The sequence below is a fragment of the Bacillus sp. GbtcB14 genome (assembly GCF_019091205.1).
In the GTDB taxonomy this organism is placed as follows: Bacteria; Bacillota; Bacilli; order Bacillales; family Bacillaceae_G; genus Bacillus_A; species Bacillus_A cereus_AG.
The window spans coordinates 317,909-375,579 of sequence record NZ_JAGXJT010000004.1; the positions used below are offsets into that span (position 1 = coordinate 317,909).

Genomic DNA, 57,671 nt, shown 5'->3' on the forward strand with positions numbered 1-57,671 from the left:
GTAGAGAATTACTTACATAAAAATTATTATAGTGACTTCTTTACTTACGCACTTACGAAAGGATGGGACGAAAATTGGCATATGAAAGATTTGTACTTTGGAATGATGCAGTTATTGATACAACAAAACAAAAGACGTACATAGAACTTGAAGAAAGGGGCTTGCAGTTTGGAGATGGTGTCTACGAGGTTATTCGCTTATATAAAGGGAACTTTCACTTATTAGATCCGCATATCACAAGATTATATCGCTCCATGGAAGAAATAGAATTATCACTCCCTTTCTCCAAAGCAGAACTTATTATCCTACTCTACAAACTAATTGAAAATAATAATTTCCACGAAGATGGAACGATTTATTTGCAAGTCTCTCGTGGTGTACAAGCTCGTACCCACACATTCTCATATGACGTCCCTCCGACAATCTATGCCTATATTACGAAGAAAGAAAGACCTGCGTTATGGATTGAATATGGTGTACGTGCTATATCAGAACCAGATACGCGCTGGCTACGCTGTGATATCAAATCATTAAATTTATTACCCAATGTATTAGCTGCTACGAAAGCTGAACGCAAAGGTTGTAAAGAGGCCCTTTTCGTACGAAATGGTACCGTAACTGAGGGAAGCTGTTCTAATTTCTTTCTCATAAAAAATGGTACGCTCTACACACATCCAGCCAATCACCTTATTTTAAATGGCATCATGCGTCAATATGTCCTTTCTTTAGCGAAAACCCTTCGTATTCCTGTACAAGAAGAACTGTTTAGCATTCGCGATGTGTATCAAGCAGATGAATGTTTCTTTACAGGAACGACGATTGAAATTTTGCCGATGACTCACCTTGATGGAACTACAATTCAAGATGGTCAAGTTGGCCCTATCACAAAAATGCTGCAAAGATCATTTTCTCAAAGCTTGTTACAATCCAATATGTCATCTTCTTAAACACGTATAATTTCTATCCTTTCTGCATTCAATATATGTATTTAAATGGAAATCAAGGTATAGATTTATGCCTTGATTTTTTTTTGTAATCTTTTTGTCATATTCAGATTACCGCATAAGTCTTGACAGTAATCGACATGCTCTTTAGAATTTTTAACAGTTGGTAAATATTTCTTCACTACATTACAGACAGAAAGGAATCGACAAATTATGAAAAAATACCTTGCCGGTCTTGCGGCAGTGTCTGTAGCAGGAGGAGCAGCACCTACACTTGATAGTGTTCAAGCTGCCCCTGAACAAAATACACAAAAAGCTGCTACAACTGTCCAAGCTTCAGCATCAAACAGCTCATCTTATACGGTAAACACTAGCGTATTACATGTTCGTGCAGGATCAAGTACTTCTCACGACATCATCTCGCGTGTTTATAACGGTCAATCACTAAACGTGATTGGCGAAGAAAATGGTTGGTTCAAAATTAACATTAATGGACAAACAGGATTTGTTAGTGGCGAATTTGTATCAAAAAATGGAGCAAGCAATTCTAATGTAAGTACAACAGGTGGAAACAATAAAGTTACTGCTGATGTATTACGTGTACGTACTGCTCCTAACACTTCTAGTTCTGTTTCAGGACGTGTATATGCAGGACAAACATTAAACGTAATTGGCCAAGAAAATGGTTGGGTGAAAATCAACCATAATGGACAAGTAGGTTATGTAAGTAGCGAATTTGTATCAGGCGCTTCTTCAAATACGGGTTCTACAAACAGTAACAACAATAGTAACAATGGAGCAACTGTTCAACCAGCAAGCGGAAACTATACAGTAAATGTATCTTCCCTTCGCGTTCGTACAGGTCCTAGCACTTCTCATCCAACTGTAGGTTCTGTTAAACAAGGACAAGTCGTACAAGTTGTTGGCGAAGTTCAAGATTGGTTCAAAATCAATTATGCAGGACAAACGGCTTACTTAAGCAAAGACTACGTAACAAAAGGCGGTTCTAACGAAAACGTCACTCAAGGTAACAACCAAGAGCAAAACAACAAGCCAGAACAAAACAATAATGTAACTGTTCAAACTGGCGGTACTTACGTTGTTAACGCAACATCTCTACGTGTTCGTACAGGCCCTGCTGCTTACCATAGTGTAATTGGTGGCGTATTAAATGGTACTACATTAAACGTAGTTGGATCTGAAAACGGTTGGTTCAAAGTAAACTACCAAGGAAAAACAGGCTTCGTTAGCAGCGAGTTTGTTAAGTTCGTTAAAGGTGGCACTACTACTCCTGAACAACCGAAGCAACCTGAGCAGCCAAAACAACCTGATCAAGGTGCGATTGGTGACTACTACATTAATGCTTCTGCCTTAAACGTACGTAGCGGCGAAGGTACAAATTATAGAATCATAGGCGCACTTCCACAAGGACAGAAAGTTCAAGTAATCTCTGAAAACTCTGGATGGAGCAAAATCAACTACAACGGTCAAACTGGTTATATTGGAACACGTTACCTTTCTAAAACACCAGTTGGGGGCGCAGTAGATAATAAGCCTAACAACAACCAAAACAACAACCAAAATAACAACCAAAACAATAACAATAATAATAATAATAATACAGGCAACAATAGCGGTGACAGTTCTTCCATACTTGCATATGCAAAAGGAATGCAAGGTGTACCGTACGTTTGGGGCGGTACTTCTGCTACTGGTGTTGACTGCAGTGGTTACATTTACCACGTATTTAAGAAATTTGGTCATAACATTAGCCGTCAAAGTGTTGCGGGATATTGGGGTAGCCTACCACAAACTTCAAATCCACAACCTGGTGACTTAATTTACTTCAAAGACACTTATAAAGCTGGTCCTTCTCATATGGGTATTTACCTTGGGGGCGGATCATTTATCCAAGCTGGAGATAAAGGTGTAGCAATCGCTTCATTAAGTAACTCTTATTGGAAGAGCCATTTCTTAGGATACACGAAAGCACCTTAATTAATAGTTTAAAAGCCTTCTAGATTACTAGAAGGCTTTTTTGTTATAGGTTCAACACATTACTCTCTTTTACCCATCTTCTCTCTAAAATAATAATGTATCCATTCTTCCATTTCATACACCATATTCTACAAAAACAACCCATAACGTTATCATAATGTATATATTTACATAAAAAACATAACCTATTTCATGTGTATTTATTTTATATGTGTTTTTTCAAAGAATTTTCTTTTTATTTAAACTTTTCGTTAGACGTTTGACCTCCGATGTCCATTATGATAAGTTACTTAAGATGTTATATTCGCACAAGTATAGACAACTGGTTTATACACTTTTTTTACTATGAGGAAGGAGCATACACTGCATGAATCTTTTATGGGGAATTGGCGGCGTGATTGGAGTATTAGCAATTGCTTTCTTACTATCTTCCAACCGCAAAGCTATTAATTGGCGCACAATTTTAATCGCGCTAGCATTACAAATGTCATTTTCATTTATCGTATTACGATGGGATGCCGGAAAAGCAGGTTTAAAATACGCTGCTGATGGTGTTCAAGGATTAATTAATTTTTCTTACGAGGGAATTAAGTTCGTTGCTGGGGATTTAGTCAACGCAAAAGGCCCTTGGGGATTTGTCTTCTTTATTCAAGCACTACTTCCAATCGTATTTATTAGTTCATTAGTAGCAATCTTATATCATTTCGGTATTATGCAGAGATTTGTGAGTGTCGTTGGTGGCGCATTAAGTAAACTTCTTGGAACTTCTAAAGCAGAAAGTTTAAACTCAGTAACAACTGTATTTTTAGGACAAACTGAAGCTCCAATCTTAATCAAACCTTACTTAGCACGTTTAACAAATAGTGAATTCTTCACTATTATGGTAAGCGGTATGACAGCTGTTGCCGGATCAGTTCTTGTCGGCTATGCAGCAATGGGTATTCCGTTAGAACACTTATTAGCAGCAGCAATTATGGCAGCTCCATCAAGTTTATTAATCGCGAAACTAATTATGCCAGAAACAGAAAAAGTAGATAATAACGTTGAGCTTTCTACAGAACGTGAAGATGCAAACGTTATCGATGCAGCTGCACGTGGTGCATCTGAAGGTATGCAACTTGTTATTAACGTAGCAGCAATGTTAATGGCCTTCATCGCGTTAATCGCTTTATTAAATGGTCTATTAGGATGGGTTGGTTCTTGGTTCGATATTAAACTTAGCCTTGATTTAATCTTCGGCTACTTACTATCACCATTTGCAATCTTAATCGGTGTTTCTCCAAATGAAGCTATACAAGCGGCAAGCTTTATCGGTCAAAAACTTGCGATCAACGAATTCGTTGCATATGCAAACTTAGGACCACACATGGCAGAATTCTCTGCAAAAACAAACTTAATTTTAACATTCGCAATCTGTGGATTCGCAAACTTCTCTTCTATCGCAATTCAATTAGGTGTAACTGGAACGTTAGCTCCTACTCGCCGTAAACAAATTGCACAGTTAGGGATTAAAGCAGTTATCGCTGGTACATTAGCGAACTTCTTAAATGCAGCAGTTGCAGGTATGATGTTCCTATAAAATGATGTAAAGTCTCCTCTTTCTAAAGAGGGGGCTTTTTACTATGTTCTTTATTTTTTTAGTATATATTCAATTCTTCATGCTGAAATATAAAAACATTATGATACAATAATTAGTAAGTCTGTTTATTTTTTCTTGCAAAAGAGGAATACTACTTGTGGTTGTTCTCCAAAATAACCTAGTCATCCGGTCTATTTCTTAATAATTGCGCATACTACAAGTATCCTTGCATGAATTATCTTTAAGGAGGAAAGTTTTGTGAAAGATAACTTCTATAAAGTCCTCTCTATGTGGATTTTACAAATTTTATTTTATTTTACAACTGTACATGTAACGCAATATGAGCATGCTCTCATTTTCACAATTATATATGTAATTGTTAATGTACTATTTCTATTATTGAATGATAAAACCGCATTTGTTCTCTTTATATTAGGAACCATTACTTCGGTATTCTATCTGTTCTACCAAGCATGGCTTTACCTATGGAGTACATCAGAACAATGGGAATACATTATTACTCACTTCCTAATGGCAGCAAACTTCTTCATCGTATATATCTCAACTCATTTATTAAAGAAGGTTATTCATGAAAATAAAGAATTAACCGAACGTGTGAGAATATTAGAACAATACATTGGAGAATCAAAATTATTAACAAGACAAGAATTCGAAAGACGACAAGCATTATTAATCACTGCAATGAATCGTCGTAATGAAACAGGCGTTATTATTTACTTTGATTTCAATTCCTTTAGTAAATATACGAAGGAAAGTGTTATGGACCGTGTAGCTTCATTATTAGTTGAAACGATAAGAGATGACTTTGACCTTGCCGCTGAATACGATAATAATAAGCTCGTTATTTTATTACAAAACACAAATGAAGCCGGTGCCGACATTGTAATGAACCGTCTAAAGCCAAAAATGGAGAAATGGCTTGCTGCTGAAGCGATTCAAGATATAAAAATTTCACGCGAGCAAATTGGGAACAAAGGAAAGACGTTATTATGATGACACTCGTTATACTGCTTTTATTCCTTCTGTTTTGCGTACTCGTTTTTTGGATTAGTATCACATTTTCAATCAAGTATATACTTATCTTTACAGCCTTTCTATTCTCTGCCTTACTTGTTTACTATTCTTTCTTAACACTCGCAGGCTTAATTCACCGAAATAGTAAACGAAAAGATCGTACGCTAGAACATTATCCAAGCGTCGATATTTTAATACCTGCCCACAATGAAGGTGTCGTTATTAAAGATACTTTAGAGGCGATGGCGAAGATTGAATATCCAGGCAGACTAACTGTTTATTTATTAAACGATAACTCTCAAGATGAGACACCTGAAATTGGTGACGATTTTGACAAAGCTTATGCACATATTCGTCACATTCGTGTTCCAGCGGGGGAACCGAAAGGGAAATCGCGTGTATTAAACTATGGTCTTAGTATTTCAGATGGTGAATACTTCTGTGTGTATGATGCAGATAACCAGCCTGAACCACATGCACTGCGAATGCTTGTAGAACACGCTGAAACAACCGAGGATGCTGTTGGAGCTGTTGGTCACGTTCGTACTGTAAATGAAAAAAGAAACTGGCTAACACGAATGATTTCGTTAGAATTTCAAATCTTCCAGCTCCTTATGCAATCCGGACGCTGGTTACTATTCCAAACAGGTTCACTAACAGGAACAAACATGCTTCTTCGCCGCTCTGCATTAGAAGAGCTTGGCGGTTATGATCCGTATGCAATTGCAGAAGACGCTGAATTAACATTACGAATTACACAAAAAGGCTATCTCTTACCGATCGTTCCAGAATCGATTACATGGGAACAAGAACCTGAGCATTTAAAAATTCTTATTAAGCAGCGTACACGTTGGCTCCAAGGGAACTTGTACATTTTAGAAAAAATGTTTTCTTCTCTAAGTTTCTTTAAAGGAAAACTTCTCGTCCATTCCTTACAACAGGTTTTAGTGTATGTTGTATTTTGGCTGTTCTTAATCATTTCGAACGTTTGGTTTGTAATTGGGTTACTCGGGATATTCCAAATTCAATATAGCATTCCGCTACTATTTATGTGGTATGTCGCATATATTACATATGTTTCCCAATTATTTAGTGCCCAGAGTGTGGAACGAACCTTTACACCAACTAACATTTTTATTAGTGTTATCATGTACTTTACGTACGCACAACTCTTTACGTACTTATTCATTCGTAGCTTAATTTTATACTTACGTGCAAAGAGCAAGAAACAAGTCATTGGGTGGGATAAAACAGTTCGATTCAAAAAAGATAAATAATAAAAATAAGCACAGAGCGCCGTATGCTCTGTGCTTATTTATTGCCGTATAAATTATATATCAGACAATACCCCTTAGCTGAAAGTAATTTCACGTCCATCCCCCAACGAACGATTGACCTTCATTTATATACGAAAAAGTGATTGCTATTTTTGTAGAACCAATTGCTTCTCTTGCTGTTCTTTGCGCGTTTCAGTCTTAGGTTCCGTGCTTTCTTGGACACTACGATGTGCCACACGTTTCAAACAAATATGCTTCCACTTTCTTTCGTAACGTTTCATTATTCTAGATGTCCCCCTTGAATGCGCTTTAAAACTATTTGAAATCGCTTACAGGAAATAATATAGCACATATACATAAACGTGACAACACATTTCCGACAATTTTTTGTCAAAAATATGAATAGAATTTATAGAATATCGAATATTGTCGAAATACATCGTTTTTTCTTCGTATAAAAGGCATACTACTTATATAGTAAAGTATTTTATTTCCCTTACTTGCAGTTCAAATTCCTTCTATATAAAAAAGAGCTGATACATAATCAGCTCCTTTTCCTTCTATTATTAATGACGCTTCATACGTCCTTCTTTTTGTAACTCTTTAAATAATGCCGCCATCATAAAGAAAATAACGAACACGAATGGGAATGCCGCTATGATAGCTGCCGTTTGTAGGGCTTCTAATCCACCAATATATAATAAGATAGAAGCTAGCGCGGCTAAAACGATACCCCAAACCATTTTAATACGGTTCGGCGGATTTAAACTACCGTGTGTTGTTAACATCCCTAAAACAAATGTCGCAGAATCTGCGGATGTAATAAAGAATGTAGAAATAAGAAGAATTGCTAGAACAGATAAAGCTGATCCAAAGCTTCCCATCTGATCAAACATAGCGAACAATCCTACTTCAGTCCCCATCTCTTTCACTTTTTCAAAGATATGTGCATCACCGAACAGCTCCATATGAATACCAGTCCCGCCGAAAACAGAGAACCAAAGCGCACCGATTACAGTCGGTACGAGTAACACACCGATAACAAACTCACGAATCGTACGTCCTCGTGAAACACGGGCAATAAACGTACCTACGAATGGTGACCATGCAATCCACCATGCCCAATAGAAAATTGTCCATGACTGAATCCATTGGTTTCCACCTTCATCTAATGGGCTTAAACGGAAGCTCATGCTTGGCAATTCCTGAATATAAGAACCGATTGTTGAAGTGAAGTAATTCATAATAAAGTTTGTTGGACCTGCAAATAATACAATAATCATAAGTGCAAACGCCAAAATAATATTCGCATTACTTAAATATTTAATTCCTTTATCAAGACCTGTTTGCGCAGATAACATGAAAAGAACGGTTACGATTGCAATAATAACTAACTGTGTCGGCAATGAATTCGGGATAGATGTTAAATAACTAACACCACCAGCAATTTGTTTCGCACCAAGACCTAATGATGTTGCGACACCAAACACAGTTGCGAAAACAGCTAACACATCAAATGAATGAGCAATACGTCCATGTTCCCCGCCTTTAAATAACGGACCTACTGTCGCACTAATCGTACTTGCTTTTCCTTTTCTAAAAGTAAAGTAAGCAATACACAGCGCTACGAATGCATATAGTCCCCACGGATGTAATCCCCAATGGAAAAATGAAAAACGTAATGCAAGACGCGCACTTTCCTCAGTTGCACCTTCTCCAAATGGAGGTGCGTACAAATGGTTTAATGGTTCAGCAACGCCCCAGAAAACTAAACCGATACCCATACCAGCGCTAAATAGCATAGCAAACCATGTCATATAACTATAATCAGGTTCATCATCATCTTTACCTAAACGAATAGAACCGTATTTCGAAACAATTAAAAAGATAGACACACCTAAAATAATAGAAACAGAAATAATATAGAACCATCCAAACTTACTAACCAATGCCGTTTGAATCGCAGTCGTTACATTTCCTAGGCTACCTTTTCCAATAATAGATTCGGGAATAATCCCCCAAATTGTAAATGCAATACATAATGTTAATGAAACGATGAATGTTTTTGTCAGTTTCCTCATCAAATCCCCCTTCGTAGGTTTCACTTTTGTAAATAACATAAATTCCGATATGTAAAATCGGATAGAAAACTATAATTTTACGGTGATTTTCTTATTTTCACCTTCACCAACTAGAATTCTTATGGACAGCCTTACCTTCCGTATAATCTTTTTACTCTGCAAGAGCCATAAGATCGAAATACTGCTGTCAAATTGTGCGAGAAAAATGCGGATGGGAATGTGTTTTCCCAAAAAAGGATGTGTTACAGATGTAAAAAAGGGCATTTTTCTTCCTTGCAACCCTTTCTGTTTGTAACAATTATGCGGTTTTTTTGCTAGTATATAGCACGTGTTTATAGTTTCACAAACAAAATGTTTATGTTTATATAACTATATTACCCATAAAACGGTAAAATACTCAAGGAATGTAACTGTTTAGTAAACATCATGTAACACTCCTGTAATATTTTTATTTACGCCGAAAACAATATGTTGTATTAAATATTTTGAATATAAGTAGAAACCTACTAATCATATAGAATGAAAAACGCTTTCTTATATTTTTTGCTATATTACAGGATGTTAACGACTGATTACGAATGGTTTGTAATTGTGTGTTTTCCCCAAATCCGAAAAAATCTGTTGCTATAATGAGGACACGAAAACAAACGCAATGGAGGCTATCATGAAAAAATTAATTGGAATAGCAACAGCAGCAGTTTTTGGTCTTGGGATTTTCACATCATCTGCTAATGCAGAAACTGTTGTAACAACAGACGTACTAAACGTACGCGAAAACCCTACTACGGAATCAAAAGTTGTCGGTAAATTACTAAACGGTAATAAAATAGATGTTCAAAATACAGAGAACGGATGGTCAAAAATTACTTTAGACGGTAAAGACGCATTCGTAAGTGCAGAGTTCACAAAAAGCATCTACTACGTAACAGCTAACGTATTAAACGTACGTGCTGAAGCGAACACAAACTCAGAAATTCTTGGAACGTTGAAGAAAGACGATGTAATCGAAACAACGAACCAAGTACAAAATGAGTGGTTACAATTTGAATATAACGGGAAAACAGCTTATGTTCATGTTCCTTTCTTAACAGGTACAGCACCTGTAATTGAGAAACAAGAAATAACTGCTCCTGCTAAAGCTGAAGCACCAGCTAAGGCTCAAACACCTGCAGCACAAGAAAAACCAGCTGCTAAGCCTGCTGTGAAAGCTGCTGAAACTAGCACACCTTCTGGTGGTCGTGAGTTAACAGTTGTAGCTACAGCATATACAGCTCACCCAAGCGAAAACGGTGGCACATACGGTGGCCGTGTATTAACTGCAATGGGTCATGACTTAACAGCGAATCCAAACATGAAAATGATCGCTGTTGACCCGAAAGTAATCCCATTAGGATCTAAAGTATGGGTTGAAGGTTACGGAGAAGCTATCGCTGGAGATACTGGCGGTGCAATTAAAGGTAACCGTATCGACATCCTACTTGGATCAGATAGTGCTGCTCAAAAATGGGGACGCAAAACTGTTAAAGTGAAAATTTTAAAATAACCAATGACTGCTAAAGCCAGTTCTCTTTGTTGAGAGCTGGCTTTTATTTTTTTATAATAACTATAAGGAGGTTATGTCCATGAATGTACAAGCAAAAGTAGACTGGATCGGTACACCAAAGCCGTATATATATAAAGATGAAGTAACATACGACGCTACTTCCATTGACTTTTCACTCGCTAGCGATGACAATCGATATAAATTAATTGTGCTCAGCTCTGAAGAAAATACTCATTACAAAATTGTCCAATATGGAATCAAACCCGGCTCACAAAAACCATTTCCTATCGACATTCCATTCGAACAAAACATGTTACCAATTATAGAACACATATTACATGATCCATATGTGCAAGCGATATTAAAAGAAACGCGCTCATAATTGTAAAAAAGGATATCACCTCACCGGATTTTTTCGGCTAAGTGATATCCTTTTATTTTCGCTTCGTGAACACGAGTAGAGAAAAATATATCAACGCTTCGACACGAAATATCGATTTACTAGCAAAGATTTACAAGAAAAATAAACTACAAAAAAAGAGGCTGTTCAACAATATTGAACAACCTCTCTCCTTTATTAGCGAGTCGGACCAGATACTTCCTCTGACTTAAGCGTATTATTCGCTCCAAGAGAATGGTACAATATCTTTCCATTTCCATTAACAGTAATGATATGGTCATTATTAAAGCTTTTGAACTTCACAGATCCATCACCGTAACGAATATGATACTCTTCATATGTCGTTACTTTATATTTCGTATCACTTTGACGCTCTACATTACGAACTTCCATCGTTAATAAGTCTTCTGTAATTCCTTTTTTATGTAAATATTGTATATAATCACGGTCTTCCTTATACGATTTCCCGCTCTTATCATAATTATTTTCAATTAAACTAAAATCATTTAATGAAATCGCACGTACATTATCATAAATATGATTTTTTACAAAGTCGCCCACTGCTGAGCTTGATGTTTCTTTCGGGAATTTTAAGTAATACGTGCTTTGTTCTCCAACTTTAACACTTTCAGACTTTATCACACCAAAATCAGTAGTTTTCTCTAAATGTACTTCTACTGTTTCATCTGTGGATACAGGACCAAGCTTATAACTTCCATAACTTAATTTTCCACGTTTTTTTCCATTCACAAATACAGTTGCATCACTTTCATCAGAAGAAATGCTTACATAATTTCCTTCTAAAGATAACTTGACATCCACTTTCGCCTCTTTTTCATCTACCAAGTCCACTTCTTTTTCTGTTTCTAACTCAGTTAGTTCCGTCTTCGCTTTTGCCTTTACAACGTAAGAACCAGGGAAATATGGACCAATTTCTTTTGAAGTTTTATCATTTGATAACTCTGTCTCTTTCTTATCATTCACATATACTTCAGCATTTTTCGCAGTTGTGCTTACATTCATATAATAAGATTTCATGTTAAGTTTATACTTCGGATATAAGAACCATTCTTTCCCGTCTTCTATAATTTGACCATCTTTAAAGGTTGCCTTATCTATTGTTAATTTTTGATTTACTGTCTCTTTCTGTAAATACGAAAGTAATTCTTTGTTGTACGACGGATTCTCTTTTAGATAACGCATGTACGCCTTAATATCTTCTGTTTTGATTTTTAAACTTGGATCATCTACTTTCACAAACTCATCAATTGCATTAATATCTTTCTTTTGGAATGCTTCAATCATTACATTCACTTGCTTTTCTTTTGAAAACTTATTTGCTCCAAATTTATATACCCCAAATAATAAAATAGCAATGATGGCTAAACCAATGATTAAAAATAAATTTTTCTTACTTTTGACTGGTTTGGTCTCACTTTGCACTTCTGTATATGAAGCGCCAGTGTTATCGACGATTACTTCTACTTTACTCCCACACTCGGGACAAAAGTTCAAATGGTCTGCAACGTTCTTTTTACATGTTCCACAAAACTTCAACATGCTCTCCTCCTATTTTTTAGCTAACTTCATTCCAACAAATGCTGCTACATATGTCACAATAAAACTAAACAAAGTTAAATATACAAATGAATTTTGCATAGATAATACCGTTCCACTTGTTCCAAACAAATTTGTTACAGTACCTGAAACATCAATTTTGAACTTAGAAATCATATTCATTACGACCATCATAATTGTGTAAGAGCCACTGCATACTGCTAATGTAATATATATATTAGCAGTCGGTAATTCAGCTAACTTTCTTCCCGCTCTAAACATAAGGAACAATGGAATAATAAGCAGTAATAAACCGTAATGGAATACGTTATTCACTTCATCAAATTCAGCAAGGCTTTCCTGACTTGCTCCTTTTGAAATCATTATATCTCTAACCTTTACGCCATTTACAGAAATGCCTGATATAAATGAAAACGATAATGTGCTCTCAGATGATTTTGATTTCTTACCAATTCCAGTAAATTCCTTACTAAGTGCTGGACTTGATACTTCTAACGGAGCAAAATGAGCCATACTCCATAATTGAGGTGTTAACTCTAATGCTAATAATGTACTTTCAGATTTTAAAGTTGTTATTTCTTTTAATGGTTCAATACCGTCTTCCTTACTTACTAACGCCATAATACAAACTGCTACCGCTGTTACTAAAAGTCCTTTTATCATAGCTGAAACACCGTAATAAACAGACGCTCCATATGGCATTAACTCTTGAAATGCTGCTGCCATATTGTTTTTGCTTGTATGAGCAATAAATCCTATTAAAGTAAATAATGTCCCGTATACGAAGCCACTTAAAAAGCTCTTAATTGCTGAGTAACCAACCGTAATCTTACCTGCTTCTGAGAATGGAATTGCAAAAGATTGTGATGCTATAAAACTTATAATGAATAAAAAGACGCCATAAATAATACCAACTGTTGCTGCTATAAAGATTTGATCCTTAATCGTTTTTGCAACACGCTGCTTCCCTAACCAAATTCCTGTACCAGCGAAAATAATAAATGGAATAATTAATAGTAATGTAAATGGAGTATGCCAAAATAATGATAATATCAATCCACTATCGTCACTAGCTGTAAAACCAAGTAAATGATAGCTTAGCAGCGTAGAAGTTGCGCTCGAATAAAAGTTTGGGAGCATTTCTAATTGTTTCGCAAATTTACTAAACATCTCACTTAATATAGAAGCAAATAATAAACTACCAATCCAACCAGCAATTAACATTAGAATACTTGCAACAGCTCCACCAATAAAACCTGTTTTTAAAACGGCTTTATCTGCTGTAAATTTAACTTCAGGAGTACCGTCCATTGCAGGTAATTTAATAGATTGTTCTTTTTTCTTCACAATAAATAAAGAATGCCCGCACTTTTGGCAATATAAATTTTGCTGAGCATTTTCACTGCCACAACCTTTGCAGTATTTTGCAGTATCTTGTTCTAACGTTACTACATCTATAGCTCCTGCAATCTCCATACTTCCTTCATTAGGGCAATAATTTACTTCTTCACCGTGTTGCTTTCCGCACGTGCGACAATACATCTAATTCACTCCCCACTTTGCTTAATTCCACAAACTGGACAGTAAGTAGAGTTTCGTTCAATATGTTCATTACATGAAATACAATTCGTCGTTTCACCTTCATTTTCTATCGCTAACATCGGATTAGGCTTTCCACACGAACCACAAAACTTATCATTTATTGATAAAGGTCCACCACATTCACATGTAGCTTTCTCGCCTTGTTGCTTTTGCAGTTCAACAATGCGTTTTCTTGCTTGATAAATAGCTACATCAAATTCTTGAACTGGAGCAATCATTTCTTTTAGGCTCACTTCATCTACTCTATTTCCTCTTAATTGAACGTAGACCCGTTGTCCAACCTCTAATAGAACCTCTGCCTTTTTCTGCATTTGCACTTGCATTTCTTTTTTCAATTGAGCGATTTCCTGCGCAACTTGTAACTTCATCTTCCCTTGCTCAATTCCTTCTTGTAACTTATTCATTCCACTACCTAACTTCGTCTGTAAATCTGACAAACCATTTCTCCTCCTATACATATATAGCAATATACAAAATTAACATTATATATATTACCATGATTTTCAATTTATGTAATCCAAATTTCATTTTTTCTGTTTTGAGCATTTTTTGTTTATAATGGTAAAGGAAAGAAATATGTGTACGGAGGAATATTATGCTGCAACACTCAATTACGAAAGATGAAATTATGATGATTGCGAATGAGTTCGTTCAAGGACTAGATCCACAGCAAACAGCTGATCAGGAACATGTCGCTACAGCTCGGCACCTATATCGTAGTGGTGTTGTCTACAACGTTGACTTTGATGGTTATACGCTATCAGGAACTGTAGATGCTGCAGGCAGCGTATATAGCGTCCATATCCCAATTCGTAACGTCGCTGAAAGCTATTGCGATTGCTTTGCACCAACGCAATGTGAGCATATGCTCGCTGTGTTACTATCTGCAGCATCTAGTTTCGGTCAAGTAGGAGATGTATTAACTTTATTTAAAAATAATACGAAACCTTCCCTTCCTCCTATTCGAACTGCAAGACAAGTATTGCAATCATCAGCTTTTGAAGAAACGGATTATAAAAGTTGGCAATCATATTTTGATAACGAATATGATTCATTTAAAAAAGAACAAGCTCGGCTTACTTATAAACAAATGTATTTTCTTATGAGTATTTTTACAGACTTCTATACGAAACTCGAGCGGAAAGCCCCGCGTATCGTTGCGATACATGAGTTGTTCAGGCTACACGCAGCGCTTTATTGCTTTCAAAAATTATTAGAAGAAATTCAGGACTTCGAAGCAAATAAAACGTATTCTTATCACCAGCCTGTTAACGTCGTTCGCTTATTTGTAGATAAAGTGGAATCCATCGTCCGGGACTTACAATCAGAAGCGATTCCTTCAGAGTCTGAAGCAATTTTGCAAGAAACAGCTCGTCTCGTTCACGAAGTATTCTTCTCCACCGACGCCTATACACAAGAAAGATTTTTTATTTATCGTCACATATGGAGTGAACTCTTACACAATAAAGAGCAACTACAAGAAGAAGAAAAGCGAATCGATACGAAAATCAACCCACTTTCCAAAGCATTAGCATCTTCTCATCTACTCTTTTTAAATGACGAAGACCTATTAGCGATGGACTTACTAAAGAAACAGCCTGCTTCTGTTGTAAGTCTGTACTTCTATTGGTTAGAAGAGCTATTAAATACAATGCAATGGGATCGTGCGAAAAACTGGCTTTCCTTTACGTATAAACAAGTGAAGAAAACGATACATGAGCATGAAAATACGATTTTCATAAAAGATATCGTTCGCTTATTTGTCATCATGTATGAAACGTATGCAACTCATACAAATGAACAAGCAGGACTCGAAATGATTTTGCAAGAGCTATTACCATATAGTTTCGCAAACTATGAGCAATACGTACTCGCGAAAAAGCAATATCGTACATGGGCAGAACTTCAGCTCTTACATGGGTTTGAAGCAATTGAACTTTTGAAAGAGCCGCTGAAAGATATTGAAAAGGAAGCACCAGAAGCAGCCCTTCCTCTTTATCACCTGGCTGCTACCGAGGCCATTGAAGAGCGAAACCGCAAATCATATAGACGTGCAGTTCGTTACTTAAAGAAATTACGTACATTATATAAACGATTGAAGCGCACTGATGAATGGGATGCCTTCATTATTCACATCGCAAACTTACATTCACGTTTGCGTGCACTACAAGAGGAATTACGGAAAGGAAAATTAATCGATGATCAATCAAACTGAAGTAACAATTAGGCTCCAGCACGTTAGTCAAGGTTGGTTCCTTTGGGGAGAAGATGACAGCGGTACTCCATTATCCGTAACAAGTTGGAAACGAAATGCATTTACATGGCACGCCACTTCTTTCTACGGCACGTTTCTAAAAGAAGCGACCTTTGAAGGAAAACAAGGTGTTATGCTAACAAACGCACAAGCATTTGAATACATCGCGAATAAACCGATGAACTCCTTTGCCCATATTCAAATGAACGGTCCTATTACAGCACTTACGAAAGATGCAAGCGAATTATGGGATGCCTTCATCAGCGGTAGCTTCGTACCTGATATGGAACGTTGGTCTCAGCAACCATCTTGGAAAGTTCAAAATACCCTAATCGAAGATGACACATTGGCATCTCTTTTCTCGGCCGCGGTAAATGAAAGCATATTACAAGATAACCGTTCAAATGATGGATGGGAAGATGCCAAGAGACTTTATGAACACTACGACTTTACGAAAAGACAATTGGATGCAGCACTACATGAAGAAGATTGGCTTCGTAAAATTGGTTACATTGAAGATGACCTTCCCTTTACAATCGGACTACGACTACAAGAGCCACAAGAAGAATTTGAAATGTGGAAGCTAGAGACAATTGTTACACCAAAGCGCGGCGCACATCGCATATATGTATATGAGAGTATCGATTCTTTGCCAAAACGATGGCACGATTATGAAGAACGTATTCTTGAAACACAAGAAGGATTCAGTAAGCTCGTACCGTGGTTAAAAGAAGACGCGACGTTCCGAAGTGAACTCTTTGAAACAGAAGCGTGGAACTTCTTAACGGAAGCAAGTAACGAATTACTCGCCGCAGGTATTACGATTTTATTACCATCATGGTGGCAAAATTTAAAAGCAACAAAACCTAAATTACGTGTGCAGCTGAAGCAAAATGCCACACAAACGCAATCTTTCTTCGGCATGAATACGCTCGTTAATTTCGACTGGCGCATTTCAACGAACGGCATTGATTTATCCGAAAGCGAATTTTTCGAACTCGTTGAACAAAACAAGCGTTTATTCAATATAAATGGTCAATGGATGAGACTAGATCCAGCCTTTATTGAAGAAGTACGAAAACTAATGAACCGTGCCGATAAATATGGACTCGAAATGAAAGATGTCCTTCAGCAACATTTATCAAACACTGCTGAAACAGAAATTGTAGAAGAAGATAGTCCCTTTACCGATATTGAAATCGAGCTAGATGGATATTATGAAGAGCTATTCCAAAAATTATTGCACATTGGTGATATTCCAAAAGTAGATGTTCCTTCTGCACTAAACGCAACACTCCGTCCGTATCAGCAACACGGCATTGAGTGGTTATTATATTTAAGAACGCTTGGATTCGGAGCATTATTAGCTGACGACATGGGACTTGGAAAAAGTATTCAAACGATCACTTACTTACTATATATAAAAGAGAACAATCTTCAAACAGGCCCTGCTTTAATCGTGGCACCGACATCTGTTCTTGGAAATTGGCAAAAAGAATTTGAGCGTTTCGCACCAAATTTACGTGTTCAGTTACATTATGGAAGTAATCGAGCGAAAGGTGAATCATTTAAAGAATTCCTTCAATCAGCAGATGTTGTATTAACATCTTATGCATTAGCTCAGCTTGATGAAGAAGAACTTAGTACGTTATGCTGGGATGCTGTTATTTTGGATGAAGCACAAAATATTAAAAACCCACATACGAAACAGTCGAAAGCAGTACGAAACTTGCCAGCAAATCACAAAATCGCTTTAACCGGGACACCGATGGAAAACCGACTTGCCGAGCTTTGGTCTATTTTCGACTTCATCAATCATGGATATCTCGGCAGCTTAGGACAATTCCAGCGCCGCTTCGTCTCACCGATTGAAAAAGACCGTGACGAAGGAAAAATCCAACAAGTTCAACGTTTTATCTCACCATTTTTACTGCGTCGTACGAAGAAAGATCAAACCGTCGCATTAAACTTACCTGATAAACAAGAACAGAAAGCTTACTGCCCACTTACCGGCGAACAAGCTTCCTTATATGAACAACTTGTTCAAGATACATTACAAAATGTCGAAGGATTAAGCGGGATTGAAAGACGCGGATTTATATTACTAATGCTGAACAAGCTCAAACAAATTTGTAATCACCCCGCTCTTTATTTAAAAGAAACAGAACCGAAAGACATCATCGAACGTTCCATGAAAACGAGCACACTAATGGAACTAATTGAAAATATAAAAGACCAAAATGAAAGTTGTTTAATCTTCACACAATACATCGGTATGGGGAACATGCTAAAAAATGTGTTAGAAGAACATTTCGGTCAGCGCGTCCTCTTCTTAAACGGTAGTGTACCGAAGAAAGAACGTGACAAAATGATCGAGCAGTTCCAAAACGGAACGTATGACATTTTCATCTTATCGTTAAAAGCAGGTGGAACTGGCTTAAACTTAACCGCTGCCAACCATGTCATTCACTACGACCGTTGGTGGAATCCAGCTGTAGAAAACCAAGCAACAGACCGCGCATATCGTATTGGTCAAAAACGCTTCGTTCACGTTCATAAACTGATTACCACGGGGACACTCGAAGAGAAAATTGATGAAATGTTAGAAAGAAAACAATCCTTAAACAACGCCGTCATCACAACCGATAGTTGGATGACTGAACTATCTACAGATGAACTAAAAGAATTACTTGGTGTATAAAGTGAAACTTTAATCAGTGGGGGTTTTGTTCATCCCCCACTGATTATTAGCCCCCACCAATCAGGCTTTTACGGGCAGTTGTCCCCCACCTAACTTCTGTGCTTTCGCTGAATTTTGAGGTGGGGGTCTTACTGCCCGTTAATGCGGGGTAAACAAAAGGAGCTAATCTCAAAAGATTAGCTCCTTTTTCTATTCCAAAACCAATTGCTTATTATAATTCCTGTTAATCCGCCGCACGTATCCAGTAATGAATCTTGCCACATCGGTGTACGGTCTCCCGTAAACCATTGATGAATTTCATCAAATGTTGCATATCCCGCGACGAAAAGAAGGGCATATATAAAACACCGCTTTCTCGAATAACCTGATCGATGAAAAGCATAATACGTCAATGAACCGAGCATAAAGAACACCATAAAATGCGCACCTTTACGAAGGAAAAACTCAACAAATCCGCCTACACCTTTATTTGCAATGCTAACAGGTGTACCACCGCCATAATCGATAGATACCCATGAGAAATGCTCTTTCACAAACTCCACATTTACATATTGTTCAATATCCGAACGCATATCCTGCTTTTTATATGGTTGTGCCGAGGAATAGAAAATCAATCCCATCCATAGTAAAACAGGAATCCAAAATAACCATTTACGATTCATTCTTCCGAAACCCCTCTCTTAGTCTTTTAAGCGTACCAAAAAAAAGAATAAATTTCACGCCAAAACATGACATTTGCACCCTATTTATATAGTGAAAGGGGGTGATAAACATGGCAGTCGAAACAATCGTAACGGACTTAACCTTACGTCTTGTCTTAAACAATGGATTAGATAAGAACGGAAAAACAGTTTTTAAGAATAAACAATTTAAGCGCGTAAAAACAAACGCAAACTTAGAGAAGGTACAAAACGTAGCACGTGCCCTTGCGTCCTTACAAGCATCGCCTCTTCACGCTGTACAACTTGTTAGCACATCAGATCTTTCTAGCCTATAAGATGAAACTTTAATTAGTGGGGGTGTTCGTCCCCACTAATTATTAGCCAACACCAACAGCTGGATAAATAAAAAGGAGGAAATAAAGCATGCAAGTACTAGAATTAATTTTCGCGAAAGAAGATGGAAAAACAGTTGTTTTTTCTATCGAAAAACCTATCACACCCGTCGATGCACAAGTCGTAAATCAAGTAATGGATACCATCCTTGCCTCATCTGTATTTTCATCAATTCATGATAATACTCGAAAAAAAGGAGCCCGTCTCGTAGAAAGGAATGTATCTGAAGTTCCCATTAACCTCTAAATCAGTGGAGATAAACAAAAAGACGAATCTGCATCATTTTGCAGATTCGTCTTTTTTCTTCGGCATTTCGATCGGAATAAAGATTTTTGAAAAACCGACGCATACATATTTATAGTGTTCTCCGCCTATATCAAACTCGGTCGTATATGTTGAGAAGAAAATATAATCATTTCGCTTTGTATAATTCTCGATTAATAATCCAACTTGTGGCTCAACATATTTTTTCGCCAACTTCTTACCAGCCGATGCTAAATCGCCAAGGAGACCCTCTTCATTTTCCTTTTGAACTTCGTCTAACTTCTTACTTACATCATTACGTTTCATAAACTGCTTTGCTGCCCAGTCCGTATATTCACCTTTACTCGGATTACTATTCGCTAAATATACTAGAAGAACAACAACTAGAGCCATAATAATATACTTTTTCTTCATACTATCTCACCGCCTACTCTTTTCTATTTTCATATATATGTACAAGCGATGCAAATTAGAAAGACTATCATCTATTGATTGTAAACGAATAGCCAAAATTTACAATATGAAATAGAATATTAACAATTAATTTACTTAATTCGTATATAATTATATTTAGAATTATTATCATTTATAAAGGGGGAATCAAATTTATGAATGCAGAAAATGATATTATTATTTCTAATTCTACAATGATGCTAGAACCATACAAGCACCCTTATTATTGCACCAAAATTATCGACAGTAGCGGGAACCATCTTTACTCCTGTCAAACTGCTCTCCAACTCATAAAGCAATCTTGTCTAACCAATGTTCACTCTACTTATCAAGGCAGACGTAATGCCGTCCAAACAAACTTTAAATTTAAACAAAATGTCCCAATTCCGATTAATCATCGAGAATATATTTGCGCTTTCCCGACAGAGTCTCCTTCTTCTCCAAACTGTATATGGCTATTTTATAACCATATAGATGACATAGAATTTTTCAAAAAGAGTAAAAAAGCTAACATTCATTTTTCAAATGGCACTACTACAACAATACATATCAGTCCCCATAAGTTAAGACAGCAATTATTAAAAGCTGGATACGTATTATCACGTATGAACATGCAAGATTCACTACAATTTAAAAACCTCTTATCACATTTACTACCTTAGCATAATAAGTAGAATGGAAAGCAATATCTCTTGCCTTCCATTCTTATAATCCTATTTATCCTCTTAAGCTATTTCGCATTTTCTCAAGCGCTTGCCGATACATCCATCTCACTTGATAATAGGTCATTTCCATCTCGCTAGCGATTTCTCCCATCGTTTTCCCTACAAAAAATCGTTCAAAAACAATGTACTTCTCCTTCTCATCTAATACACTCATAAAATCCTTCGCTCTCATTTCAATATCTTCAAAATGGAAGATATCCTCATACTCTCCTACACATACACACTTTTCTTGCACTGCAAACTCTTTCTTCAATCTTTCTAATATATAACCACGCACAGTTATTACTGCATATGCAGGAAAACTTCCTTTCTCCGCATCAAATCTTTCATACGCATACCAAAGACCAATTAAACCACATTGATAATACTCTTCATGATCTTGATAAATACCTAGCTTCTTTATTTGATTTACAATCATTCCTTCATACAAAACAACTGCCTCTTTAAAAGTTGCTGGTTTCACACAGTACCCACTTCTAAAAGGTATACCTCTTTGTTATTCCGCCGGTACCTCCACAATATAAAAATAAAGAAGCGATTTCACTGTGAGTAATTTCAAATACTACCGCCGAAATTTGAAATTACATGAAGTAGAATTTGAAATTTCAACGGTGGTATTTGAAGTATGGGTAAAAATAAAAAAGATTCCTTCTATACATAAGAAGGAACCTCTTGTTTATAAATTTTCGATTTATACTATTCTGTAGTCATACGTTTGAAGGATCTATCGATTGCATATAGACCTGTAGCTAAAATACAACTTATAACACCAACAAATATATAAGGGTTCTTATTCGGCATATATTCTACCGCTAACAATAATACAACTAACATAAACAAAAAATTTGCTAATAATTTCTTAAACATATGTATCTACTCCTTATAACAAAAATGCAGCAATTACGTTTATAATTGCTGCATTTCTTTATAGTGACTTAAAGTACAACTATTATTGGAACATGCCTTTTACTGCGCCAAATCCAATAGTTAAGATAAAGAATACCACCATAAGGATCGTTGCTTTCTTTTTGCTTAAACCAGCTGTAATTTGAAGACCTAACCACGTGATTACAAATCCCCAAATTGTAAATACTTCAATGCTATTTGCAATACCCTTTACAGCACCGCCGCTTGAAGTGAAAATCGGGCCTAAACCAGTGTAAAACTCTTTCCCTGAACCACCTAGAATAAGCGCTAAAACCGTATTTATTAATAAGCCAAGTAATGAAATAATGCTTGAATATACAGTAATTGTTAATAATTTCTTATAAGAAGTATCATTGCTCATTAACATCATTAACACTTTGTATACTGCTGCGCTAATAAAGAAACCTATTATCATACCGATAATACCAAATACAAAGCCAGCACCAAAAGTCATCACAGGTGTAACATTAACCCCTAATTCTTGATTGAGCTTAATTGATTCAGGTGTTAAAGAATATACATAAGTACTAAGACCTCCAGTAATCCCTGATAATAAAGAAAGTATCCAAAATGCACCCCAAACCGCATTACTGTTCTTCATTCTCTCAAACTGTTCACCTGGAGAAGTAATCATCCCTAATAATGATGGCTTCTTCGCACCTACATCTTGCGTATTAATATTTGTTTCCATTATAACGCCCCCTTATTTATACTGGCATATTTGGTAAAAATGCCGCAATTAACATAACAATCGCTGCTAAGAATAACGCTTTAATGATGAATAAAACGATAATTGGAATAGCTGCTTTCACTTTACTTACTCCCGCTGTAATTTGCAGTCCTAACCAAATTAAAACGATATTCCATAAATAGAATACTTCAATCGAACTCCCTATTCCATAAGCAACTGAGCCTTCCTCAAATAGTGGTCCTAAGCTTGTATATGCAGTTGGTGCAACACCTAAAATTAAAGCTATAACACCATTAATAAATCCACCAATAATAACAACAACGTTCGTATATACAATAATTGTTACTAATTTTTTATAAGGGGTATCATTCCCATAGAACATCATAAACACTTTATAAATAGCTGCAACAACGAATGTTGCCAGCATACCACCTATAGTACCCGACACAATGCCATAAATAACATCGGATGTCAGTGAACTCTGTCCTGCAAATTCACCTAGTTCTTTTTTTATTTTAACCATTTCAGGGGACGTATTCGTAACGTATGTAGTAAAAGCACTTAACAGCCCTTGGAATAACGCCATTAAGAAGAACATACCCCAAACTTTTTCGCTCATCTTCATTCTCTCAAACTGTAAACCAGGAGAAGTAACCATTCCAAACAATGATGGCTTCTCTCCGCCAGCTTTTTGTGTATTCAAATTCGCCTCCATTATAACACCTCCTTCTATTTATATAACCCGTTCTAACGGGCGGTTCACTTCCTCACATAGAGGCTACGAACCGCCCACTAGAACGGTAGTATGTAGTAGAGAGCCCCCTCTCTACTACACTACTAACTTATTCATAACGTAATGCTTCAATTGGATCTAATTTTGCAGCTTTATTCGCTGGAATTAATCCGAAAATAATACCAAGTGTCATAGAAAATAGTACGCCTCCAACGACAACTTCCCATGAAACGAGCGGTGGCCATTTTGCGAATGTAGAAACGATATATGCTCCGCCATATCCAAGACCAATTCCGATCAAACCACCTAGAAGCGTTAACATAACTGCTTCAATTAAAAACTGTAATAAAATTTTACTACGTGTTGCACCAAGCGCTTTACGTACCCCAATTTCACGCGTACGCTCCGTTACAGATACGAGCATGATGTTCATAACACCAATACCGCCAACGACTAGTGAAATACCAGCGATACCGCCGATGATCATAGTCATAATACCTGTCATTTTTGAAATACCTTCTTGAATTTCTTTTAAATTCATAACTTCGTATTTACCAGTTGCATCACTCGGTTTACGGCTGTTTAAAACATCTGCAGCTTTTTTACCGGCTTTTTCTAGATTATCTACATTTTTTGCTTGAACAGAAATATTTTGAATTTCATCTTTCCCATACAGTGTCGGCCATAATGAAATTGGAACTAGTGCCTCTGATGGTCCCATTCCCATAAATTCGTTATCTGATTTGTAGACACCAATAATTTGCATCGGTTGACCTTTCATTTCAATAATTTTGCCGACTGGATTGGCATCCTTAAACACCTTTTCTTCCATTTGTTTACTAATCATGACAACATTATTACCTTGATCCACATCTGATTCTTGTAAAGAACGTCCCTTTAACAACTTTACTTTATTTACTGAAAAATACTCACTGTCTAATCCAGTAATACTCACCATTTCTATTTTATCTTCAATATCAAGTGGTTCCATACTTGAATTTGTTGTTACAACATGTGCGATTTCTGGGATTTTTTTAATTTCAAAAATATCTTCTTCAGTTATCTTCGGTGCTTCTACCATCGCCATACCAAAGGGATCATTCATATCGGCACTATAATGAATCGGTACCGTTTGATTACCTGATCCAACAAATTGGGATTTCAGTGCAGCCTCTCCGCCTTGCCCAATTGCAACGACAGTAATAATAGAACCAACGCCGATAATAATGCCGAGCATCGTAAGAGCTGAACGCAGTTTATGAGCTAAAATAGAAGATAGGGCGATTTTTATACTATCTAGTAAACTCATACCGCACACCTTCTATCTTCTGTAATTTTCCCGTCTCGCAGTACAATGCGGCGGGAAGAATACGCTGCTACTTCCTCTTCATGCGTAACCATAACAATCGTTGTACCTTCTGCATTTAGCTTCGTGAAAATATCCATAACTTGCTCACCAGACTTCGTATCAAGCGCACCAGTTGGCTCATCGGCCATAATGAACGTTGGATTATTTGCAATCGATCTTGCAATCGCTACACGCTGCTTCTGTCCACCTGATAATTCATTCGGCAAATGGTGAACCCTATCTGACAAACCGACTTTACCAAGTGCTTCTAGAGCCCTTTGACGACGCTCTGCTTTCTTCACACCACCGTATACGAGCGGAAGTTCAACGTTTTCGACTGCCGAAAGACGCGGAAGCAAATTAAAGTGCTGAAACACAAAGCCAATATATTCATTACGAATTAAAGCAAGCTTTGACTCATCTGCTGTTAAGATATTCACATCATTCAGCATATATTCGCCTTCTGTTGGACGATCTAAACAACCGATAATATTCATAAGCGTTGATTTACCAGAACCAGACGGTCCCATAATCGAAACGAATTCACCACTTTGAATCGTTATACTAATATCATGTAAGATTGGTACTGCCAACTTCCCTTGATAATACGTTTTAGAAATATTATTTAACGTAATCATTTCTCTTTCACTTCCATTCCGTCATACACGTTATCGGAAGGATTTTTAACCACCTTTTGCCCCACTGTTGCGCCTTCAGTAATTTCTGTCCAGTCTCCATCAGTAGAACCTTTTTTCACATTTTGTTTACGAAGCTTTCCTTTATCCTCAACATAAACAAATGCATCATCGCCTTTTTCTACAATGCTCTTAGTTGGAACAGCAATCATCGTCTTATTCTCTAAATTTACTTGCAATGAAACGTGATAACCCGGAGATAAACCATCTTGACTATCAAGACTTGCTTTATATGTATATTGGGACATATTTTGAGTCGCTTCACCCATACCACCAGCTTGAGCCATCTCTGCACTCGTTGGGAATTCACTTACCTCTGTAATTTTACCTGTCCACTTCTTCTTATTATTCGCTTTCGCAGTTACAGTAAATGTTTGATCTGGTTGAATTTGTGACTTTTGAAGCTCAGTTAACGTCCCTTGAACTTGGAATGGATCTTTAGACGCCACTTGTAAAAATGCTTTCCCTTGACCACCTAACGCTTGAGATGAACTTTGCGCCGCATCTTTATCTAACTTTTGAACGACACCAGTAAAATTACTATAAATCGTAAGCTCTTTCTGCTTTTTACTTAACTCTTCTTTCTGCAACTTCCCTTTTTCTTTCTCAAGATCAGTTGTCTTTTGCGCCATCTCTAACTCACTTACTTGCTCGTCCATCGGATCCGTTACTTCTTTCCCAGCTCCGCTATCCTTTGCCTTCTTAATTTCTTTCTTCAACGAATCAATTTTCTTCTTTCCTTGATCATAACGCATATCTGCCATCTTCTGATCAAGCTCAGCTTGCTTCATTTGCAAATTAATCTCTTCATTATCATAAGAGAATAACTTCGTACCTTTCTCTACCTCTTGTCCTTCTTTCACTGCAATATCTTTCACTTTTCCTTTAGTCGGATCCGCATAGAAACTTTCAATATTCCCAGGCTTCACCTGGCCAGAAATTAATTTCGTATTATTAAGCTTTCGCTCCGTTACCTTCTCAAAGCTCACAGCATCAGCAGATGTTGCTGCACCTTTTTTCTTCCCTTGCATTAAAAAAATATTAACTGCCGCTACAATAACAATTAGTGCAATAACCCCGATAATAATCCATTTCTTCTTCTTGTTTGGAGTACGAACCGTATTTGGTACCATATTCTCTCTCCTTTTTATATCTTATAGTTTAATAGACACCCGAATTGTATAAAACTTTCTGAAAACAAATTACATATTATTACATTCTTTTTACAAAGTTTTACACATCCATTTATATTGTAACAAAAATTCCAATGATTAGAAATATGACATCTTGTCTTTTAAGATAGATTTAAGGAAAGATTATATGAATATAAGAAAAGCCATCCAAAATGGTGATTGGATAGCTTTTTAAATAAAATATTACGCCGCTTTAGGGCCTTTGCTCTCATGTCCACGTTGAACGATGAACAAGAAGACTGTTGATAAAATTGCACCTGTTAATAGTAAGATGAAGCAACCGTCCCAGCCAGAACGATCAACAATAACACCAATTGCTGCGTTTGCTACAAGACTTCCGCCTACATAACCGAATAGACCACACATACCAACTGTCGTACCTACTGCAAATTTCGGTACTAATTCCATCGCACTTAAACCAATTAAGAACTGTGGTACATAAATTAAACAACCGATAATAGAAACTGCAATACTTACAACAAGTATGCTAGTTGCTTGCCAATATACAAACGTACCAATAACAACTCCGACCATACTAATGATACATAATGGCATACGTTTTCCTTTAAATAATTTATCACTTAAAAGACCCACAATTAATGAACTTGGAATTGCCATACCTTCAAAGATTGCGTATGCCGCATGTGCTTCATTTTTTGAGAAACCTTTAACTGTCGTTAAATAAAGTGGAACCCAGTTAATAACACCGAAGCGAATTAAATACACAAATGCATTCGCAATACATAAGAACCAAACAAATTTATTTTTCACTACATATTTCATTAAAATTTCTTTTGGTGACATCTTGTTAGCATGATCTGCTTTTTCAAGATTTTCATAGTCATTACGATACTCATCAATTGGAGGAAGACCTTCTGATTCTGGTGTATCCTTCGCATTAATCCAAACAAGAACTGAAATTACCATTGCGATAATCGCTGGGAAAATAAACACGCCGCCTTGCCAATGGTTTTCACCAAAAATAGCTACACCAATTCCGACAAGTGGTGGCACAAGCATTCCGCCAACGTTATGTGAAATATTCCAAATACCTGTTTTCGTACCACGTTCTTTCTTCGAGAACCATTTCGTCATAACGATACTACAAGGTGGTGCTCCCATACCTTGTACAATACCATTTAGAACAAGTAATGTAACAATCATTCCAAAGGATGATGCAAAACCGAAACAAATATTTACAAGCCCTGATAAGAATAAACCGACTGCGATAAAGCGCTGGGCGAAAGCTTTATCTGATAAATTCCCCATAAAGAACTTACTAAATCCATAAACAATTGCCATGATTGAACCTAGTAGTCCAATTTCAGCTGTACTAAATCCATATTCTTGTACTAAATACGTACTTGATAACGTAAAGTTACTACGAACTAAATAATAAGCAGCATACCCAACTGAAATTCCCATTAATACACGAATACGTAATAATTTGTATACTCGATCAATCATATCCGCTGGCAATCTCTCAATTGCAGGTGCTGGCTTAAGCCATTTAAACATATATTTTCGTCTCCTTTTCTCACTTCTGAGAGAGACGCTGTCTATTCCATATCTCGATTATTCCGCTATTTGATATATTTTTGTTTGTTCTTCTAACCGGCTGTCCTTCTATTTCTTGCTCATTCTTCGCAAACATCGTTGGTACGCCAAACGAAACCTTCTCTAAAATGTGACCCGCTTCTTCTGATAAACAATAATCAATAAATAAATCCGCAATAATACCATTCGGTGCACGTTTTAGTTTCGAAATCGCATTAACAGATAACCCTGTTTGCTCAGGTACAATACTTACAATTGGAAAGCCTTGTTTTTGAAGCATTCTCTGATCTCCCATGAAATTGATGCCTATCATATACTCACCGCTCGCAACTAGTTCTACTGGTATATAACCATTCACCGTTACTTCACCAACTTGCCCTGCAAGGTTCTTCACATATTCCTTCGCTTCCACTTCACCTACAGTATCAATAAGTGATTGGAAAAACGTATATGCTGTTCCTGAGACATTTGGATCTGGCATCACAATCTTTCCCTTATATACTGGATTTAATAAATCTTGCCACCTTGATGGATAGGGAAGTCCGAGCGGTGCTATTTCTTCATTCCACCGCTCTTTATTGATCGCAATTGCCAGCTTCTCCACTTCATAACCGTACCAATAACCGTCTTTATCTTTAACAGTTTTTGAAATACGGTTCGCATGCTGACTCGTAACAGGAATAGATAGATTTTTTTGCTTCATCATTTGATGCGCGTCTACCGTACCGCCAATAATAATATCCGCTTTCGGATTTCCAGCTTCCTCTTCTACCCTCCGAAGAAGCTCTTCTGTCGAAAGACGAATAAATTCATACGTACAGCCGCGTGGTTTACAAAATGATGACAGCAAAGCTTCACCAACTTCCTCACGAGCTGCTACATACGCAACAAGATGACGATCATCCAAAATAGGGAGACCATTTTTATTATATTTAATAGAGGTTGTATCTCGAGAGCAACTAGACATCGCTCCTCCAATTACTAGCAAAAAGAAGAAAAAGGCTATCTTTCTCATGACACATTCTCCTTTACAAATAAATTTGCGAGGGAGCTTTTCATATACATGACATTCCCATTATTATCACCGAGATATTGCACAACAAAGTAAGATGGATATACAGAAATAGTAAGAATGTCTTCTCGCTCATTCTTTATACGCTTCCCTGTTTTATAAGCGGTAATATAAGCAATTGGTTCATTCTGTGATTGTAATAATTTCTGTATTTCTCCGTAATCTGTAATTTGCTTTGCATACCGAATCGAATCAAGCATGTGCGTAAGATTCATCGTACGTTCTACATCACCTTGGCGTACTATGACATCCTGTGCTGACGCAAAGAAGTCACTAATACGTTCTGGTGTGTAATACAGGCTTAACAAATATGTTTGAAATGCTGAAATCATTGGGTCCGTACCATTCTTTCCGTACATATCAGCCCCGTACTGGAACAAGTCACCTACTGCAAAAGTACGTTTATGCCCATTCAAGTACGTTACTTCTCCAGTAAATACTTGTTCTTGATTCTTAGCTTCTCTCGGTTCTATTTGAATTCGGTCAAAGAATGAAACAATCGTATGCAAACGAACTTCATCCGTTATAACAATTTCTCCCCACTTTTCATGCCTAACTTTCATTTCAGTAGGCAGGGATTCATTCACTCTTTGTAAAACAGTTTGTTTGTCATTCACTATGGTGATTCGATTATATATTTGCTTCTCCATCACATAAAACAAAATAAGAGAAACGATTATACAAAGGACAAACATAAGAATTTGAAATGATAGCCTTTTCATTTCTGCCTACCTCCAAGATAAAAAAACGTTGTTTCGAAAATACCGCATAATTGTTTCATAAATGTATCATTTAACCGCTTTCAAGTTTTTTATATCTTCCATCCGTCTCGGAAGCAAGAATGTAATAAATATTGTAGTTCCTATCTCTTCACTACTCTCAATTCGCATACTTCCGCCCTGCTTATTCATAATCTCCTGACAAATATACAAACCGTAACCATTCCCGTAACTAGAAGGAAGTACCTTCCCTTCTGGCGATTCATTCCACTCTGCAAGCACACCTTCATCTATACCAATACCATCATCATGAACAAAAACCTTTGCCTCACGTTCATTTACAATTACATTCATACGAATTTGCGTCGCATCGCTATATTTTATCGCATTATCCAGCACGTTTAAGAAGATCTGTTTCGTCTTATCGAAGTCCGCAACAACATGTACATCTGTTAACTCATTTATAACTTCAATCTCAAATTTCTGCAGGCGAGGTTTCACAATTGAAACTGCTTCTTCTGCTAATTCCTTTATATTCACAACAGTAGGTGACACTTCAAACGTACTCTTTCCGTACTTTGAAGACTTAAGTAATTCCTCAACAAGTGATAACAAACGCTCACTTTCTACAGCCACATAGCGAAGACTCTCCTGTACATCTTCCTTCGCCTTTAACTTCGGAATTAAATCTACATAACCAATAATCGCCGTTAACGGTGTTTTCAGCTCATGCGTAATACGGTCTAAGAAATCTTTCTGCTTCTCTTTCTCCTCTTTCAATTGCTTAATATGCAGTTCAATTCCATCAGCCATCGCATTAAAAGATGCTGAAAGCTGAGCAATTTCCACATATTCATTTAGCTCAATCTTACTTTTATAATCACCATTCGCAAGCCGCTTTGCCATTTGCCTTAACTGATCAATCGGCTTATGAAGAGACTTTGCCAAACGAATTGCAAAGAAAATACCCGCAGCTACGAGACACAGAGACGTCATTAAAAACGTCCATCCAACATTTGTTAAAACTTCCTTCTCACCCGTTAACTCATTTATGAAGCGAACACTTCCAATGACATCGTTTCCATAATACACTGGGCTTGAAAACAAAAGAATTGGAGCTGGGTCTCCCTCTTCAAAAACATACGATTTCTTCCCCTTCAAAGAACTCGCAATATCGATATTGCGATGAAGAAGTGCTCCCTTTTGCGTATCCGCAACAACATCTCCATTCTTTCCAATCATCTGTACACGGACATCCATGCGCTTTGCTAAATACGAAGCAATTAAAAGTGAATTCGGACCGAGCGTCTCCACCTCTGCTTCCTTCTCTAAATAATTCATCGTATAAATTTGTGCTTCCACACTTAACTTTTCTAAAGAATTTGCCGCGTTATGATACATATTCTTTTCTAACGTAATATAAACAACTGCGTACAAAAGAACAAATATCGGGATTAACAGTCCAACGATTCCAAACACCATATTTCTTTTTAAAGACATACCATCACCACTTAACAATCCAGTTTATAGCCAACGCCATAAATTGTCTTAATATATTCCCCGCTATTCCCTAGCTTCTTCCGCAGTCTTTGTACCATAATATCAACTGCTCTCGTATTTCCGATATACTCAAATCCCCATACTTTCTCAAGTAACTCATCTCTCATAAATACACGTTGCGGATTTGAAACAAACAACTGACATAAATTAAACTCTCGGTACGTTAACTGAATTTCTTGTCCACTAACATGTACTTTTCTTTCCTTAGGACAAATGATTAACTCTCCAGCTCGAATAACCTCGTGACTTACAGCTACATCCTCTTTCTTCACACGCCTGCTCATATTCTTTACACGAAGAATAAGCTCCGCATAATTGAAAGGCTTCGTCACATAATCATCTGCACCAAGCTGCAACCCAAGTAATTTATCATTCATCTGACTCTTTGCAGTTAACATGAGTACTGGAATATCCCTATTTTTCTCACGAAACAGACGAAGCAACTCATATCCATCTGTATCTGGAAGCATAACATCCAAAATCAATACATCCGGTCCTTCATTCCATTTCTCCAACGCTTCTCTTCCATCAGCCGCTGTCAACACTTCATATCCTTCCATCTCCAACTGCATCCGAATCAAATTACGAATGCTCGATTCATCATCAACTACAAGTATTTTCATTATTCTCCTCCTTCATAAATAAACTTATTTTTTCCAGAATGGTTTCTTTGTTCCAAAATCAAGATTTAAAGCAACATTCATAGGTTTTGATTCCTATTTTGCATGTATGATTTAAAAATCTTAATTTGTTTATAAAATTCGTTATGCAAAGAACACGACTACTATCAGAATTGAAATATAATAAACCACCTATATTATATTATCCTTATAGATAATAATAATTATTTTAAAATAATTATTTGCTTCCAAATGATTAATTAGATAAAATAAAATTTGTATACAATAATAAAGTAAGGAGAATAATAATTGAAAAATACTGTTGTTAACCCATCACGAATACCAGCTATCGATATCGTACGGGGAATCACTATTTCATTAGTAGTTATGGGACATACCGAAGTTCCCTCACAGATTAATACTATTTTCGCCTCATTTCGTATGCCTCTATTTTTTTTAGTATCTGGTTATTTATTAAATATCACCAAACATACTAATAATTTTAATGCGTTTATAAACAGTCGAATTTGGAGACTTTTAATTCCATATTTCTCAGCCTGTAGTTTCTTCTATTTAATCTGGTTAATACGCCAAAATGTAGGAACATCTGACGATGTTTACTGGTATGAGCCCCTACTGGGCATTTTTTATGGAAACGGCGAGCAACTATACGTCAATATCCCTCTTTGGTTTTTAGTTTGTTTATTTTGTTCAGAAATCATTTTTATATTTACTATGAAGTACCTTCAAAAATCCCATACTTTACTCCAAATAACTTTCTATTTATCAATAGGCGTACTGGGTTTTATTATTAGTCATTACACCCATTTACCATGGGGACTAGATATTGCATTGGTTGTACAACTATTCTTATTTATAGGTAATAAACTTAAATACTATGGATTATTCACACGCTTTAAATTAAGCAAATCATTTTTAATCCCAACTCTGTTTATATTTCTAATTATGAATCCTATTAATAGCTTTATTGATATAAACAATAGAATGTACGGAAATCTTATACTATTTTATGTGAATGGAATTTGTGGTAGCCTACTCATGCTTTATTTATCCCAATTATTAGGACTAACAAAAATTATTTCACGGCTCTTTATCTATTTCGGGAAGAATTCCATTAACATATTAATATTCCATAACGCTGTCTTTTGGTTAATGCTTCTAATTAACAGAATACTCCCGTATCCGATTTTCTCTCATTGGATCTTATTCACTATATTTGGCATAGCTATTAGTTTGTTAATATCTTATTTTATAAAGAAATATCCACTAACTCGAATGCTTTTCAATGGAACTAAGCCTGCAAAAAGAATTAAAATACCACTTACAACAGATAAAGCAATGAAGTAGTACGTAAAATAAAAATTTGGAAACAAAAAGGAAGCATTTATATATCCTATTTTAAATGCTGTTTGTTATTATGAAAGTGACTCAAATAAATCACCTTCATAATAACAAACATATTATAATTTAAAACTCCAAAGCTACTAACGTTTTGTTAAAGGAGCGATAAACAATTTTATATAGCTTTAAATATACAAAAAAAGAAATGGATTTACTTCATGTTCCATATATGAACTGTGAAGTAAATCCTTTTTATTATAACCGAGATTTGTGAATCGCTTCTCTGCTTTCTTCACTTTTATTGCTATGAATGAGCTTTAATTCCAAATTTATATTTCTATGCCTCATAACCATTAGGTTGCTTCTGATGCCAATTCCAAGCATGCTCAATGATTGTCTTCACATTTACATACTGAGGATCCCATCCTAACTTCTCTTTCGCTTTCTGAGAAGAAGCAACTAAACGTGCTGGATCTCCTGCACGACGTGGCGCCACTTCAGCTGGAATTTCATGATTTGTAACTTCACGAACTGCATCAACGATTTCTTTTACACTGAAACCATTACCATTTCCTAAGTTATAGAAATCACTTGCTCCGCCGTTCTGTAGGTCTTTAAGCCCTAAGAAGTGCGCTGCCACTAAATCTTCAACATGAATATAATCACGGATACAAGTACCATCTGGTGTATTATAATCATCACCAAACATCATAATCTTCTCACGTTGACCTAACGCCACTTGTAGTACAAGAGGAATTAAATGCGTCTCTGGACGGTGGTCTTCTCCAATAATACCATTTGGAGTTGCACCAGCCACATTAAAGTATCTGAAAATCTTGTAACGTAAATTAGAAGCTTGGCTATACCAATGAAGCATCTTCTCGATTGCTAACTTCGTCTCTCCGTATGTATTCGTTGGATTTGTCATCGTTTCCTCAGTAATAAGGTCTACATCTACCTCACCATACGTCGCCGCAGTAGAAGAGAAAATAAACTTATCTACTTTAAACTCATCCATTACCTCTAATAAGCAAAGTGCACCATACACATTGTTATTATAATATTGAAGAGGCTTCTCCATACTAACTCCAACTAAAGAATCAGCTGCGAAATGCATAACCGCCTCAATATTTTCTTGTGTAAAAACATCTCTTAAAAACGCTTTATCACGAAGGTCGCCATTATAAAACTTCGCACCTTCCGTAATTGCATCCTCATGACCAGTTTGTAAGTTATCTACTACTACTACAGATAAACCTTCGTCTACTAATTTTTTCACAGCGTGAGAACCGATATAACCAGCTCCACCACAGATTAGAATTGAATTCATCGTCTTCCTCCTACATATATTAGGATTTCTTATTCACTTACTTATTATAAAAGGTATACAATTGCTCGTATACCTTTTGTGTACCTTTATTACTTAGCAACGAAATAATCCGTTACATATTGTGCCCAAACTTCGTGGCCTTTAGCAGTTGGGAAACCAAACTCTTCTGTTAAATACGGTAAAATAGCCTTCGTTGATGCATCAGGCCATGCTCCCCAATGATCCACATATGTATAACCATTTTGCGTCGCAAATTGCTTTAACGCCTCAATCGCCTTCGGATAATTCTTCGCACCATACACTGGGTTTGGCGGTTGAATCATAATCGTAGCACCCTTTGCACTAGTAGAAAGTGCTTGAACAAATTTCTGTGTACTCGCAACAGAGTTTCCATTGCCAGTTTTACCATTGTCAGTAATAAATGGTGGTTCGAATAAAATCACATCTGGATTATCTTTCGCAATCTCTTTATCACGCTTATTTGCGATTAACTCTTCTGTACTTTCACCCTTATATTCCTTTACCGTCACATTCCATAAACCTTTACCGTAAGCAGTTTCTAAATTAGCCGTTAACTTAGCTGCCCAAGCATCTTTTTCAGATGAAGAAGCTTCATCACCAACAATAACAAGATTTACTGCCTTTTTCTCCTCAGCAGCTTTCTTCAACTTCTCTTTCACTTCATCTGGTAAATTCTTCGCATATGCTTCATTAAAAGATGACTTCTCATCTTGTTTTTTCTCTGTTTTCTTCGCACCGCTATCTTTCACTTCAGACTTCGTTTTCGTTACTTCACTCGTCTGTCCCGTCGCATTCGCAATCTTCTTATTCCAGTACAATTTACCGCTCACAACCGAAGCGACAAACAATACAAAAATAAATAGGACAAGTACTGCTTTCTTATTCATCGATTCACCTCATCTATTAATCTCACAATATATAATATTAATATAAATCCATGCAAAAATAAACCCAACTCCTACCAATGGAGTTGGGTTATTACATATTACTTAGTCACTTCAAGATGCGCTCTTAACTTATTCGTAATGTCTTGTTTCGCTGCATCTGGAACATAGTAGTACCAAATACCATCAGCTGCTTTGTGTCCGTCACCTGGGATTTGGATTTCTTCACTGTTCTGCATGCAATCTTTATAGTTCTTTTGAATGTCAAACATTTGCTCTTGAGTTAAACTTGTTTTTACATTTTTCTCAATCGCTTTTAATACATCACCGTAGCTTGCTAGAGAAGATACACTTGCACCCTTTTTAATTACCGCTTGGATGACTTGACGTTGACGCATTTGGCGGCCGAAGTCACCGCGAGTATCTTGATACCTCATTCTGGAATATAACAAGGCTTTCTCACCATTTAAATGCAAATCACCTTTTGCATAGTGAACATCGTCAATTGTAAAGTCCATATCATTATTAATATCTACTCCACCAACAGCATCAACAATATCTTTAAATCCTTCCATATTCACTTCAATATAATGATCAACAGGAATATTAAGGAAATTTTCTACTGTTTTTACTGACATATTAATTCCACCGAAAGCATATGCATGATTAATCTTATCTTTCTTACCTTTTCCTACAATTTCAGTGTAAGAATCGCGTGGAATACTAGTAATTTTCATTGATTTTGTTTTAGGATTTAGTGTAAATAACATTAAAGAATCTGATCGTCCTTGATCTTCACCACGTTGATCTACACCCATCATCAAAATTGAAATAGGCTTTTTATCAGACACATCAACTTTTTCTGAACGTTTATCCGATTTATCACGGTCTAAAGGCTTATGAACTGCATCTAATGTGTTCGCTACATTAGAATACACATGATAAGCATACGCTCCGCCACCAATAATGAGTACTCCTATTATACCGAAAATCCAAAATAAAATTTTCTTTTTCATTTTTATACCCTCTTTGCTTATAATTACAAATAAAATATTAAGACCACTTCATTATATTATAGTACTAATAGTAAATGATAAAGTTAAATCATAAAATTAATGTGACTTATTCTACGGATGAGAAACAATTAAATTCACATTTCCTTTTACAACAAAACTTTCAATTCCAGCTGGAAGGATAAAATGATCTCCTTTTTTAATACTAAATTCTCCGCTTACAGTTATTAACTTCGCTTCACCTTCAATTACACTTGCTAGTTGAAATGGATGATCCTGTTGAAAAGATGCCTCCATTCGAATTTCCCATTTATAAACTGAAAAATACTTTTCCTCTACATATTTAGTAACAATAGCGCCATTCTCTTTTTCAATATCAGGAGAGACTTTATAATCCTCATGAGGAATCATCGATACAGCAATCGATTTTTCAACATGTAATTCTCGCTTATTCCCATCACCATCAACACGATCATAATCGTACACACGATATGTCGTATCTGAACTTTGCTGTGTCTCTAATACTAATGTTCCTTCACATAACGCATGAATCGTTCCACTCGGTACATAGAAAAAATCTCCAGGCTTAATTGGTATTCGACGTAGTAATCGATCCCACTCATTATTTTCAATCATACCCTTAAATTCCTCTTTAGTTTGAGCAGTATGTCCGTAAACCATTTCAGCATTTTTTTTACAGTCAATAATATACCAACATTCTGTTTTCCCTAATTCACCGTTTTCATGAATATTTGCAAATTCATCATTCGGATGTACCTGTACAGATAAATCTTTTTTAGCATCTAAAATTTTAGTCAACAATGGGAATTGCTCAGCTTGATAATCTCCAAATAATAATCTATGCTCATCCCATAGTTGCTTCAATGTTAACCCTTTATATCTACCGCTCTTGATGATACTTGGTCCATTTAAATGAGCAGAAATCCCCCAGCATTCCCCAGTTGTTTGTGAAGATAAATCATAATTAAATCCTTTTAGAGATTCTCCACCCCAAATTCGTTCCTGTAACACTGGTTGAAAAAATAATGGTTTTTTATACAAAATAACTCCACCTCTAATAACACATACTACTAATACTCAATTCTTAGAATAGCAAATCCTTTCTATCTCTTCCCACTTCATGCAAACACGAACAATATCTTCCTCAATAAGCTCACTACCTGATTGCACTTCAATAAACTCTAGGTCTGAAACAGCTTTAATCGCATGTTTCTGTCCAGGTTGAATTTCCAACACATCCCCAGGGCGAACAACTCGTATTTCATTATCTAATACAAAAACACCTTCACCTTTTACAATTGTCCAAATTTCACTTCTATTATTATGGTATTGATAGCTTAAATTTTTACTAGCTGTAATACCAATACGCTTTGTTAATACTTCATTCCCATCATCATATTTAGTATGATCTAGTACACGGTACCAACCCCAGCGACGCTCTTCATACATTGGCCTTTGATCCCAATCCCCCACTAATTCTTTCACTCGAGGGCTGGCATCTTTTTCTGAAACTAAAATACCATCTGGACTAACAGCTACAATTATGTTCGAGAGACCTAATACAGAAACTGGGATATCTAACTCATTAATAATATGGTTTTGCTCACATTCAATCCCCATATTCCCCTTACCAAGGATGTTCGTCCCCATTTCTTCGGTAAGAGTATTCCAAGTTCCCAGGTCTTTCCATGAACCATTATAAGGAAGTGCAACAATATTTTCTGTTTTCTCTACTACTTCATAGTCAAAGCTTATCTTTGGTAAACTTGCATATTGTTGAACTAGCACATCGTATTGAACAGGAAGTCCTTGTTGATCTAATAGGGAGATAATTTTATCTAATTTAAATGCAAATACACCGCTGTTCCAAAGTGCATTTTGTTTTAGTAACTCTTCCGCCTCAGCAGTGGCTGGCTTTTCTTTAAAATGACTTACTTGAATAATTTCCTGTGTGCTTTTCTCTACATTTGGAACAATATAACCATATTTTTCAGATGGATATGTAGGGGTAATTCCCATTAAACCTAAATCTGCGTTTGAAGAGTTTAGTGCCTGTTCTAGATCCAATAACCTTTCAAAAAAACTATTTTCTACGTATGGATCTACAGGTAATACACCTATAACTTCATCTAAATCAACATGCTCTTTAGAGTATAAATATGAAGCCGCAAGGGCGATTGCCGGGAATGTATCACGACGTTCTGGTTCGATTATAACAGGAACGTTACTACCCAATTGACTATGAATCATATCTACTTGAGATTTACTTGTTGCAATAACAGCATTTTGTTCCATTTTTAATGCTGCTAATTGTGACCATACCCTTTGAACCATCGATTGCATTTCATTTTCTTCACTTTTAAGTACCTTTAAAAATTGCTTAGAACGTGAGTCATTTGATAAAGGCCATAACCTTTTTCCTGACCCTCCAGAAAGCAAAATTAACTTCATAATACTTCACCCACTTCTTACTTTTTATATATACTTTTATACAAATCAACTATTTCCGTATTCATTTTTTCACTTGTATATTTTTTTTCAAATTCGTTAAATCCATTTAGACCTTTATCAACTAATTCTTCTTTATTTAACGTATTTAATAATTCTTTTAAGGTATCTAAATTATCTAAATCGAACACATATCCATTACTTTCAGTTACTAATTCAGGCAATGCACCACGGTCACTTACAATAATCGCCTTTTTATTTTTCATTGCTTCAATTGCTACCAAACCAAAACCTTCCCAACGTGAAGGTATAATAACAGCATCAAACAAGCTATAATATGAATCAATTTTAGTATTTTCTACCCAACCTATTAACTTTATATTATTAGGAATTACTAGTTTCTGATTCTCCAAAATACTATCCCCTATAATATATAAATCAATATGCTCCATATTATACGTATTAAAAAATTCCAGAAGGATGTCTAAACCTTTTTGTCGATCAAATCTCCCTACAAACAAAAGATTAATCTTCGAATCATCAATTTCATATTCAAACATTCCTTCATTTCTTTTAGGTGATATACCATTATGAATAAGTACCATCTTTTCATTAGGAATTTTTCTTTTTAAAGCTTCCTTATGCTCATTCATTGAAATGTTAATAATTTTATCTGTCTTAAACGCTAATACTCGCTCAATTACAGTATAAATTCCTTTCTTCCAATTCGGCACTTGCATACCAAACGCCCAACCGTGAGAACAATATACAGTTTTATATTTTTTCTTTCGAAATAGTAAAGGAAATCTTACAAATACACCCGCAAATGTACTGTGCACATGGATAATATCTGGTTCAATTTTATTTATAATTTTCCAAATAGAAATCATTGCTTTTAAAAAATGTTTAGGGCTTCTTTTATATTTATATGAAATTATATTATTGTTTTCTATATTAAAATGTCTTTCTGACTTTGTTTCACTCAATACTAAATATATATCAGAAATATTTTCATCATTTCTTTGAAACTCAATAACTTCTTTTATATAAGTTGCAACCCCTCCCTTAACATATTCTCCAATATGCATTACTTTCAATGTAAAATCCTCTCCTCAAAAAATCTTTAAACTTTTCGTGTGTTCTTTTAATTGCTTTGCTGCTTTCTTCCAAGAAAACTTTTGCGCTTGTTCTATTCCTTTTACTGATAACTCTTTTTTTATAGTCTCGCTTCCCATGACTTTTTTTATTTTATCTGTTAATTCAAAATGATTATATGGATTAAAATAAACTACTGCATCTTCACATACTTCTGGCATAGGTCCTACATTTGAAACAATAACTGGACATCCTACTGACATCGCTTCTAAAGGCGGGAGGCCAAACCCCTCATATATTGAAGGAAATACAAAGCACCCAGCATTTTTATACAATCCCTTCAAATCTTCATCAGTTATATATCCTAAATATTTAATTTTATCGTTTTTGATATCTACATCTCCAAATACCTTAGGATCCGTACCACCTGCAATAACAATCTCAAAGTTTTCTTTTGATAATTCACTAGCTGTATCCATAAGAGCCTTAAAATTTTTGTTGGGATTTAAACTACTTACTGCAAATACATATTTCCCTTTTTTTAAATCAAATTTTTCCAGTACGCTCTGGTTCTCTTTGATTTCTTCAAAATGCTCCTTCCCTTCAGATATAAATCCTATTTTTTCTTTATCTACATGGAGATACTTTATTAATTCTCTAGTCGAGAAGTCTGAAATTGTTAATATCCTAGTAGTCCTTTTACTAATAAATGAAAACATTATTTTGTACCAATTACGGAATAAAAATGAGAATCCTTTTGGAGAGTTATAAACTGCTGCATCATGAATCACAACAATTTGATTCTTTTTTAAAATAGGGGCTGTATTACATAAATTAATTAGCGGTTTTCTTTTTACATACTTAACAAGGTCAATTTGCTCCCATAAATGCCCTTCAAAATTCCCTACTTTTCGTATTTCTATATGTTTTAACTCATGCATGGCTTTGTAATTTTTGGGCACAAGTAGCACAAATTTAAAATCATTTTCTTTATTTAATTGTTTAATTATCTCTAATGCAAATCTTTGTACTCCCGTTACACGCTGCATTAAAAATCTACCATTAATATAAATCTCCATCACTTTTCTCCTTCACTATATGTATATCGATTCTACAAGGTAATCTTGAGTATATACACTTTAATTACTACTAAATAAAACTCATTTTAAATTATATTTTCTCCCCACCATAAAAGGGACATATTTATTTACAATGATAATTATTGGAAATGCTATTAATATAGTTCCAACAGTATAAAAAAGTGCCCAATAAAATGAATCTAAGGTACTACTTAGATTTATTTTAAAGCCGAAAACTAAAATTCCTTTAACAAACATAATACATGTTTGATGAACAGCTAAAATAAGTAATGAATTTCTACCAATATATTTAATAAAGTTTATATTCGATAAGAATTTCGAGAATATTATCCAGCAAAAAATCCCCAATAAACTTCCTAAATAAAAATAGGCATAATTTCCATATTCATTAAGATTCATGTCAACTCTTCCATTTAACTTACAAATTAACAATTCTAATATACTTAATAAGAACACTAAAACAATAATTAAGCTAACTTTAAATATACTGTTAATTTCAAGAGGTTTAATATTTTTTTTGACAATATAACCAATCCCAAAAAAGACTGTACTAGTTAAAGCCACATCCATTCCCCACGGAAATCTAAATGGCATATAAATACTATCCAAATAACCTAGAATGGAAAAAACAACTAATGAAATTACTATTTTAAAAGTATGTTTTACATACTTACTAAGTACATAAAACATACTTTCTGTTACGAACAAACATGTTAAAAACCATAAAGGTACATTATGTACCAACCAATTATCTATTCCGTTTGAATAAAAAATCCCAATAAACGGTTTCCATATTTCCACATTGCTATCTTCCCCAAATTTATTTCCTACAACAACCCAAAACAGATATGTACCAAAGGAAAATATTATATAAGGTATCAATAGTGACTTGACTTTTTTCTTCAGAAATACAGCGAAATTACTGTATTTTCCCACCGAAAATAAATATCCAGATAAAAAGAAAAAAAGTGGCATATGGAAAGAGTATATATAATTGGTTATTCTTCCTCCTAAACTACCTGTATGCCCTAAAATCACTAAAAAAATCCCCATTCCTTTAGCTGTATCAATCCACTCAACTCTATTAGTTCCCATAATCTACATCCTTATATATAACAAATCTCCAACTTATAATTTACTCAATTGTTAAAAATTGTATTTATATTCCTTTTCACTAATTTTCCGTCCCAATCTTCTTCCTTGTAAGACCTTAACGTAATATAAGGCTTTTGGAAAACGTCCTAAAATGAGATTTAGCCCTACCCCCAAAAAGCTTCTATATTGAAACTTTAAATATCTCATTCTAGCCCTTTTATTTTTATACTGATAAAAATGTTTAGAACTTAATCTTCCAAATCCTTTTCCATAATTAAATGCCCTATTCCGTTCTAAAGGGTCATAATTTTGAATTTTTTGTGGATGATAGAAAATCAAATCTGATTTATATATTATTTTACTTTGCATATAAATAGCTCTTAATACTAAATCTGCCCCTTCTTCTGCACCAAAAAATGTTCCAACACCTAAAGTTTCATCAAATCCGCCTAATCGTTCAAAGATCCCCTTTTTTATAAACATTGTAAATTCTACAGTAGTTTTATATAAATTCTCTTCTTGAACCTTATCCGACATTTCTTGAAACTTAACTACCGAAACTTCAAGGTTATCTTTATCAATAGATTTCCCAAAAATTACATCTAATTCATTATCTTCTTTATATAGTTTTACTACTTGATCTAATATATTTGGATGAAGTTCACAATCATCATCTGGAAAATTTATTATATCCCCAGTACTAAATTTCACTCCAAAATTCCTCGCTCGGGCCGCACCTTTAAAATCAACTTTCTTATATAAAATCTCAATTTGTTTACTATAAAAATTAATAATTTCTTCTAAACGATTATCTTGATTCTGATCCACAATAATTACTTCAAAATCTTTATACACCAACAAACTTATAGATTTTAGTAAACCTTCTACTTCTTCCAATCTATTTAATGTTGGGACAATTAAACTAAACTTCATTATAATCCCCCATATGAAATATTAATTTACATTTTTCTCTTCTACATTTTTAAAATCTAATTTTGTAATTAGCACACTTTTTATAAAAATATAACCTTCTACTACCAATAAGCTCCATGACATTCCCATTTCTTTGAAATAATATGTTAATGGAGGGGCTATAATTAAAAACACAATAGATATTATGCCATACATTTTCTGCATCTCTTTATACTTACCCATGGATAAAATAAAAGTATTAAACACAATATTATTAATTATAAATACTAAAATCACAGACCAAAATGATACTAAGACAGTAATTTTCTCATTTGATTCGCCCGTTACAAGCCATGTTAAAAAATCTGAGTAACAAAATGTAAATATACCTAATATTAAACTACATAAAATAGAAATAATTTTAATTCTTTTCACTTCGAACTTATATTTATTTTTATTCAGATTATACACCCTACATAAATGCGGATATATCGCTTGTGCAAATGGTTGACTAAGACCTATTACTGCTTGAACTATTTTTTGTGCAATTCCATAATAACCTACTATACTCTTACTAGTAAGTAATCCTAAAATAATAATCGAGCCTTGATTGTATATATTAATAGAAAATGTAGACATAAACACTTTCCAATTTTCCTTAAATTCTATAATAAATACTCTTAAATTAAAGTTAAATTTAAATCTAACTTTAAATTTCCTAATTGCTACTATAAGACCTACTATTCCAGTTATAAGAAATGCTAAAGATTGCAGAAATACAGCCAAAATATAGTCATTTTCACTGTTCACCCATACAAATATACTAATCGTCGTGACAACTTTCGAAAAGATATTTAATACCGTGACAATTTTCATATTTTCAATTCCTTGATAAAACCATAACGGAAATAATGCATTGCCCACTACTGTAGTAAAACCAGCTATAAATACAAACATTTCATTACTATAACCTGGAATAATCCTCACAATTAACAACATACAACAAAAAGCTATTCCTAATAAAACTAATTTAATAGACAAAACCTTCGAAAAGATTTCTGAAATCTTATTTTTATTTTCTCTATTAATAGAAATTTCACGAGTCGCAGTATAATTGAATCCAAAGTCACATAACATTACAAAATACTGAGTAAATGCTGTTACAAATATTATTAATCCCATTTTTTCTTGCCCTAATACTCGCACCAAGTATGGCAAAGTAATTAAAGGTAATAAATAATTTGTTCCCTGTAATACTAAAAGAGAAAATGCATTTAAAAGAACCGTTTTATTTTTCAATAACCATCACCACAATCCACCAAATATAACAAAAAAATTACCTATTAGAATAGATAATTTTTTTGTTTTTTTCATAAAACATAAATCCATATAACTATTTATGTTTTAATTTTATTTTATTGTTAACAACATATATGATTATCCCAAATACTAAAGGATAAAACGCTCTAGTAGTTCCAACGTAAGGAATTCTTAAAATTTCTATAAGATTAATATAAAATATAGGATATAACATAACCCCAAGTAAATTATCGTTTATAAATCTACTATATAAATTCCCGGTTATAACACCTATTAATAGTACATATAACAGACTACCAATATAGCCGGTATCATATAATATCATAAATAAACCTGACGGATTATTGAACTCTAGATCTGCATATGCATTTAAAAAGTCTGCATTAGTCACATTAAACACATTGTCAGGAAATAAATTAGAAATATAGGGGATGTTATAAATAGGTGCAAGTAGATTTTCCATAAATCGTCCGGATAAAACGCCATAATTCTCTATTCTACCTACCCCATTATTTATAGCAGTACTATAATACAACAGAATCCTATCTGTGCAATACTCCCATATACTTTGGTTCACTGTATATTTTCTAAAATGCCACGATCTAAAGTATTCCGTTATAGTGAATAGCACAACAAGAGCAGAGATTCCGAAAACCGGTAAAAGATTAAACAACTTAACTCTATTTAGCTTTTTCACAAAAAATATTAATACGATTGGAATTACTATTTCAATTAAGGCTAAGCGCTCTGACCACACAACTACCCTAAATAGGGTTAAGAGCAATATCAAATAAAAATAAACTGTCATCCTTAATTTCAAGGTATTTTTCTCTTTAAATCTTATCCAACAATATAGACTAATGTACAAAATGCCCATTTGTGTAAATGTTGTTAACCCCGGTAACGTACTAATTGTATCTCTAAAAAAGTAAGTACTATATTGCCCTGTCAATGCACCTACTAAATACATAGGGTTTAGTAAAATTTGATGAAACCATAAAAAATAAGAAAATATGGTCACCATCGCTAATGCATCCAAAGTTATATTACTAACACCTTTTGAACTATACTTTTTAATTTTTGAGATTTTTATTTTCTTTCCCAAAAAACACCCATAACTAAAAATAAGCAACAATATTAATCCGATTAAAAAGTATGAAAAATCGAAATAATTAGTTAGCGAATTCATATTTTTGCCCCGATAAAATAAATATATAAAACTATACATCGGGATAATAAATAGTAGTATTAATATATCTGGCCTTAACCACCAATAGATATGTTTAGTTTTTCTTTCTTCTCTATTTTTCATAGTCCATTCCTTAGATTAGATTTAATAAGCTCCCTTTTTTAAAATAACATCAATAATTGTTTTAAAAATAATTTTCACATCTAATATCAATGAACAATGATAGCAGTAATACAACTCTAAATCAACACGTTCTGGATAGCCAACCTCACTACGACCACTTACCTGCCAATATCCGGTTACACCCGGCTTTACAGATAAAAAATCCCTTACCTTATCACCATATTCATCTAATTCTTCTTTTACAACGGGTCTTGGACCGACTAGACTCATATCACCTTTTAGTACATTAATAAATTGCGGCAATTCATCTAAACTTGTCTGTCTCAAAAATCTTCCGATTCCTGTAATACGCGGATCTTCTTCAGGCTCAAGTTTATAATTATTTTCGATATATTTTTTATATAAAATTTCATTTTTCTTTAATTTTTTTTCAGCATCTACTACCATTGAACGAAATTTATAAATATAAAATTCTTTACCTTCTTTACCAATTCTCACTTGTTTAAAAAATACCGGTCCTCTAGCTTCCCCTTTCATATAAAGAATTGGTATTAAAATAAATAGCGGTGAAAATATAATCAAGCCAACAATGGCCCCTAGAATATCCATGCATCGCTTTAAAAATATATATATTACTCCTGCCTGTTTAATATCCTCTGAATTATCTTGTGCTGCTTCATTTAATAGTCCCTGATTTTTCAACATTCCACCCACCTTATATGCTAAATATGTATATTTTTTTCTTTAACTAACTCACCCATATATTTCATTAATTCCACTTTCAATTCCTCATGCTGAAGCGCCATCTCAATCGTCGTCTTAATAAATCCAAACTTCTCCCCAACATCATAACGAATTCCTTCAAAGTCATAAGCAAACACACGTTGAATCTCGTTTAAACGTTGAATTGCATCTGTCAATTGAATTTCCCCACCAGCACCTGTCTGTTGATTCTCAAGAAACATAAAGATTTCTGGTGTTAATACATACCGACCCATAATCGCTAAATTCGATGGTGCTGTACCTTCTGCTGGCTTTTCAACAAATTTACGGACTTGATAACGACGTTCATTTTGTTCAACTGGATCGATGATACCGTAGCGATGTGTTTCGTTTTCTGGCACTGTTTGCACACCAATAACAGATGATTGTGTTCCTTCATATTGATCCATCAATTGACGTAAACATGGTGTTTCTGCTTGTACAATATCATCACCAAGTAATACTGCAAATGGCTCGTTTCCAATGAACTTCCTTGCACACCATACTGCATGCCCTAAACCTTTTGGCTCTTTTTGTCTTATGTAGTGAATATTTATTTTTGAAGAAGCTTGTACTTTTTCAAGTATTTCATGCTTTCCCTTTTCTAATAGATTTTGCTCTAATTCAAAGGAATGATCAAAATGATCTTCGATTGCACGTTTCCCTTTTCCAGTAACAATAATAATATCTTCAATCCCTGATTCTATCGCTTCTTCTACTATGTATTGGATTGTTGGTTTATCGACGATGGGCAACATTTCTTTAGGCATCGCCTTAGTCGCTGGTAAAAATCTTGTCCCCAGTCCAGCTGCTGGAATGATTGCTTTTCTTATTTTTTTCAAATGTAGTCCTCCTAATTTTTTATTACAATATAAAATTAACAAAAACCCTACCTATAGAGTCATATTTATAACTCCATAGGTAGAGTTTCTAAATACAAATAAATTATAGGCATCTAACCCGTCCTCACGTCATACTCACGACGACAAGCGTCTAAGGTAGGTTTAAGTTAGGTTTTTACCCACAGCACAACCGAGTGCCTCCGTTGATAATGGTTAGGAGGCATCACCAAGTTTTTATTTAAAAAATACCAAATATTTTTTTACGGCGAATTTGCTCTGGATCTTCTTTATAAATTGCTTTTCCGCTAATTAATAAGTATGGATTCTCTTTTAGCTCGCTCATAACATTCATTCCAAATTCTTTCTCAATTAGTTCATAGCTTTCTGCTAGATGGAATCCTCTTGAAGTTGTGTTGTGTGCATCCGATGCGACCATGTGTGTTAAATTATGTTCAACAAGCTGTAGTGAAAATTTTTTGATTTTCTTACCGAACTTTCCTAGTAAGCTACCTGCCGTTACTTGAGTAAGCGCACCTTTATTTACAAGATTATACAACTTATCTGGCTGCTCAATTAACTCCGCATTACGTTCAGGATGAACGATAATTGGAATCATTCCTTTTACACGTAGTTCATATAATAGTTGTTCTGCATAACGAGGTACATGATTCGACGGGAATTCAATTAGAATATATTTATTTGTCTCATTTAAAGTAACGATTTTACCAGATTCGTAGTCTTCTAATAAATCACCGTATAACCTGACCTCTTGCCCTGGTAAAACTTTCAATGGGATTTCATTTTGTTGCAATTCATCATTTAATTGCTTCACTTGATGAATAATGGAAGTACGCTCATTTACATATTTTCCATTTTGATGATGTGGTGTTGCGACAATTGTATGTATCCCTTCTGCCACAGCTTGTTGTGCCATCGCTAAGCTGTCTGTTACTGTTTGTGCACCATCATCGATACCAGATAGAATGTGACAATGTAAATCAATCATTTATTTCATCCTCCCTCTCTTATAGAAATCTTTTTTCCCTTGAATATGAGGGATATCTCATATTCAAGGGAAAAAAGGAGATATGTTCTTCCCATATCTCACTCTTTTAATTAATTTGCACCGTAGTAATAATATAAGTTTTGTTCACGTTCGCGATCATTCAGAACAACGCCTAACAATTTACCTTTAGCTGACTCTAACAATCCTTTTGCTTTTACCGCCGTTTCTTTTTCTGTCGATTCACTACGAACGACGAGAATAGAAGCATCACATACATTTGCCATAATTTGCGCATCTGTAACAGCTAAAATTGGTGGTAAATCAAAAATGACCAAATCGAACATACTGTATGCTTGTGCAAGAAGCTCTTGCATCGATTTTGAACCTAGTAACTCTGCCGGATTTGGTGGAATTGGACCACAAGCTAAAAAGTGCAGATTATCAATTGATGTCGCTTGTACACATTTCTCTAAACGTTCACTATGTGTTAATACGTTCGTCAATCCGAAAATATTATCTACTTGAAACATTTGATGCATCGCTGGTTTACGCATATCTGCATCGATTAATAATACTTTCTTTCCTTGTTGGGCAAACACAACTGCCATGTTCGCTGTCGTCGTTGTTTTCCCTTCACTTGGGTTCGCAGATGTTACCATTAACGAATGTAAATTCATATCAACAGCTGCAAATTCGATATTCGTTCGAATATTACGATATTGTTCTGAAATTGGTGATTTCGGTTGTTGATGAGCAATTAATTGACGACGTTGACGATGATTTTTTTTCTTATTAAATAAATTAAGAGCCAATTTTTTGTCCCCTCACTTTTCTTGATGATGGAGCGTGTGATTTCACACTTGTTGTTTCTTCATCCATACGAGCTACAATACCTAACACTGGTAAACCAAGTAAGTTTTCTACATCTTCTTCTTTTTTCACTGTGTTATCTAAGTATTCTAGTAAGAATGCAAGACCAATTGAAGCCATTAAACCAATAACGAAAATGATTGCTACATTTAACATTGGGCGTGGTTTAATTGGAGATTGATTTTCTGCCACTTCTGCTTTCGATAATATGGTTACGTTATCAACACTCATAATCTTTGCAACTTCACCTTTAAATACATCTGCAGTTGCATTTGCGATATCACGAGCCACTTTTGGGTTTTTATCCTCAACTGTAACAGAAATAACTTGTGAATCTTTTTCATTAGCTACATTAATTTTTTCTGTTAAAGCTTGTGCTGTCATATTTAATTTTAATTTTTCATTTACTTGATCTAAGATTACCGGACTTTTAATAATAACCTTATATGTATTCGTTAATTGAATATTCGTTTGAACTTCACCAGCTTGAATCATTGTCCCATCTTGCTTCTTCTGGTTCACAAGAATTTGCGTCGAAGATTGATAGATTGGTGTCATAAAGAAGAAGCTAATGATAGCACTTACTATAGCGGCACCAAAGGCGATTACGAGGATCATTGCTAAACGTTTTCTTAAAATATGAAATAACTCTTTCAAACTAATTGTTTCTTCCATAAGTTCCTCCAACTTTCTAAAATTTGCACATAAGAAAAATTATAACATATAAATCTTACATTTTTTATTTTGAATAATTTAGTTCTACATTTTATTCGCATCAAGCAAATATAATCTTACAAAATAATCTTAAATATGACAACACATTCCAACGAATTCCCAAAATTTCCATTATATCATTCTTTTTATATAAATCAATAAAAAAATTTTATAAAAATTCAAAAAAGCCGACAAATTATTTATCAGCTTTAAAATTTATTATTCTATACACTATTTTTTAATAGTATCCATATTGTTCCTTTTCTTCTCTTTTATCGTTTAAAACGACACCAAGTAATTTACCGGACGCTTTGTCTAATATTTGCTTCGCTTTTACGATTTTGTCTTTTTCTGTTTTTTCACTGCGTACGACAAGTACGATTCCATCGCATTTGTTCGCTAATATTTGTGCATCGGTAACCGCAAGAACTGGTGGTGTGTCGATTAGAATAATATCAAACATGTTATATGCTTCTAGCAATAGCTCGTCCATTATCCGGCTACCTAATAGTTCAGCTGGATTTGGCGGGATTGGACCCGCTGCCATTAAGTATACGTTCTCTATATCTGTTTTTTGAATACATTGTACTAATTTCGCTTGTCCTGATAATAGGTTCGTTAACCCATTTGAGTTGTGAATGGCAAATAAATTTTGAATTGTCGGCTTACGTAAGTCCGCTCCGATTAATAAAACTTTCTTTCCTTGTTGACCGAAAACAACTGCTAAATTGGCGATTGTCGTTGTTTTTCCGTCACCTGGATCTGCTGAGGTAACAATAATAGAACGAACGTGACTATCTACAGATGTAAATTCAATATTTGTACGAATGTTACGATATTGCTCTGCAACACGTGATTTAGGCTCTTTATGTGTAATTAATTGTCGTAATGGTTTTCTTTTTTTTCTCCCGAACATGTTATGATCTCCTTTTTCAGAATACGTCATTTTCCCCTTGTTCTCTTTTATGCTCGATATGCTACGCCAATTTTTCATTTACTTCTACCGTTAAATTTCTCCATTACTTTCCTCTACTCTTCATCATAACGAATCAGAATAACCTTTGTCCCATCCCACACCTTCTATAATGTGACAACGACTTCTCTATTTTTATCGCGTTATCTTTTATCTTAATTTCAAGATATTTATAGCGTCATTATATATGAACTTCCATTCATTTACAATAAAGAATCTGATTACTCTGTATTTTAATATTTCGAACCAAAAATACATTAATTAAAAAAATTCTTCTGCATGTTACAGAAGAATTTTTTTAATTAACATCTATTCTTTTTTATCACCAATCGCAAATGTAATTTCAGCTTCACATGCAACTTCACCGTCTACTGTTGCGATTGCTTTTCCTTTTCCGATTGGGCCACGTACACGTGTCATTTCAACTTCTAAGCGAAGTTGATCACCTGGGCGTACTTGTTTTTTGAAACGACAATTGTCGATACCTGCGAAGAAAGCAAGTCTTCCGCGGTTTTCTTCTTTCTTTAATACCGCAACTGCTCCGACTTGTGCTAATGCTTCTACAATAAGTACACCGGGCATAACTGCATAGTCAGGAAAGTGCCCGTTAAAGAATTCTTCGTTTGCAGATACATTTTTAATTCCAACTGCTCTTTTTCCTTCATCTACTTCTAATATTTTATCAACAAGTAAAAATGGATAGCGGTGAGGAATGATTTCTTTAATTTGTTCTATATTTAGCATATAACAATCGCCCCTTTTGTAATATTGGTCTTACCACTTGGACATATTGTTTATTATCCCATTTTGTTTATTGTTTGTCATTATAAAGTGAAACTTTAATCAGTGGGCGCCATTTCCCACTGATTATTAGTTGAACCAATCGGGCTTTTACGGGCAGTCGACCTCCGCCCTAACTCTCTTGTATTCGCGAAATTTTGAGGCGGGAGTCTTACTGCCCGTTAATGCGGGGTAAAGTGAAACTTTCATATCTTTTCAGCCTTATATATAAAAAAATGCACACACTCTATTCCATTAAAATAGTCGCATATTCCAGCAACTGACACGGAGGTAGAAAAGAGTGTATGCCCAAATTAGGGAAAGGCAATATGTATTTGAACATTATTTGCCTTAATGTCGTATTCGACTCATTATATTATAAACGTTTTCAAATAAGGAAATATTAAATTTAACCATATATATGAATATTTTACCTGTTTTCTTCATTTTTCTTTATTTTTCTTCTATTTTCTCAATAAATCAAAATAAAATAAAAAAATACAAGAATACAAAAACAAAAAAAGAACTACGGTTAACACCTTAGTTCTCCTCATCTTCCCGCTATTTGTGAGCTAATAATAAGTGGGGAGTGCCCCCCACTTATTAAAGTTTCACTTTATCGTAAAGCACGCTTTGGTAATTTATCAATATTCTCTAACATAATACCTGTACCAACCGCAACACATTGCATTGGGTTTTCAGCAATTAATACTGGTACTTTTAGTTCTTCTGCTAGAAGCATGTCGATACCGTGTAGTAAAGCTCCACCGCCCGTTAGAATAACACCACGGTCGATGATGTCCGCAGATAGTTCTGGTGGTGTGCGCTCTAATACGCCTTTTGCAGCTTGTACAATGATAGCCGCGTCTTCTTTTAGTGCTTCTGTAATTTCTTCAGAGCATACTGTAATTGTACGTGGTAAGCCTGTTACCATGTCACGTCCACGAATTTCAAGCTCTTCGCTACGTGCACCTGGGAATACTGTACCGACTTTAATTTTAATATTTTCTGAAGTACGTTCTCCAATTAACAGCTTATACTTACGTTTAACGTAGTTTAAGATCTCCATATCAAACTTATCGCCAGCCATTTTGATAGAGGAAGAGGTAACAATATCACCCATAGATAGTACAGCGATATCTGTTGTACCTCCACCAATATCAACAACCATGTTACCGCTTGGTTGGAAGATTTCCATACCAGCACCAACTGCGGCTACTTTTGGTTCTTCTTCTAAAAATACTGTTTTACCACCTGAACGTTCAGCAGCCTCACGAATTGCTTTCTGTTCTACTGATGTGATATTTGTTGGACAACAAATTAAAATACGAGGTTTTGAAAAGAAGCTCTTTACGTCCAATTTGTTAATGAAATACTTTAACATTGCTTCTGTAATTTCGAAATCTGCGATTACACCATCTTTAAGTGGACGAATTGCTACAATATTACCAGGCGTACGCCCCACCATACTTCTTGCTTCTTCACCTACTGCTAATACTTTACCTGTGTTACGATCAATTGCAACAACAGATGGCTCATTTAATACAATACCCTTACCTTTAACATGGATTAATACGTTAGCCGTACCTAGGTCAATTCCGATATCTCGCGCAAACATTCCCGTTTTTTCCTCCTCGATATTCAAAATCAGGTTACACCCGAATTCTTTTACACCTAATTTCTGATTTTATCATAAATTTAACAGAAACGTAATATTCGCAAAAAGAATTCTTCTGAAAAATATTACCGAATTGAAACGGAATGTTTGCAATCGCATATTTATTGACGGACCGGCTTTTCTACATCTTCTTTTCTATACTTTTGCTTTGTTGCTTCTCCGCCTCTTAAATGACGAATAGACTTATGATAATCAAGAATTTCTTTCACTTCATTTGCGAGCTCTGGATTAATTTCTGGTAGACGTTCCGTTAAATCTTTATGGACTGTACTCTTTGATACCCCAAATTCCTTTGCAATGACACGCACTGTCTTTCTTGTCTCCACGATATACTTACCAATCTTGATAGTTCTCTCTTTGATGTAATCGTGCACACCACTCGCCTCCCTAAATTGGATGTGAGAAGTGTGAAATGAGCCTCGCTGCATACGACTAAGAAGTAAGTGTGAGTGCTGTTTGTAAGCGTTAAACATTCTTGGATTTATAATGAAATGATTCACGATTTCTCACCTCAAACACTCTCTTTGCTTTGGTTTATACCATTGTATTGCCCGCACTACTGATATATGCTACATGTTCACTATTTTTGCGGACTAAGTTAAGAAAAATTACGTTTTTTTGTGAGAAATACGTTAACAGTGACTATTTTGGCGAAAAAAATGACACCTTGTATATAAGGTGTCATTCTTCTCTTTCCAACTCTTCTTCTAACAATTGATGGTGGGGAACCTCTTTCTTACCGGCAATATAATAATATAAAGTGAATAAAACAAACAATAAAATAATAGCAGTCGACAGAACAAATAAAAATGACACAGTATCCCCTCCTTTTTGTAATATATATTCGAGAATCTCGTCATTTTTCCTTGTTATTGCAACTTTTTTCTCGAAATTGAGTATTTTTATATAAAGTGAAACTTTAATCAGTGGGGGAGACCCCCACTGATTATTAGTTGAACCAATCGGGCTTTTACGGGCAGTTGCCCCTAACCTAACTTCTTGGCTTTCACTGAATTTTAAAATAGGGGTCTTACTGCCCGTTAATGCGGGGTAAAAGTAAAAAAATCAGCTCTCCTAATGAGAACTGATTTTTTCACTTGCTTATTCTTGTGAAGAAGAACTGTTAGATGATTCTGTAGAACCATTTGTTGATTTTTCTTCTTTCTTCGGTTCTTCTTTTTTATCACTAGTCGAACCGCTTGTTGATTTCTCTTCTTTTTGAGACTTGTCTTCTGTTTTATTTTCTGGTTTCGTGCTCGTTGACTTTTCTTCTTTTTGAGATTTGTCATCAGCTTTTTTACCAGAAGCATTCGTTGCTTTTGCAGCACCTGCATCAGCTTTAATTTCTGCTACTGATTTATTTAAGTAACGTTCAGGGTTCACAGCCACATTGTCTTTACGTACTTCAAAGTGAACGTGAGACCCTGCTTCTTTATTCATTGCACTTAGACCGGATTTTCCTAATACTTCACCTTGTACAACTCGTGCACCTTTTTCTACTTTCACACTGCCTAAGCTTTGATAAGAAGCTGCTACACCATTTCCGCTATCAACTGTTACAACATAACCAAGAAGTGAATCTTTTTCAGCTTTCGTAACTGTACCGCTTAAAGCAGCAGCTACATTGAATTCTTTTCCATTCTTCGCAGCAATGTCGATTCCTTTATTTGGGGAATATGTGTTGTTATAAAAGACAAGTGCTTTTTCTTGTTCCGCCTCAGTTGCTGCATCTTCATAGAATTTCTTCTGTACGACTACTTCCGCATTCGCGGCAGCTGGCATTTTCACTACTTCTGAAGATTTCGTTACTGGTACTGCTGGATCTTCCGATTGTGTATACGGCGTTGCTTGATCTTGGTTCGGAGTCTTCTTCGGATTAGCTCCTTGGAACCATAGCGCAACCATTAAAATTACCGCTGCACAAGCAATGTACAGTGCTGGAAACACCCATCTTTTTTGAAATAAATGTACTACCTTTTGCGACTTTTTATTATTTCTTCCTCGCATTCCATCATCACCTCAGCAATCATTTTGAACAATATTCACGTATCCTATACAACGTATAACTAATTACTTTTCGACAAAATCTGTAAAAATATGTATAATAATTGTAAAATTTCCGAGGAAATGATAGAAAAAAGAAAAAACTGAGCATTTCAGCTCAGTTTTTAGTCCATTTGTTTCTTTTTATATACGATTAAACATGCAATAAGTGAAATAATAAGCCACACTCCAACATTTAATACATGCCCACTAATACTACTAAACCCTGCTCCCTCTACTAAGCTGTTAATTGCTTTTTCCATATGAGATGTTGGAAGATACTCAATCATTGTCTTAATTACTTTATTTTCAACCATTGGCTCAAACTGTACAGCTAAATACATCGTCATTAATATCGGCATTCCAATTAGTGATGTTTGCGGTACAGACTCAGCTAATAACCCAATCGTTGTTCCAATTACGATAAATAGAATTGTTCCACTTAAGAAAATAAACCCTAGCAATACAAGATTGCCACTGAATTGATCTAGAATGAATAAATTCACAATACAAATACAAAGCGTCAAACATGCTGTTAATATACTTTTTCCAAGAAGAACTTCAACAGAAGAAGCTGGCGATAGCATTAAAACACGCAATGTATGTTTTTCTTTTTCTTCTGCAATTACCATTGATTGAACAAACCCTGCAACGAATAGAAAGGCCATTAAAGTAATAATACCAACTCCTGCACTCCCTTGCCCAAACCTGCTAAATATAAATGCAAATATAATTGGTAAAGATGCCATTAACAACACTTGTGAATTTGTCTTAAAATCTTGTACTTCTTTTCTAAAAATAGCTGATACACGTCTCATTGAAAATGTCATTATAGTCCCCTCCCAGTAACTTCAATAAAGATATCGCCTAGCGTTGGCTCTTGTGAATGAATCGATAGTAATTCGCCCTTTTTCATCCATTCTGAAATACGTTTTGCGCCTAATTCATCTTTTTGCACGACTTCTTTTTGTTTATCTTTTAATACGACTTGTATTTGATCCTTAGCGTATTGCAAGCGCAGGTTCTCTGGCGTATCAAGCGCTACAATTTCTCCACCGCACAGAAAGGCAATGCGGTTACAAAGCGTTTCTGCTTCGTCCATGTTGTGAGTCGTTAAGAAAATCGTCGTTCCTTCTTTATTTAAGTCTTTTAAGATTTTATGAATGTTTTGTACGTTTACTGGATCGAGTGCAGATGTTGGTTCATCTAAGAAGAGGATATCTGGTTTATGAAGGATTGCTCTAGCTAATGTAACGCGCTGCTTCATTCCTTTTGATAATTTCTTTACTGGTGTTTTTTTATCATCTAATAGATTCACTTGCGCTAGCACTTCATCGATTCGTTCTTTTTTGCAATCGTATAAGTCACAAAATAATAGTAAGTTATCATAAATGCTAAGTCTTTCGTATAATCCACTGTTGTCTGTTAAAATACCAATTCGTTTATAATCAATGCTGCTTGGCCCTGTAATATCTTTACCTAGTAC

General features: G+C 35.1%; 55 protein-coding genes (1 of these 55 cut by a window edge). 13 read left to right on the plus strand and 42 right to left on the minus strand.

Annotation, left to right across the window (positions count from 1 at the left end; genetic code table 11):
* Positions 1-62 precede the first annotated feature (62 nt).
* From KVT31_RS14235 to KVT31_RS14255, 5 genes are all read left to right on the plus strand, one after another.
* Entirely contained in the window at positions 63-947 is an 885-nt protein-coding gene (locus KVT31_RS14235; RefSeq protein ID WP_088098437.1) for a D-amino-acid transaminase, read from the plus strand.
* 210 nt (positions 948-1,157) lie between these two features.
* On the plus strand, positions 1,158-2,942 hold the full coding sequence (locus tag KVT31_RS14240) for a C40 family peptidase (protein WP_217613531.1): 1,785 nt from the start codon (positions 1,158-1,160) through the stop codon (positions 2,940-2,942).
* A gap of 367 nt (positions 2,943-3,309) precedes the next feature.
* On the plus strand, positions 3,310-4,521 hold the full coding sequence (locus tag KVT31_RS14245; protein WP_088098439.1) for a NupC/NupG family nucleoside CNT transporter: 1,212 nt from the start codon (positions 3,310-3,312) through the stop codon (positions 4,519-4,521).
* 258 nt (positions 4,522-4,779) lie between these two features.
* Positions 4,780-5,535, plus strand: a complete 756-nt coding sequence (locus tag KVT31_RS14250) for a GGDEF domain-containing protein (protein ID WP_088098440.1) — start codon at positions 4,780-4,782, stop codon at positions 5,533-5,535.
* A complete protein-coding gene (locus tag KVT31_RS14255) occupies positions 5,532-6,833 on the plus strand; it encodes a glycosyltransferase family 2 protein (RefSeq protein WP_088098441.1) in 1,302 nt (433 codons plus the stop codon). The genes KVT31_RS14250 and KVT31_RS14255 overlap by 4 nt, the downstream gene beginning before the upstream one ends.
* A gap of 566 nt (positions 6,834-7,399) precedes the next feature.
* Here KVT31_RS14255 and opuD read toward each other — a convergent pair.
* Positions 7,400-8,914, minus strand: coding sequence for a glycine betaine transporter OpuD (opuD, locus tag KVT31_RS14260; RefSeq protein WP_088098442.1), 1,515 nt, complete (start codon positions 8,912-8,914; stop codon positions 7,400-7,402).
* A 664-nt stretch (positions 8,915-9,578) separates the two neighbouring features.
* On the opposite strand from opuD, the gene KVT31_RS14265 reads away from it, so the two are divergent.
* Positions 9,579-10,457, plus strand: a complete 879-nt coding sequence (locus KVT31_RS14265; protein WP_088098443.1) for a cell wall-binding protein EntA — start codon at positions 9,579-9,581, stop codon at positions 10,455-10,457.
* A gap of 79 nt (positions 10,458-10,536) precedes the next feature.
* Positions 10,537-10,839, plus strand: coding sequence for a DUF3910 family protein (locus KVT31_RS14270; protein ID WP_088098444.1), 303 nt, complete (start codon positions 10,537-10,539; stop codon positions 10,837-10,839).
* Positions 10,840-11,034: 195 nt separating this feature from the next.
* Here the strand turns inward: KVT31_RS14270 and KVT31_RS14275 are convergent, their stop codons facing one another.
* From KVT31_RS14275 to KVT31_RS14285, 3 genes are read right to left on the minus strand one after another with little or no spacing between them, the layout of a single operon-like run.
* Positions 11,035-12,414, minus strand: coding sequence for a zinc ribbon domain-containing protein (locus tag KVT31_RS14275; RefSeq protein ID WP_088098489.1), 1,380 nt, complete (start codon positions 12,412-12,414; stop codon positions 11,035-11,037).
* 12 nt (positions 12,415-12,426) lie between these two features.
* Entirely contained in the window at positions 12,427-13,977 is a 1,551-nt protein-coding gene (locus KVT31_RS14280) for a zinc ribbon domain-containing protein (protein WP_088098445.1), read from the minus strand.
* Between the two features lie 5 nt (positions 13,978-13,982).
* Positions 13,983-14,474, minus strand: a complete 492-nt coding sequence (locus tag KVT31_RS14285) for a zinc ribbon domain-containing protein (protein ID WP_088098446.1) — start codon at positions 14,472-14,474, stop codon at positions 13,983-13,985.
* A gap of 158 nt (positions 14,475-14,632) precedes the next feature.
* Here KVT31_RS14285 and KVT31_RS14290 point away from each other — a divergent pair, with 158 nt between their 5' ends.
* Positions 14,633-16,252: an SWIM zinc finger family protein gene (locus tag KVT31_RS14290; RefSeq protein ID WP_088098447.1), complete on the plus strand. Its 1,620-nt coding sequence runs from the start codon at positions 14,633-14,635 to the stop codon at positions 16,250-16,252.
* Positions 16,236-18,992: a DEAD/DEAH box helicase gene (locus tag KVT31_RS14295; RefSeq protein WP_088098448.1), complete on the plus strand. Its 2,757-nt coding sequence runs from the start codon at positions 16,236-16,238 to the stop codon at positions 18,990-18,992. The genes KVT31_RS14290 and KVT31_RS14295 overlap by 17 nt, the downstream gene beginning before the upstream one ends.
* Positions 18,993-19,168: 176 nt before the next feature.
* On the opposite strand, the gene KVT31_RS14300 is transcribed toward KVT31_RS14295, so the two are convergent.
* A complete protein-coding gene (locus KVT31_RS14300; RefSeq protein ID WP_016136054.1) occupies positions 19,169-19,654 on the minus strand; it encodes a VanZ family protein in 486 nt (161 codons plus the stop codon).
* A 110-nt stretch (positions 19,655-19,764) separates the two neighbouring features.
* On the opposite strand from KVT31_RS14300, the gene KVT31_RS14305 reads away from it, so the two are divergent.
* Both KVT31_RS14305 and KVT31_RS14310 read left to right on the plus strand, forming a co-directional pair.
* Entirely contained in the window at positions 19,765-19,989 is a 225-nt protein-coding gene (locus tag KVT31_RS14305) for a DUF1659 domain-containing protein (protein ID WP_088098449.1), read from the plus strand.
* A gap of 88 nt (positions 19,990-20,077) precedes the next feature.
* On the plus strand, positions 20,078-20,293 hold the full coding sequence (locus tag KVT31_RS14310; protein ID WP_088098450.1) for a DUF2922 domain-containing protein: 216 nt from the start codon (positions 20,078-20,080) through the stop codon (positions 20,291-20,293).
* Positions 20,294-20,326: 33 nt separating this feature from the next.
* Here KVT31_RS14310 and KVT31_RS14315 read toward each other — a convergent pair whose 3' ends face one another.
* Complete coding sequence (locus KVT31_RS14315) at positions 20,327-20,725, minus strand: DUF4359 domain-containing protein (RefSeq protein ID WP_000731403.1); 399 nt, start codon at positions 20,723-20,725, stop codon at positions 20,327-20,329.
* A 194-nt stretch (positions 20,726-20,919) separates the two neighbouring features.
* Between KVT31_RS14315 and KVT31_RS14320 the strand changes: the two genes are divergently transcribed.
* The gene (locus KVT31_RS14320; RefSeq protein WP_088098451.1) at positions 20,920-21,426 is read left to right on the plus strand and encodes a competence protein ComK; all 507 of its coding nucleotides are present in this window, start codon (positions 20,920-20,922) and stop codon (positions 21,424-21,426) included.
* Between the two features lie 55 nt (positions 21,427-21,481).
* On the opposite strand, the gene KVT31_RS14325 is transcribed toward KVT31_RS14320, so the two are convergent.
* The 12 genes from KVT31_RS14325 to KVT31_RS14380 form a co-directional block, all read right to left on the minus strand.
* Positions 21,482-21,952: a sigma-70 family RNA polymerase sigma factor gene (locus tag KVT31_RS14325; RefSeq protein WP_088098452.1), complete on the minus strand. Its 471-nt coding sequence runs from the start codon at positions 21,950-21,952 to the stop codon at positions 21,482-21,484.
* A gap of 233 nt (positions 21,953-22,185) precedes the next feature.
* Positions 22,186-22,356, minus strand: a complete 171-nt coding sequence (locus KVT31_RS14330; RefSeq protein ID WP_170930163.1) for a hypothetical protein — start codon at positions 22,354-22,356, stop codon at positions 22,186-22,188.
* 82 nt (positions 22,357-22,438) lie between these two features.
* On the minus strand, positions 22,439-23,107 hold the full coding sequence (yknW, locus tag KVT31_RS14335) for a YknW family membrane protein (protein WP_088098453.1): 669 nt from the start codon (positions 23,105-23,107) through the stop codon (positions 22,439-22,441).
* A gap of 16 nt (positions 23,108-23,123) precedes the next feature.
* On the minus strand, positions 23,124-23,822 hold the full coding sequence (gene yknW / locus KVT31_RS14340; protein WP_088098454.1) for a YknW family membrane protein: 699 nt from the start codon (positions 23,820-23,822) through the stop codon (positions 23,124-23,126).
* Between the two features lie 127 nt (positions 23,823-23,949).
* Positions 23,950-25,149 carry an ABC transporter permease gene (locus KVT31_RS14345; protein WP_088098455.1) on the minus strand — a complete coding sequence of 400 codons (1,200 nt, stop codon included), beginning with the start codon at positions 25,147-25,149 and terminating at the stop codon, positions 23,950-23,952.
* Positions 25,146-25,826, minus strand: coding sequence for an ABC transporter ATP-binding protein (locus KVT31_RS14350; RefSeq protein WP_088098456.1), 681 nt, complete (start codon positions 25,824-25,826; stop codon positions 25,146-25,148). The genes KVT31_RS14345 and KVT31_RS14350 overlap by 4 nt, the downstream gene beginning before the upstream one ends.
* A complete protein-coding gene (locus tag KVT31_RS14355; protein WP_088098457.1) occupies positions 25,823-27,016 on the minus strand; it encodes an efflux RND transporter periplasmic adaptor subunit in 1,194 nt (397 codons plus the stop codon). The genes KVT31_RS14350 and KVT31_RS14355 overlap by 4 nt, the downstream gene beginning before the upstream one ends.
* A gap of 243 nt (positions 27,017-27,259) precedes the next feature.
* Positions 27,260-28,594, minus strand: a complete 1,335-nt coding sequence (pgtP, locus tag KVT31_RS14360; protein ID WP_088098458.1) for an MFS transporter — start codon at positions 28,592-28,594, stop codon at positions 27,260-27,262.
* A 19-nt stretch (positions 28,595-28,613) separates the two neighbouring features.
* The gene (locus KVT31_RS14365; protein WP_088098459.1) at positions 28,614-29,648 is read right to left on the minus strand and encodes an ABC transporter substrate-binding protein; all 1,035 of its coding nucleotides are present in this window, start codon (positions 29,646-29,648) and stop codon (positions 28,614-28,616) included.
* Positions 29,645-30,427: a DUF3919 family protein gene (locus KVT31_RS14370; RefSeq protein ID WP_088098460.1), complete on the minus strand. Its 783-nt coding sequence runs from the start codon at positions 30,425-30,427 to the stop codon at positions 29,645-29,647. The genes KVT31_RS14365 and KVT31_RS14370 overlap by 4 nt, the downstream gene beginning before the upstream one ends.
* A gap of 66 nt (positions 30,428-30,493) precedes the next feature.
* Positions 30,494-31,924 (minus strand): HAMP domain-containing sensor histidine kinase, encoded by a 1,431-nt coding sequence (locus KVT31_RS14375; protein WP_088098461.1) that lies wholly within the window; start codon positions 31,922-31,924, stop codon positions 30,494-30,496.
* Positions 31,925-31,935: 11 nt separating this feature from the next.
* The gene (locus tag KVT31_RS14380) at positions 31,936-32,607 is read right to left on the minus strand and encodes a response regulator transcription factor (RefSeq protein WP_088098462.1); all 672 of its coding nucleotides are present in this window, start codon (positions 32,605-32,607) and stop codon (positions 31,936-31,938) included.
* A 306-nt stretch (positions 32,608-32,913) separates the two neighbouring features.
* Between KVT31_RS14380 and KVT31_RS14385 the strand changes: the two genes are divergently transcribed.
* Complete coding sequence (locus tag KVT31_RS14385) at positions 32,914-33,972, plus strand: acyltransferase family protein (protein ID WP_088098463.1); 1,059 nt, start codon at positions 32,914-32,916, stop codon at positions 33,970-33,972.
* Between the two features lie 331 nt (positions 33,973-34,303).
* Here the strand turns inward: KVT31_RS14385 and galE are convergent, their stop codons facing one another.
* The 24 genes from galE to KVT31_RS14505 all read right to left on the minus strand — a co-directional run.
* Complete coding sequence (galE, locus tag KVT31_RS14390; RefSeq protein ID WP_088098464.1) at positions 34,304-35,296, minus strand: UDP-glucose 4-epimerase GalE; 993 nt, start codon at positions 35,294-35,296, stop codon at positions 34,304-34,306.
* Positions 35,297-35,385: 89 nt separating this feature from the next.
* Positions 35,386-36,204: an SGNH/GDSL hydrolase family protein gene (locus KVT31_RS14395; protein WP_088098465.1), complete on the minus strand. Its 819-nt coding sequence runs from the start codon at positions 36,202-36,204 to the stop codon at positions 35,386-35,388.
* 98 nt (positions 36,205-36,302) lie between these two features.
* Positions 36,303-37,217, minus strand: coding sequence for a polyisoprenyl-teichoic acid--peptidoglycan teichoic acid transferase TagU (gene tagU, locus KVT31_RS14400; RefSeq protein ID WP_088098466.1), 915 nt, complete (start codon positions 37,215-37,217; stop codon positions 36,303-36,305).
* Positions 37,218-37,328: 111 nt separating this feature from the next.
* Positions 37,329-38,276, minus strand: a complete 948-nt coding sequence (manA, locus tag KVT31_RS14405; RefSeq protein ID WP_088098467.1) for a mannose-6-phosphate isomerase, class I — start codon at positions 38,274-38,276, stop codon at positions 37,329-37,331.
* A 36-nt stretch (positions 38,277-38,312) separates the two neighbouring features.
* Entirely contained in the window at positions 38,313-39,686 is a 1,374-nt protein-coding gene (locus tag KVT31_RS14410; RefSeq protein ID WP_088098468.1) for a sugar phosphate nucleotidyltransferase, read from the minus strand.
* 17 nt (positions 39,687-39,703) lie between these two features.
* Positions 39,704-40,771, minus strand: coding sequence for a glycosyltransferase (locus KVT31_RS14415; protein WP_088098490.1), 1,068 nt, complete (start codon positions 40,769-40,771; stop codon positions 39,704-39,706).
* 24 nt (positions 40,772-40,795) lie between these two features.
* Positions 40,796-41,857 carry a glycosyltransferase family 4 protein gene (locus tag KVT31_RS14420; RefSeq protein WP_088098469.1) on the minus strand — a complete coding sequence of 354 codons (1,062 nt, stop codon included), beginning with the start codon at positions 41,855-41,857 and terminating at the stop codon, positions 40,796-40,798.
* An 81-nt stretch (positions 41,858-41,938) separates the two neighbouring features.
* On the minus strand, positions 41,939-42,973 hold the full coding sequence (locus KVT31_RS14425; RefSeq protein WP_088098470.1) for an acyltransferase family protein: 1,035 nt from the start codon (positions 42,971-42,973) through the stop codon (positions 41,939-41,941).
* A gap of 51 nt (positions 42,974-43,024) precedes the next feature.
* Entirely contained in the window at positions 43,025-43,906 is an 882-nt protein-coding gene (locus KVT31_RS14430; RefSeq protein ID WP_088098471.1) for a glycosyltransferase family 2 protein, read from the minus strand.
* 21 nt (positions 43,907-43,927) lie between these two features.
* Positions 43,928-45,184 (minus strand): flippase, encoded by a 1,257-nt coding sequence (locus KVT31_RS14435; protein ID WP_088098472.1) that lies wholly within the window; start codon positions 45,182-45,184, stop codon positions 43,928-43,930.
* A 94-nt stretch (positions 45,185-45,278) separates the two neighbouring features.
* Positions 45,279-46,517, minus strand: coding sequence for an O-antigen polymerase (locus KVT31_RS14440; RefSeq protein ID WP_088098473.1), 1,239 nt, complete (start codon positions 46,515-46,517; stop codon positions 45,279-45,281).
* 21 nt (positions 46,518-46,538) lie between these two features.
* The gene (locus KVT31_RS14445; protein ID WP_088098491.1) at positions 46,539-47,219 is read right to left on the minus strand and encodes a sugar transferase; all 681 of its coding nucleotides are present in this window, start codon (positions 47,217-47,219) and stop codon (positions 46,539-46,541) included.
* Positions 47,220-47,239: 20 nt separating this feature from the next.
* Positions 47,240-48,121, minus strand: a complete 882-nt coding sequence (gene bpsC / locus KVT31_RS14450) for a UTP--glucose-1-phosphate uridylyltransferase BpsC (RefSeq protein ID WP_088098474.1) — start codon at positions 48,119-48,121, stop codon at positions 47,240-47,242.
* Positions 48,122-48,359: 238 nt separating this feature from the next.
* A complete protein-coding gene (locus tag KVT31_RS14455; protein WP_088098475.1) occupies positions 48,360-49,127 on the minus strand; it encodes a tyrosine-protein phosphatase in 768 nt (255 codons plus the stop codon).
* Positions 49,128-49,237: 110 nt separating this feature from the next.
* On the minus strand, positions 49,238-49,939 hold the full coding sequence (locus KVT31_RS14460) for a CpsD/CapB family tyrosine-protein kinase (RefSeq protein ID WP_088098476.1): 702 nt from the start codon (positions 49,937-49,939) through the stop codon (positions 49,238-49,240).
* A complete protein-coding gene (locus KVT31_RS14465) occupies positions 49,929-50,672 on the minus strand; it encodes a YveK family protein (RefSeq protein WP_088098477.1) in 744 nt (247 codons plus the stop codon). Before KVT31_RS14465 ends, KVT31_RS14460 begins: the two co-directional genes overlap by 11 nt.
* Positions 50,673-50,949: 277 nt before the next feature.
* Positions 50,950-51,627 carry a CpsD/CapB family tyrosine-protein kinase gene (locus tag KVT31_RS14470; RefSeq protein ID WP_088098478.1) on the minus strand — a complete coding sequence of 226 codons (678 nt, stop codon included), beginning with the start codon at positions 51,625-51,627 and terminating at the stop codon, positions 50,950-50,952.
* A gap of 366 nt (positions 51,628-51,993) precedes the next feature.
* Positions 51,994-52,428, minus strand: a complete 435-nt coding sequence (gene fabZ, locus KVT31_RS14475; protein WP_000931959.1) for a 3-hydroxyacyl-ACP dehydratase FabZ — start codon at positions 52,426-52,428, stop codon at positions 51,994-51,996.
* Positions 52,429-53,080: 652 nt separating this feature from the next.
* Positions 53,081-54,082, minus strand: coding sequence for a rod shape-determining protein (gene mreB, locus KVT31_RS14480; RefSeq protein ID WP_000457990.1), 1,002 nt, complete (start codon positions 54,080-54,082; stop codon positions 53,081-53,083).
* A 161-nt stretch (positions 54,083-54,243) separates the two neighbouring features.
* The gene (gene spoIIID / locus KVT31_RS14485) at positions 54,244-54,516 is read right to left on the minus strand and encodes a sporulation transcriptional regulator SpoIIID (RefSeq protein ID WP_000544012.1); all 273 of its coding nucleotides are present in this window, start codon (positions 54,514-54,516) and stop codon (positions 54,244-54,246) included.
* A 307-nt stretch (positions 54,517-54,823) separates the two neighbouring features.
* Complete coding sequence (locus tag KVT31_RS14490) at positions 54,824-54,958, minus strand: hypothetical protein (RefSeq protein WP_000008903.1); 135 nt, start codon at positions 54,956-54,958, stop codon at positions 54,824-54,826.
* 285 nt (positions 54,959-55,243) lie between these two features.
* On the minus strand, positions 55,244-56,149 hold the full coding sequence (spoIIQ, locus tag KVT31_RS14495; RefSeq protein WP_064449566.1) for a stage II sporulation protein SpoIIQ: 906 nt from the start codon (positions 56,147-56,149) through the stop codon (positions 55,244-55,246).
* Positions 56,150-56,310: 161 nt separating this feature from the next.
* Positions 56,311-57,015, minus strand: coding sequence for an ABC transporter permease (locus KVT31_RS14500; RefSeq protein ID WP_088098479.1), 705 nt, complete (start codon positions 57,013-57,015; stop codon positions 56,311-56,313).
* Positions 57,015-57,671, minus strand: partial view of an ABC transporter ATP-binding protein gene (locus KVT31_RS14505; protein ID WP_088098480.1) — the 3' portion only. The gene runs 186 nt beyond the window's last position; only the last 657 of its 843 coding nucleotides appear in the window; the start codon falls outside the window, past its right edge; its stop codon occupies positions 57,015-57,017. Before KVT31_RS14505 ends, KVT31_RS14500 begins: the two co-directional genes overlap by 1 nt.

Coding starts and splice junctions, on each gene's coding strand:
- KVT31_RS14235 (WP_088098437.1), top strand. CDS start 63: ATGGGACGAAAATTGGCATATGAAAGATTTGTACTTTGGAATGATGCA.
- KVT31_RS14240 (WP_217613531.1), top strand. CDS start 1,158: ATGAAAAAATACCTTGCCGGTCTTGCGGCAGTGTCTGTAGCAGGAGGA.
- KVT31_RS14245 (WP_088098439.1), top strand. CDS start 3,310: ATGAATCTTTTATGGGGAATTGGCGGCGTGATTGGAGTATTAGCAATT.
- KVT31_RS14255 (WP_088098441.1), top strand. CDS start 5,532: ATGATGACACTCGTTATACTGCTTTTATTCCTTCTGTTTTGCGTACTC.
- opuD (WP_088098442.1), bottom strand. CDS start 8,914: ATGAGGAAACTGACAAAAACATTCATCGTTTCATTAACATTATGTATT.
- KVT31_RS14265 (WP_088098443.1), top strand. CDS start 9,579: ATGAAAAAATTAATTGGAATAGCAACAGCAGCAGTTTTTGGTCTTGGG.
- KVT31_RS14270 (WP_088098444.1), top strand. CDS start 10,537: ATGAATGTACAAGCAAAAGTAGACTGGATCGGTACACCAAAGCCGTAT.
- KVT31_RS14280 (WP_088098445.1), bottom strand. CDS start 13,977: ATGTATTGTCGCACGTGCGGAAAGCAACACGGTGAAGAAGTAAATTAT.
- KVT31_RS14290 (WP_088098447.1), top strand. CDS start 14,633: ATGCTGCAACACTCAATTACGAAAGATGAAATTATGATGATTGCGAAT.
- KVT31_RS14295 (WP_088098448.1), top strand. CDS start 16,236: ATGATCAATCAAACTGAAGTAACAATTAGGCTCCAGCACGTTAGTCAA.
- KVT31_RS14300 (WP_016136054.1), bottom strand. CDS start 19,654: ATGAATCGTAAATGGTTATTTTGGATTCCTGTTTTACTATGGATGGGA.
- KVT31_RS14305 (WP_088098449.1), top strand. CDS start 19,765: ATGGCAGTCGAAACAATCGTAACGGACTTAACCTTACGTCTTGTCTTA.
- KVT31_RS14310 (WP_088098450.1), top strand. CDS start 20,078: ATGCAAGTACTAGAATTAATTTTCGCGAAAGAAGATGGAAAAACAGTT.
- KVT31_RS14315 (WP_000731403.1), bottom strand. CDS start 20,725: ATGAAGAAAAAGTATATTATTATGGCTCTAGTTGTTGTTCTTCTAGTA.
- KVT31_RS14320 (WP_088098451.1), top strand. CDS start 20,920: ATGAATGCAGAAAATGATATTATTATTTCTAATTCTACAATGATGCTA.
- KVT31_RS14330 (WP_170930163.1), bottom strand. CDS start 22,356: ATGTTTAAGAAATTATTAGCAAATTTTTTGTTTATGTTAGTTGTATTA.
- yknW (WP_088098453.1), bottom strand. CDS start 23,107: ATGGAAACAAATATTAATACGCAAGATGTAGGTGCGAAGAAGCCATCA.
- yknW (WP_088098454.1), bottom strand. CDS start 23,822: ATGGAGGCGAATTTGAATACACAAAAAGCTGGCGGAGAGAAGCCATCA.
- KVT31_RS14345 (WP_088098455.1), bottom strand. CDS start 25,149: ATGAGTTTACTAGATAGTATAAAAATCGCCCTATCTTCTATTTTAGCT.
- KVT31_RS14350 (WP_088098456.1), bottom strand. CDS start 25,826: ATGATTACGTTAAATAATATTTCTAAAACGTATTATCAAGGGAAGTTG.
- KVT31_RS14355 (WP_088098457.1), bottom strand. CDS start 27,016: ATGGTACCAAATACGGTTCGTACTCCAAACAAGAAGAAGAAATGGATT.
- pgtP (WP_088098458.1), bottom strand. CDS start 28,594: ATGTTTAAATGGCTTAAGCCAGCACCTGCAATTGAGAGATTGCCAGCG.
- KVT31_RS14365 (WP_088098459.1), bottom strand. CDS start 29,648: ATGAGAAAGATAGCCTTTTTCTTCTTTTTGCTAGTAATTGGAGGAGCG.
- KVT31_RS14370 (WP_088098460.1), bottom strand. CDS start 30,427: ATGAAAAGGCTATCATTTCAAATTCTTATGTTTGTCCTTTGTATAATC.
- KVT31_RS14375 (WP_088098461.1), bottom strand. CDS start 31,924: ATGTCTTTAAAAAGAAATATGGTGTTTGGAATCGTTGGACTGTTAATC.
- KVT31_RS14380 (WP_088098462.1), bottom strand. CDS start 32,607: ATGAAAATACTTGTAGTTGATGATGAATCGAGCATTCGTAATTTGATT.
- galE (WP_088098464.1), bottom strand. CDS start 35,296: ATGAATTCAATTCTAATCTGTGGTGGAGCTGGTTATATCGGTTCTCAC.
- KVT31_RS14395 (WP_088098465.1), bottom strand. CDS start 36,204: ATGAATAAGAAAGCAGTACTTGTCCTATTTATTTTTGTATTGTTTGTC.
- tagU (WP_088098466.1), bottom strand. CDS start 37,217: ATGAAAAAGAAAATTTTATTTTGGATTTTCGGTATAATAGGAGTACTC.
- KVT31_RS14410 (WP_088098468.1), bottom strand. CDS start 39,686: ATGAAGTTAATTTTGCTTTCTGGAGGGTCAGGAAAAAGGTTATGGCCT.
- KVT31_RS14415 (WP_088098490.1), bottom strand. CDS start 40,771: ATGCATATTGGAGAATATGTTAAGGGAGGGGTTGCAACTTATATAAAA.
- KVT31_RS14420 (WP_088098469.1), bottom strand. CDS start 41,857: ATGGAGATTTATATTAATGGTAGATTTTTAATGCAGCGTGTAACGGGA.
- KVT31_RS14425 (WP_088098470.1), bottom strand. CDS start 42,973: ATGGGAACTAATAGAGTTGAGTGGATTGATACAGCTAAAGGAATGGGG.
- KVT31_RS14430 (WP_088098471.1), bottom strand. CDS start 43,906: ATGAAGTTTAGTTTAATTGTCCCAACATTAAATAGATTGGAAGAAGTA.
- KVT31_RS14440 (WP_088098473.1), bottom strand. CDS start 46,517: ATGAAAAATAGAGAAGAAAGAAAAACTAAACATATCTATTGGTGGTTA.
- KVT31_RS14455 (WP_088098475.1), bottom strand. CDS start 49,127: ATGATTGATTTACATTGTCACATTCTATCTGGTATCGATGATGGTGCA.
- KVT31_RS14465 (WP_088098477.1), bottom strand. CDS start 50,672: ATGGAAGAAACAATTAGTTTGAAAGAGTTATTTCATATTTTAAGAAAA.
- KVT31_RS14470 (WP_088098478.1), bottom strand. CDS start 51,627: ATGTTCGGGAGAAAAAAAAGAAAACCATTACGACAATTAATTACACAT.
- fabZ (WP_000931959.1), bottom strand. CDS start 52,428: ATGCTAAATATAGAACAAATTAAAGAAATCATTCCTCACCGCTATCCA.
- mreB (WP_000457990.1), bottom strand. CDS start 54,082: ATGTTTGCGCGAGATATCGGAATTGACCTAGGTACGGCTAACGTATTA.
- spoIIQ (WP_064449566.1), bottom strand. CDS start 56,149: ATGCGAGGAAGAAATAATAAAAAGTCGCAAAAGGTAGTACATTTATTT.
- KVT31_RS14500 (WP_088098479.1), bottom strand. CDS start 57,015: ATGACATTTTCAATGAGACGTGTATCAGCTATTTTTAGAAAAGAAGTA.